The organism is Streptomyces griseoruber (genome assembly GCF_001514205.1).
In the GTDB taxonomy this organism is placed as follows: Bacteria; Actinomycetota; Actinomycetes; order Streptomycetales; family Streptomycetaceae; genus Streptomyces; species Streptomyces griseoruber.
Genome location: NZ_KQ948766.1, coordinates 587,167 through 644,837, shown reverse-complemented (window position 1 = coordinate 644,837; position 57,671 = coordinate 587,167). Strand labels below are relative to the sequence as shown.

Sequence of the window (57,671 nt, the reverse complement as noted above, 5' to 3'; positions counted from 1 at the left end):
AGTTCGAGCGGGCGGCGGCCCTGGCGCGCAACGAACGGGAGCGGGAGCTGCTGCTGGCCCGGGCAGCCATGTGCCCTTCGTAACTCTGTTCCTGTGAAGTCCAGTTGACCACTAAAGTGTGCGAGCCGCTGTGAAGCGGCTGTGACGTGTGATCCCTGGGGGACGACAACTTGAGAATGTTCACGCGCCGCCGTGCCGCGGCGCTCGCCGCCGCGGCCGCGCTCGCCGCCGTGGGCACCCTGGTGACCGCGCCGGGTGCCGCCGCCGACGACGCGGGCCCCTGGCCCGGCACCGAGGGACGGATCCTCAACGACGGCGGACTGCTGATCGACCCGGCCACCGGCGCGGGCACCGTGATCCCGAACGTGGGCGCCTACGCCGCCTGGGCACCGGACGGCAGCCGGCTGATCAGCACCGGGAGCCAGGTCTCCAGCGTCCGCGCCGGCGGCAGCGGGAAGATCACCCTGCCCCGGGCGGTGGGCGTGCGCTCCAGCGCCCCGTACGAGGACCTGGCCTTCTGGTGGGGCGGCCGGTACGTCGTCTTCTCCACCGGCGGCCAGCTCGTCCACGGCCCCTCCGACGGCTCGTGGGCGCCCCGCCCGCTGCTGACGGCGGCCCAGGAGCCCGCCTCGGTCTGCGACAGCGAGCCGACGGTGAGCGTGGGCGGCCTGCTCGCCTTCGAGCGCCGCACGGGAAGCTGCACCGGCACGCCCGGCGTGTACGTCTTCGACGGCACCGCGCGGACCGTCAAGCGCGTCCTGACTGACGCCGAGCAGCCCGCCTACTCGCCGGACGGCACCAAGCTCGCCTTCGTCCGCAAGGACACCGACGGCAACCCGCAGGTCTTCACGGCGAAGGCCGACGGCACCGACGTCAAGCAGCTCACCAGCGGCCCCAACCGGTACGCCAACCCGTCCTGGTCGCCCACCGGCACCCGGATCGTCCTCGACGCGCACACCTCGCCGAACAGCGACGACGTGCACACCCTCGCGTCCGTGGACGTGGCGACCGGCACGCTCACCCCGGTCACGGACGCCTCGCGCAGCAGCTCCGTCAACAACCCCAGCTACCAGCCGCTGCGCAAGAACAGCACCGTGCGGGTGTGGGGCGCCGACGCCTACGCCACCAACATCGCCTCCTCCCGCTGGACCTGGAACACCCTCGGCCAGAGCGTGCCGGGCCTGATGAACGCCAAGTCCGCCGTCCTGGTCAACCGCGACGACGCCGCCTACTCCCTCACCGCGCCCGCCCTGGCCGGCAAGAAGGCCGGCCCGGTGCTGATGACCCCGAGGACGGGGCTGTCGTCCGCGGTGAAGAAGGAACTCGGGCGGATGCTGCCCAAGGGCAGGACCGTCTATCTGGTCGGCGGCACGTCCGTCCTGAGCGGCACGGTCGCCACGCAGCTCAAGACCCTCGGCTATGTCCCGAAGCGGCTCTCGGGCGCCGACCGCTACGCGACCTCCGTCGCCGTCGCGAAGGCCGTCGCCAGCGCCCCCGAGTACGTCTTCCTGGCCGGCGGCTCCGAGGTCCGCGCCGCCCTCTCGGCGGCCGCCGCGGCCGGCGCGGACGGCACCGCGAGCGCGGGCAGCGTGGTCCTCACCAACGGCAACAAGCTGACGACGTCGGTGAAGTCGTACCTGAACAGCCTGAACCCCGACAAGACCATGGTCGTCACGGTCGGTTCGGCGGCGACGTACGCGCTCACCCACACGAGCTACTCGCGGTGGCCGTCGACGTACTCCTACTACCCGATCTCCGGCGCCAACGACGCGGCGATCTCGGTCAACATCGCCAAGTTCTGGTGGACCGCGCCGAACCTGGCCGCCCTCGCCTCCACCGGCTCCTGGCGGGACGGTGTGTCCGGGGCCGGCGCCTTCAACGTCTTCGGCCCCCTGCTGTGGACGTCCCGCCCCGCCCTGTCGAGCGAGGTCAACAGCTATCTGGCGCGCGAGTCCGCGAGCGTCGTCTCGGTGGCCGCCTTCGGCACCACCGGCTCGGTCACCACGGGCGCGCTGAACACCGTGGGCGCCTCGATCAGCGCGGGCAGCAAGTACGTCGACTACCGGCCGTACTACAACGGCGTCGTCCCGAACAGCGCGCGGACCGCGCTGAGCGCCGGTGCCGCAAGCGCCGGCATGCTGCCGCGCTCCGGCCCGGCGGGCGCCGACCCGCACCTGGGCGACATCAGGACGCGCCAGCGGCAGTGACGTCCGGAGCCGGGGCCCCGAGCAGCATCGTCGGGGCCCCGGCCACCCGGGTGAGGAACACGGTCACCGCGTGCGGCCCGTGCCCCTTCGGCAGCACCTTGCGGCGCAGCTCCTCCGGTTCCACCGCCGAACCGCGCTTCTTCACGGTCAGGATCCCCACCTCCCGCTCCCGCAGCAGCGCCTTCAACTTCTTGACGTTGAACGGGAGTTGATCGGTGATCTCATAGGCGGTGGCGTACGGGGTCGGCCGCAGCGCGTCGGCGGTGACGTACGCGATGGTCTCGTCGACCAGCCCGCCGTCCAGCTCCCGGGCCACCTCGGCGACCAGATGGGCGCGGATGACGGCGCCGTCGGGCTCGTAGAGATAGCGGCCGAGGGGCCGTACGTCCGGGTTCGGCAGACCGGTGCCGAGCAGGGTCCGCGGCCCCGGCAGCAGCGTCGCCCGCACGGCCCCCGGCTCGGTGCCGAACCACAGCACCGCCTCCTTCACGTCCCCGCCGTCCGAGATCCACTCCGCCTCGGCCTCGGCGGGGATCGCCTCGTGCGGCACACCGGGCGCGATCTTCAGGGCGGCCCGGGGAGCGGCGAGGGCGGCACCGACCGCCCAGGACAGGGGCGGGGAGTAGGCCTCGGGGTCGAAGATCCTCCCCCTTCCTCCCCGCCGCGCGGGATCCACGAACACGGCGTCGTACCCGCCCGTGTCGACCTCCGTGACATCCGCCTCCCGTACGTCGATGAGGTGGGCGAGCCCCAGCGCCTCGGCGTTGGCCCGGGCCGCCGCCGCCGTCGGCGGATCCCGGTCCACGGCCAGCACCCGGACGCCCGCCCGGGCGAGGGCGATCGCGTCGCCGCCGATCCCGCAGCACAGGTCGGCCACCGAGGTCACCCCGAGGCTCCGCATCCGCTCGGCCCGGTACGCCGCCACACTCGCCCGGGTCGACTGCTCCACCCCGTTGGGGGTGAAGAACATCCGTTCGGCGTCCTCGGCCCCGAACTTCGCCACCGCCCGCTGCCGCAGCCGCGCCTGTCCGAGCGCCGCCGACACCAGCTCGGCGGGATGCTCACGGCGCAGCCGCGTGGCGACGGCGAGTTCGTCGGAGGGGGCGGTACCCCGCACGGCATCGAGGAGAGCGAGGCCTTCGGGGGTGAGGAGGGGGGCGAGGTCGGTCACGGGGTCATTGTCGGTCAGGTGGGCGGGTGGGGCGGTGCTCGGGTGCTGGGGTGCTGGGGTGTTCGGGTGCTGGGGTGCTGGGGTGCTGGGGTGCTGGGGTGCTCGGGTGCTCGGGTGGTCGGGTGGTCGGGTGGTCGGGTGTTCGGGTGCGCGCGTGGTCGCGTGGTCGGGTGCCGGCCGGTGATCTTGTCGGGCGGTCGGTCCTCGTGTGGGCCGGTCGGGGGACCGTGGGGCGCGGGTGGCGGTGTCGGGGCGGGGCGCGGGGACGGGGCTGGGAAGATCCGGCGCCATGGGAGCTGTCGTACAAAATGACAAAAATGGCGCTTCTCGGGTCAGGCTGCGCGGCGGCATCGCGCTGCTGGTTCTCACCGCGATCGTGGCGGGCTGCGCGGAGGGCGGCGACCCCGAGGGCAGCGACCCGGCCCCCGGCCAGCAGGCCGGCGAGGCCGCGCCCCCGGTCCGGGCGCTGCACTCGTACGCGGAGCGGCTGCGCGCCGAGCAGGCGGCCCGGGTCGCCGCGGCCCGGCGCTGGGGCCTGAAGAAGGTCCCGCTGACCCCGCCGCCCCCGCCCGCGAAGAAGCCCCGGATCACCACCCGGGACGGCTTCGAGGTGCGCGACCACGAGGAACTCGGCCTCCCGCCCGTCTTCACCTCGGTCCCCACCCGGGACAAGGTCGTCTTCCTCACCATCGACGACGGCGCCGAGAAGGACCCGCGGTTCCTGCGGATGACGAGCGAGCTGAGGATCCCGTACACCGCCTTCCTCACCGACTACCTCATCAGCGACGACTACCCGTACTTCAGGAAGATGCAGGCCGCCGGGGTGACCCTGAACAACCACACCCTCCACCACCCCTATCTGCCCGGCCTGTCCTACCAGCGGCAGAAGCACGAGATCTGCGGCATGCAGACGGTGCTCGGCGAGCGGTACGGCAGGCGCCCGGTCCTCTTCCGGCCGCCCTACGGCAACTACAACCGCGACACGCTGATCGCCGCGAAGTCCTGCGGGGTGAAGTACGCCCCGCTCTGGGACGAGGAGGTCTTCGTCGACCACTGGGAGTACCGCGAGTGGGACCGTGACCTCCACCCCGGCGACATCGTCCTGAGCCACTTCCGCGGCCGGGGCCAGTGGAAGGGCACCATGCCCGACATGGTCCGCCGGTTCCTGAACAAGGTCACGGCGCAGGGGTACGCGGTGGCACGCCTGGAGGACTACCTGTGAGGACGCGGGGGCTGATCGCCGTACTGCTGGCGCTGACGGTGACGACGGTGACCGGCTGCGCCCAGTCCGTCGACCCGATCGAACGCCTGGGCAAGAAGGCGGCCCAACGGGTGCGCCCCCTCTCCCGCGGCCCGGGCAGTCCCGGCAGCCCGGCCGGCCCCGGCCGCTCCGGCCAGGAGCCCCTCCCGCCGGTCGTCGACCACGTCCCCACCCACGACAAGGTCGTCTTCCTCACCTACGACGACGGCGCCGAACGCGACCCCCGCTTCGTCGACCTGGTCCGCGAACTCCGCCTCCCCGTCAGCGTCTTCCTCACCGACAGCGTGGTCGGCCCCGGCTACGGCCACTTCGCCCGCCTGCGCTCGGTCGGCGCGACCCTGGAGAACCACACCCTCGACCACGCGGCCCTGCGCGGTCTGCCGTACGCCGGCCAGCGCGCCGAGATCTGCGGCCAGCAGGAGAAGCTCCACGCCCGCTTCGGCCTGCGCCCCCGTCTCTTCCGCCCGCCCTACGGCACGTACGACACCACCACCCTGCGCGCCGCCGCCGACTGCGGCATCACGGCCGTCGTCCTCTGGCGCGCCGCCATGGGCCCCGCCGGCCTCACCTACCCCCACGGCGCCCCCGGGCTGCGCCCCGGCGACATCGTCGCCCTGGACCCGGACGAGTCGACGGGCCCGAGCCTGCGCGAACGGACGACGGCACTGCTGCGGGTGCTGCGGGAGCGGGGCCTGACGGTGGGGAAGCTGGAGGACCACCTGGAGGGGCTCGGGGGTCGGATCGGGGCCGAAAAGCCGCCGACGCGCCGCCGGGATTAGCAGTCCGCTTGACCGAGTGCTAATCGCGGTCATAGTCTCGGCTCTGGCACTCCCCACTGGAGAGTGCCAACAACGCGACGGGCAGGTCCGGCACCCGCGACGACGGATCCACCTGGTCGCCACCTCAGACAGTTAACCCCGTGAGATCTCCGAAGGGGGAGGTCGGATCGTGACGACCGCCAGCTCCAAGGTTGCCATCAAGCCGCTTGAGGACCGCATCGTGGTCCAGCCGCTCGACGCCGAGCAGACCACGGCCTCCGGCCTGGTCATCCCGGACACCGCGAAGGAGAAGCCCCAGGAGGGCGCCGTCCTCGCGGTGGGCCCGGGCCGCTTCGAGAACGGCGAGCGCCTGCCGCTCGACGTCAAGGTCGGCGACGTCGTGCTGTACAGCAAGTACGGCGGCACCGAGGTGAAGTACAACGGCGAGGAGTACCTCGTCCTCTCGGCTCGCGACGTCCTCGCGATCATCGAGAAGTAGTTCTTCACCCGAGCACATTCGATGCTTGATGCTGCGCCCCTGGCTCCCGCCACCACATAAGAAGCCGGGCGCCCGGGGCGCAGTGCCTTTTCACCCCACGTTTTCCGCCCACAGATTTCCGAGAGGGCTGCCGCTGTCATGGCGAAGATCCTGAAGTTCGACGAGGACGCCCGTCGCGCCCTCGAGCGCGGCGTCAACAAGCTGGCCGACACGGTCAAGGTGACGATCGGTCCCAAGGGCCGCAACGTCGTCATCGACAAGAAGTTCGGCGCCCCGACCATCACCAACGACGGCGTCACCATCGCCCGCGAGGTCGAGCTCGACGACCCGTACGAGAACCTCGGCGCCCAGCTGGTGAAGGAGGTGGCGACCAAGACCAACGACATCGCGGGTGACGGCACCACCACCGCCACCGTCCTGGCCCAGGCGCTGGTCCGCGAGGGTCTGCGCAACGTCGCCGCCGGTGCCTCCCCGGCCGCCCTGAAGAAGGGCATCGACGCCGCGGTGAAGGCCGTCTCCGACGACCTGCTGGCCACCGCCCGCCCGATCGAGGACAAGGCCGACATCGCGGCCGTCGCCGCGCTGTCCGCCCAGGACCAGCAGGTCGGCGAGCTCATCGCCGAGGCGATGGACAAGGTCGGCAAGGACGGTGTCATCACCGTCGAGGAGTCCAACACCTTCGGTCTGGAGCTGGACTTCACCGAGGGCATGGCCTTCGACAAGGGCTACCTGTCGCCGTACTTCGTGACGGACCAGGAGCGCATGGAGGCGGTCCTCGAGGACCCCTACATCCTCATCAACCAGGGCAAGATCGGCTCCATCGCCGACCTGCTGCCGCTGCTGGAGAAGGTCATCCAGACCAACTCCTCCCGGCCGCTGCTGATCATCGCCGAGGACGTCGAGGGCGAGGCCCTGTCGACCCTGGTCGTGAACAAGATCCGCGGCACCTTCAACGCGGTCGCGGTCAAGGCTCCCGGCTTCGGTGACCGCCGCAAGGCGATGCTCCAGGACCTGGCCACCCTCACCGGTGCCACCGTCATCTCCGAGGAGGTCGGCCTCAAGCTCGACCAGGTCGGCGTCGACGTCCTCGGCTCCGCCCGCCGTGTCACCGTCACCAAGGACGACACCACGGTCGTCGACGGCGCCGGTGACTCCTCCGAGGTGCAGGGCCGCGTCGCGCAGATCAAGGCCGAGATCGCCAACACCGACTCCGACTGGGACCGCGAGAAGCTCCAGGAGCGCCTCGCGAAGCTGGCCGGCGGCGTGTGCGTGATCAAGGTCGGCGCCGCCACCGAGGTGGAGCTGAAGGAGAAGAAGCACCGTCTGGAGGACGCCATCTCCGCGACCCGCGCCGCGGTCGAGGAGGGCATCGTCTCCGGTGGTGGCTCCGCGCTGGTCCACGCCGCCAAGGTGCTGGAGGACGGCCTGGGCAAGACCGGCGACGAGGCCACCGGTGTCGCCGTCGTCCGCCGCGCCGTCGTCGAGCCGCTGCGCTGGATCGCCGAGAACGCCGGCCTGGAGGGCTACGTCATCACCTCCAAGGTCGCCGAGCTCGAGAAGGGCCAGGGCTTCAACGCCGCCACCGGCGAGTACGGCGACCTGGTCAAGGCCGGCGTCATCGACCCGGTCAAGGTCACCCGCTCCGCCCTGGAGAACGCCGCCTCCATCGCCTCCCTCCTGCTGACGACCGAGACCCTGGTCGTCGAGAAGAAGGAAGAGGAAGAGCCGGCCGCCGCGGGCCACCACGGCCACTCCCACTGAGGCACGCCGCGCCCCTGCGCGAAGAAGCCCCCGTTCCGGTGCGGAACGGGGGCTTCTCCCTTCGCGGGCGGTTTTCGGGAGGGGGCCGGGTTCAGCCCTCCAGGGCGTCCAGGGCACCCAGCTGCGCCATCAGCCCCAGCCGGTCGTACTGCCACCAGGCCTCGGCGATCCTTCCGTCCCCGTCGAAGCGGAAGACGGTCGTCCCGGTCATGGTGACCTGCCTGCCGGTGGCCGCGAGGCCCATGAAGTCGCCCTTGTGGGTGCCGCGCCAGGTCCACCGGTTGCACACCCGGTCGTCCTGCGCGATCTGGTCCTCGACCTCGAAGGCGAAGTCGAAGCCGGCGCGCCACATGGAGACCTCGCGCCGCATCGCGTCCATCCCCATGGTGTCCTGCTCGTTGGCCGGGTCGTGATCGTGGTAGTCCTGGGCGATCAGACCGTCGAGCGGAGGCAGTTCACCCCGCGTACCGATGGTCTCGAACATCCGCCGCGCGGTCGCCGCGTACAGCTTCTCGTCCCGTACGACGTCCAGATCCGTGAACGTCGGCATCTCGTCGCACAGGGCCACCAGCTCGCGGAAGATCTTGTCGGTCTCCGGCAGATTCGAGTTCCGCATCGCCTCCTCGTACGAGGGGAACTCCACGATCTCGATGAAGTGCGACGCGTCCGAGCGGTCCTTGCCCACCACCGCGTGCGTCGCCGTCCGCTTTCCCCTGGTCTGTTCGACCCATGTGTCCATCAGCCGGTCCATCTCGTCGAACCGACTGGTCCTGCAGTCGATGAGCTGCACGAATGTCATGACGCCGCCTCCGGTCCCCCTGGGTCCGGTCTTCTGACAAGCCCATTTTCCCACCGGAGCGCCGACGTCACCTGCGTACCGGGACGCCGGTCACTGAGGTCCGTACTTCCGGCCGGTCCGGGAGCTGATCCCGCCCAGCAGCGCACGCGGCGTCACCTTCACCAGACCCATCAGCGTCTTGTAGCGCGGGTCGGGGATCGACAGCGACTTCCCGCGCGCCAGATCGTCCAGCGCCGCCGCGACCAGCTTGTCCGCGTCCAGCCACATCCAGCCCGGGATGTTGTCCGTGCCCATCCCGGCCCGCTCGTGGAACTCCGTGCGCACGAAGCCCGGGCAGAGCGCCATCAGCCGTACGCCGCTGCCGGCCAGATCCTTCGCCGCGCCCTGCGTGAACTGCACGACCCACGCCTTCGACGCCCCGTACGTCCCGCGCGGCAGGAACGCCGCCACCGAGGCCACGTTCACCACTCCGCCGCGTCCGCGCTCCCGCATCGAGGCGACCGCCGCCGACGTCAGCCGCAGCACCGCCTCGCAGTGCACCTTGAGCATCTTCAGCTCGTCGGCCATCGGTACGTCGAGATAGCGGCCCTTGTTGCCGAAGCCCGCGTTGTTGATCAGCAGGTCGACCGGGTTCTTGCGGTCGCCGAGCCGGGCGGCCACCGCCTCGATGCCCGCGTCGGTGGCGAGGTCGGCGACCAGCACCTCCGCCTCGATGCCGTGCCGGTCGTGCAACTCGGTCGCCTGCTCGCGCAGCCGCTTGGTGTCCCGGGCGACGAGGACGAGATCATGCCCGTCCGCCGCCAGTCTGCGGGCGAACGCGGCGCCGATGCCCGCGGTCGAACCCGTGATGAGAGCCGTTGTCATGGCAGCAGCGTAGTGACCCGGACTGTGCGGGTCCGCTCCCTGCACGCGGCCTCCCGAACGTGAAGGACCGGTGCGCGCCGCCGCCGTGACCGCCGCTCAGCCGCCGTACTCCGCCAGGTACTTCCGGGCCTTCGCCAGCGCCTCGGGATGCAGCGCCTCGCCCGCCGCGAGCAGGCTGGGCAGCAGGTCACGGCGGGTGGTGACCGCCTGGAACTGCATCCGGGCCGTCACCTCGTGCTCCGGCACATGCACGATCTCGATCGCGTCCCCCGCGCGGACCTCACCCGGCTCGATCACCCGCAGATACGCGCCGGTCGCCGCCTTCTCCGTGAACCGTCTGACCCACCTCTCCTCGCTCATGTGGCCCTGGAAGGTGCGGCAGGGGATGCGCCCGGAGGTCACCTCCAGCACCACGTCCGGGCCGATCCGCCAGCGCTCGCCGATCCGCGCCCCGGAGACGTCGAGGCCGCTGGTGGTGAGGTTCTCGCCGAACGCGCCGGCGGACAGCCTGCGCCCCAGCTCGGGTTCCCAGTCGTCGAGGTCCTCGCGCGCGACCGCGTACACCGCCTGGTCGTTCCCGCCGTGGTGGATCAGGGAGCAGATGTCGTCCCCGGCCAGTCCGCTGCCGGCGACACCCTTCGGGCCCGGTGCCGAGATCCGCACCGGCCCTTCGACCGGTCGCTTGTCGATGCCCGTCAGCTTCTGCGGGTGATCGCTGTACGGGACGGCGCGCGCCCGGCCCACGTTGACGGAGAGAAGCCTCATGACCGCCACGGTAGGTCACCGGACCTCAAAGGGTCCACGCATTTTTCGACGCGCTACCCAAGATGCGCTTATGCTCGAAAGATGATCGAGGCCCGTCATCTCCGCGTCCTGCGCGCCGTCGCCGCCACCGGCTCGTTCTCGGCGGCCGGGCGCGAGCTGGGCTGCACCCAGCCGGCCGTCAGCCAGCAGATGAAGGCACTGGAAGCCTCCGTGGGCACCCCCCTGCTGGTCCGCAGCGGCCGTGAGATGCGGCTGACCCAGGCGGGTGAGGCCCTCGTACGGCACGCGGCCGGGATCCTCTCCGGCCTCACCGCCGCCGAGGAGGAGGTCGCCGCGATCGCGGGGCTGCGCGCCGGCCGGGTCCGGCTGGTCTCCTTCCCCAGCGGCAGCTCCACACTGGTCCCCACCGCCCTCGCCGCCCTGCGGGCCGACCACCCCGGCACCCGGGTCTCCCTGGAGGAGGCCGAACCGCCCGAGTCGGTCGACGCGCTGCGGGCCGGCGACTGCGACATCGCCCTCGCGTTCCGCTACGCGCGCGTGCCGGGCGCGGGGCCGGCCGAGGAGTGGGACGACCTGGTCGTACGGCCGCTGCTGACGGACCGCCTCGTCGCCCTCGTACCGGAGCGGCACCGGCTGGCGCACACGCGGGCCGTCGCCATCGGCGAACTCGCCGCCGAACCGTGGATCGCGGGCTGCCCGCGCTGCCGCGGCCAGCTGGTGGAGGTGTGCGAGCGGGCCGGCTTCACCCCCCGCATCGACTTCGCGACCGACGACTACCCGGCGGTGGTCGGCCTGGTCGGCGCCGGTCTCGGGGTGGCCGTCCTGCCCCAGCTCGCGATCGAGTCCGTACGGCCCCGGGGAGCGCGCGCGGTCACCCTGGAGCCGGCCGTGCGTCGGGAGATCGTCGCGCTCACCCTGCCCGACCTGGCCCAGGTGCCGGCGGTCGCGGCGACGCTGGAGCGGCTGGAGCGGGCGGCGCGAACGACCCGGGCGACTCGGGCCGCATAGGAACGGCGGGCACGCGTGCGTGCCCGCCGGTTGGCCTCCGATGTGCAGAAACGTTCCTTCAGAGTTCCTTCACGTACGTTCCCTCATGTGTCCGACGACGCGTCCCTCGCGCCGGTCGACGCTGAGACCAGGCGGTTGCGCGCCCGGCCCATCAGCTCCTCGCGCTCGTCCTCGGTCAACCCGCCCCACACGCCGTACGGCTCACGTACGGCGAGCGCGTGCGCGGCGCACTGCGCTCGGACCGGGCACCTCATGCAGACCTCCTTGGCCGAGTTCTCTCGAGCGCTCCGAGCCGCCCCGCGCTCACCCTCCGGATGGAAGAAGAGCGAACTGTCCACCCCGCGGCAGGCAGCCAGGAGCTGCCAGTCCCACAGGTCCGCGTTCGGTCCGGGAAGGCGGGAGAAATCTGCCATTGCGTGACCCCTTGTAGCCGTTCTGAGCGGATACGGTGCCCACGACCGTACAACTACGATCTAAGGAGATGAAAATATGACTCATTGCGAATCTAGCCTCAGACACCAGCTAAAGGGAAGAAATAGGGCTGAATGGGGCATGGGTTGTGATGAAAGCTTGAGGGTCAGCGCGGCAGCCTCCACCGTGTCCACGCCCTCACGTAGAGTGCCGAAGACTGCACGCGGCCCCGTAACTCTTTCGAGTGACCATCGTTGAGAGTGCGAGGCGGTTGAAAACACAAACGCTCGGGCAGGCGTCCGAGACGGTCGACCGCACAGGTGACGATTTCCCACCAGCCTGGAGGCACAAGGTGACGCGCATCAGCTGCGGAGGGCGGCCATGACTTCCGTCCTCGTCTGCGACGACTCCCCGCTTGCCCGAGAGGCGCTCCGCCGCGCGGTCGCGACCGTGCCCGGCGTCGAGCGCGTGACGACGGCGGCCAACGGCGAGGAAGTCCTCCGCCGCTGGGGTGCCGACCGCTCGGACCTCATCCTCATGGACGTGCGCATGCCCGGACTGGGCGGCGTCGAGACCGTACGGCGGCTGCTGTCCGCCGACCCCGGTGCGCGCATCATCATGCTCACCGTCGCCGAGGACCTGGACGGCGTGGCCCTCGCGGTCGCCGCCGGCGCCCGCGGCTATCTGCACAAGGACGCCTCGCGTGCGGAACTGCGGGCGACCGTCACCCAGGCGCTCGCCGACCCGACCTGGCGACTGGCCCCGCGCCGGCTGCGCTCCGCCGAGATGGGCGCCGCGCCCACGCTCACCGCGCGCGAGATCCAGGTCCTCGAAGGCATGAGCCACGGCCGCTCCAACGCGGAGATCGGCCGCGAGCTGTTCCTCTCCGAGGACACCGTCAAGACCCACGCCCGGCGCCTGTTCAAGAAACTCGGCGCCTCGGACCGTGCCCACGCGGTGGCCCTGGGCTTCCGGTGGGGACTGGTCCGCTAGGCCCGGTCCGGCGACCACGCCGCGGCGCGGGGGCCGGTTCGGCTTGCTGCGGTTCGGCTTGCTGCGGTGCGAGGGCTGTCGTGGCTTTGCGTGGTGCGAGGGCCGGCCTGGTTCTCCGCGGTGTGAGGACCGTCGTGGCTCTCTGCGGTACGGATCCGGTAGGGCTTTGCGCGGTACGGGGCCGGAGTGCCCTCCCGCGCTGTGTGGGCCGAAGCGGATTTCCCGCGATGTGGGGGCCGCCGGTGTGGCTTCCCGTGGCGTGGGGACCGAGGTGGCTTCCGCGATACGGGTCCGGTGTTCCTGTCCGCGATACGGGTCCGGCGTGCCCGCCACCGCCGCCCGGGAGCCGGTGCGCCTTCCCGCAGGGGGAGGGCGCCGCTGGTCGCGTCGTCGTCGGTCGCCGACTCCTTTGCGCGCGGCTGTGCTCGCGCGGGAGGGGCTCGTCGTCTCGACGCCCTCCTGTGCCGTCGCGGCCGGACGCTCTCCCGCGTGCTCGGACGAGTCGGCGCGGGGGCATCCCACCGCGCTCGGACAAGTGCGTACGGGTGCCCACCCCCACCGCCCCCGCCACGCTCGCGGGAGTCGATCGGCCACCGCCGCTGTCCGCGACTCGATCGTCCGGGGAAGCCCTCGGACCGCGAGCCGGCCTCGGGCCCGCCGCCCGGCTTCCGGCTGGGTGGGTCTCGGGTCCGGCGTGCCGGGTCGTGCCGTGGGTGGGTGCCGGGTCCGGCGTGCCGGGTCGTGCCGTGGGTCGGTTCCGGGTTCGCCGAGCCAGGCCTTGTCAGGGGTCCGTCCTGGGTTCGTCGTACCCGTTCCCGTCGAGGGCCGGGTTCGGGGCGGGCGCCCGGCGTTCGGTGTGGGGTGATCTTGAATTCGTTGCGCTCGGGTCCTGATGCGAGGCGAACCCGTCTCGTGGTCCCGGGGTGGGCCGTTCGGCGGATCCGGTCGTTCCGGCGGGTGGCGTGAGGTCGGTGTCCGGTCCGTGGAGAGGAGTGGGGGGCATGAGGGAACCTCCCTGTTCAGGCGGGTTGGGGAAGGTGGGCGGGACGCCCGATTCCGGATCGGTGGCCGGGGGTGGCGCCGGGCTCCGCCGGGTGCCCGCTGCTCGTTTCGCCGCGGATGCCGCATCCTTGAGATGTGGAGTCTCTCGGGGACGAGTCGGTCGAGCGGAAGGGGAGGGCGCAGGGGATGAGTTCCGGCGCACCTGCTCATAACGCTTCGGTGCACAACGACGAACACGGTGCCGCGGACGCTTCGGCCGCAGTGCACCATGGACCGATGCGCGACGACGAGGCGGCTGCCGTGGGGACGATCGGTCCGCTCGTCCACCGCGCCGTCGACGGCGACGAACAGGCCACCCACGACCTGCTCGCCCATGTCCACCCGCTGGCGCTGCGCTACTGCCGCACCCGGCTCTCCCGGCTGCCCGGCGACGCACGCCACTTCGTGGAGGACCTCGCCCAGGAGGTCTGCGTCGCGGTCCTGCTCGCCCTGCCCCGCTACCGGGACACCGGCAGGCCCTTCGAGGCGTTCGTGTTCGCGATCGCCTCGCACAAGGTCGCCGACCTCCAGCGGGCCGCCATGCGCCACCCCGGCTCCACGGCGGTCCCCTCCGACGAGATGCCGGAACGCCCCGACGACTCCCTCGGCCCGGAGGAGCGCGCTCTGCTCAGCAGCGACGCAGAATGGGCCAAGAAGCTCCTGGCCAACCTGCCCGAGAACCAGCGGGAGCTGCTCCTGCTGAGGATCGCGGTGGGCCTCACCGCCGAGGAGACCGGCCAGATGTTGGGAATGTCACCCGGAGCGGTCCGGGTGGCCCAGCACCGGGCGCTGAGCCGGCTGCGGGCTCTCGCCGAACAGTAGAAAAGACCCGTACCTCGGCAGCGTATGAACAGGCGCGCCGACATTTACGTACGAACATACGAAGCCCGGAGCGGCGTCCCACCGTGGAATTCGGGAGGTGCACTTCCCGTTAGCATGGACATCCGCACCGATCAAGGCCATTTGGGGAAGGTGTCATGACTGCCAACGTCGACGGAGTGCCCGCCAAATTCGCGACCCTGGGGCTGACCTACGACGACGTGCTGCTGCTGCCGGGGGCGTCCGAGGTGCTCCCCAACGCGGTCGACACCTCGTCCCGTATCTCCCGCAACGTCCGGGTCAACATCCCGCTGCTGTCCGCGGCGATGGACAAGGTGACCGAGTCCCGCATGGCGATCGCGATGGCCCGCCTCGGCGGCGTGGGCGTGCTGCACCGCAACCTGTCCGTCGAGGACCAGGTCAACCAGGTCGACCTGGTCAAGCGGTCCGAGTCCGGCATGGTCACGGACCCGATCACCGTGCACCCGGAGGCCACGCTCGCCGAGGCGGACGCCCTGTGCGCCAAGTTCCGCATCAGCGGTGTCCCCGTCACCGACCCGGCGGGCAGGCTGCTCGGTATCGTGACCAACCGCGACATGGCCTTCGAGAGCGACCGCACCCGTCAGGTCCGCGAGGTCATGACGCCGATGCCGCTGGTCACCGGCAAGGTCGGCATCTCCGGTGTCGAGGCCATGGAGCTGCTGCGCAAGCACAAGATCGAGAAGCTGCCGCTGGTCGACGACCAGGGCCTGCTCAAGGGTCTGATCACGGTCAAGGACTTCGTCAAGGCCGAGAAGTACCCGAACGCGGCGAAGGATTCCGAGGGCCGGCTGATCGTCGGTGCCGCCGTCGGCGCCAGCCCCGAGGCGCTGGAGCGCGCCCAGGCCCTGGCCGAGGCCGGTGTGGACTTCCTGGTCGTCGACACCTCGCACGGTCACAACAGCAACGCCCTCAGCTGGATGGCGAAGATCAAGTCGAGCGTGAACGTCGACGTGATCGGCGGCAACGTCGCCACCCGTGACGGCGCGCAGGCCCTCATCGACGCCGGTGTCGACGGCATCAAGGTGGGCATCGGCCCCGGTTCGATCTGCACCACGCGCGTGGTGGCCGGCATCGGCGTCCCGCAGGTCACCGCGATCTACGAGGCCTCCCTCGCGGCCCGTCCCGCCGGGGTCCCGCTGATCGGCGACGGCGGTCTGCAGTACTCCGGCGACATCGGCAAGGCGCTCGCCGCCGGCGCCGACACGGTGATGCTGGGCAGCCTCCTCGCGGGCTGCGAGGAGTCCCCCGGCGAGCTGCTGTTCATCAACGGCAAGCAGTTCAAGTCGTACCGCGGCATGGGCTCGCTGGGCGCCATGCAGTCCCGCGGCCAGGGCCGGTCGTACTCGAAGGACCGCTATTTCCAGGCCGAGGTCGCCTCCGACGACAAGCTCGTGCCCGAGGGCATCGAGGGCCAGGTGCCCTACCGCGGCCCGCTCGCCAACGTGCTGCACCAGCTCGTCGGCGGTCTGCGCCAGACCATGGGCTATGTCGGCGCCGCCACCATCGAGGAGATGGAGACGAAGGGCCGCTTCGTGCGGATCACGTCGGCGGGTCTGAAGGAGTCGCACCCGCACGACATCCAGATGACGGTCGAGGCGCCGAACTACAGCCGCAGCAAGTAGTCACCAGCTCGCGCAGGGCGGTCCCGGACGCACCGGGGCCGCCCTTGTCGTGCCCGTCGGCGATACTGGAAGACGCTGAACGCATCAGGGAAAGGCCACAGACGTGACTGAGATCGAGATCGGGCGCGGCAAGCGCGGCCGCCGGGCGTACGCCTTCGACGACATCGCCGTCGTCCCCAGCCGCCGTACGCGGGACCCGAAGGAGGTCTCGATCGCCTGGCAGATCGACGCCTACCGCTTCGAGCTGCCCTTCCTGGCCGCCCCCATGGACTCGGTCGTCTCCCCGGCCACCGCGATCCGCATCGGCGAGCTCGGCGGCCTCGGCGTGCTCAACCTCGAGGGCCTGTGGACCCGGTACGAGGACCCGCAGCCGCTGCTCGACGAGATCGTCGACCTCGACGCGGACACGGCGACCCGCCGTCTCCAGGAGATCTACTCCGCCCCCATCAAGGAGGAGCTGATCGGCGCGCGCATCAAGGAGGTGCGCGACTCCGGTGTGGTCACGGCGGCCGCGCTCTCCCCGCAGCGCACGGCCCAGTTCTCCAAGGCCGTCGTCGACGCGGGCGTGGACATCTTCGTCATCCGCGGTACGACGGTCTCGGCGGAGCACGTCTCCGGTTCGCACGAGCCGCTGAACCTGAAGCAGTTCATCTACGAGCTCGACGTCCCCGTGATCGTCGGCGGCTGCGCCACCTACACGGCGGCCCTGCACCTGATGCGCACCGGCGCGGCGGGCGTCCTGGTCGGCTTCGGCGGCGGCGCCGCGCACACCACCCGCAACGTCCTGGGCATCCAGGTCCCGATGGCGACGGCGGTCGCTGACGTCGCCGCCGCCCGCCGTGACTACATGGACGAGTCCGGCGGCCGGTACGTGCACGTCATCGCGGACGGCGGGGTCGGCTGGTCCGGCGACCTGCCCAAGGCGATCGCCTGCGGTGCCGACTCGGTGATGATGGGCTCCCCGCTGGCCCGGGCGACCGACGCGCCGGGCAAGGGCCACCACTGGGGCATGGAGGCCGTCAACGACGAGCTGCCGCGCGGCAAGAAGGTCGACCTCGGCACGGTCGGCACCATCGAGGAGGTCCTCGCGGGCCCGTCGCACACCCCCGACGGCTCGATGAACCTCTTCGGCGCCCTGCGCCGTGCGATGGCCACCACCGGCTACAGCGAGCTCAAGGAGTTCCAGCGCGTCGAGGTGACGGTGGCGGACTCCGTGCACCGGCGCTAGCCGCGCAGGACCACGGAAAGGGGCCGGTCACTCACCCGGGTGAGTGACCGGTCCCTTTCGCATGCCCGGGTGAGCCTGGGGCGCCCGTGGGACGTCACCGCAAGCCCACCCGCTGGGACCGGATCCGTCTTCGGATGGTGACGTGCCGGAGGAGGCGGATCTTGCGGATTTCCGGATGGTGAGCGGCCGCCCCCACACAACCCCGCATGCCGCCGTTCCCGGGGTCCGCCGCCCACCACGCGCCCCCTTCACAACCGATGCGCTGCCCCCGTGGGCGTGGCCCCCCGTGTGTCGAGCAGCAGCTGGGCCTTCACCGACAGGCCCTGGAGGTCGTACGTGCGGTGGTGCTGGAGGAGGATCGTGAGGTCGGCGTCGGCGGCGGACTCGTAGAGGGAGTCGGCGCGGGGGACCGGGCGGTCCAGGACGCTCCAGGTGGGGACATGGGGGTCGTGGTAGCTGACCGCGGCGCCGAGTTCCATCAGGCGGATCGCGATCTCGTGGGCGGGGGTGCCGGTCAGGTCGGCGAGGTCGGGCTTGTAGGTGACGCCGAGGAGGAGGACGCGGGCGCCCCGTGCCGATTTCCCGTGCTCGTTGAGCAGGGCGGCGGCGCGCTGGACGACGTAACGCGGCATACGGCTGTTGACCTGCTGGGCCAGTTCGACCATGCGCAGGGGGCTGCCCGGGAGGCCCGCGCGGTCCAGGGGGACGGAGTGGCCGCCGACGCCGGGGCCGGGGCGGAAGGCCTGGAAGCCGAAGGGCTTGGTCTCGGCGCAGCGGACGACGTCCCAGAGGTCGACGCCCAGGTCGTGGCAGAGGACGGCCATCTCGTTGACGAGGGCCATGTTGACATGCCGGAAGTTGGTCTCCAGGAGGTGGACGGTCTCGGCCTCCCGCACGCCACGCGCGCGTACCACCTTGTCGGTGAGGCGTCCGTAGAACGCGGCGGCGGACTCGGTGCAGGCGGGGGTGAGGCCGCCGATGACCTTCGGGGTGTTCGCGGGGGTGAAGGCGCGGCTGCCGGGGTCGACCCGGCTGGGGGAGTAGGCGAGGTGGAAGTCGCGGCCCGCGCGCAGACCGGACGTCTCTTCGAGGAGGGGGCGCAGGAAGTCCTCCGTGGTCCCGGGGTGGACCGGTGACTCCAGGATGACGGTGGTGTGCGGGCGCAACTGGGCGCCGAGGGCGCGGGCGGCGGCCTCCACCTGGCCGAGGTCGAGGCCGCCGCCCGTGTCACGCGGGGTGGGCGCGCAGATGACGGCCGTACGCACCCGGCTGAGCCCGGCGGGGTCGGTGGCGGTCCGGAAGCCCCCCGAGAGCATCCGGCGCAGCTCGGCGGGGCTGAGCGAGCCCGCCTCGGGTCCGGTCCGGTAGCCGAGGGTGGTGATGCCGGCGGCGACCGCGGCCTGGGCCAGGGGCAGGCCGAGCGGGCCGAGTCCGATGACGGCGAGATCTGCGGGCATGGCGTGGGCCGTCCTTCCCAGTAACCGAAGCGGGACAGGTACGCAAGCCCTGTGGACAGGATGGGCGAGCGCAATGTCAGACTAGGAGTAAATATGACCGTTATGCGGGATTGATTGACTGTGTTCCGTGAGAGTTGTCCACAGGCTGGGGGTGCGTGGTGGCTGAAGTCGGGCAAGGCGGTCAGAATTTTGGGCAGGGGGACACGCAGGGGGGACACCGGGCGGGCCTCGCCCTGAAGGTGCGGCCGGCGCGACGGACAGCGGGAGGCAGCGGTGAGGACAGCGACACTGGGGCCGGCACAGCGAGCCGAGTCACTGGCGGGCATGGCCGAGCGTGAGCTGGACGTGCTGGTCGTGGGAGGCGGAGTGGTCGGCGCGGGTACCGCCCTCGACGCCGTGACCCGAGGCCTGTCCACGGGCCTGGTCGAAGCGCGTGACTGGGCGTCGGGCACGTCCAGCAGGTCCAGCAAGCTGGTCCACGGCGGACTGCGCTATCTGGAGATGCTCGACTTCGCCCTCGTCCGCGAGGCCCTGAAGGAGCGCGGACTGCTGCTGGAGCGGCTCGCACCCCACCTGGTCAAACCCGTCCCGTTCCTGTACCCGCTCCAGCACAAGGGCTGGGAGCGGTGGTACGCCGGCTCGGGCGTCGCGCTCTACGACGCGATGTCCATGGCCCGCGGCCACGGCCGGGGCCTGCCCCTGCACCGCCATCTGAGCCGCCGTCACGCCCTGCGCGTCGCCCCCGCCCTGCGCAAGGAGGCCCTGGTCGGCGCGTTGCAGTACTACGACGCCCAGATGGACGACGCCCGCTTCGTCGCCACCCTGGTGCGCACCGCGGTGTCCTACGGCGCGAAGGCCGCCAACCGGGCCCGGGTGACGGGCTTCGTGCGCGAGGGCGAACGGGTCGTCGGAGCCCGGGTGACGGACGTGGAGGGCGGCGGCGAGTACGAGATCCGCGCCCGGCAGATCGTCAACGCCACCGGCGTGTGGACCGACGACACCCAGGGGATGGTCGGCGAGCGCGGCCAGTTCCACGTCCGCGCCTCCAAGGGCATCCACCTCGTCGTGCCCAGGGACCGCATCAGCTCCTCCACCGGTCTGATCCTGCGCACCGAGAAGTCCGTACTGTTCGTCATCCCCTGGGGCCGGCACTGGATCGTCGGCACCACCGACACCGACTGGGACCTGGACAAGGCCCACCCGGCCGCCTCCAGCGCGGACATCGACTATCTGCTGGAGCACGTCAACTCGGTCCTCAGGGTGCCGCTGACCCGCGACGACGTCGAGGGCGTCTACGCGGGCCTCAGGCCACTGCTGGCCGGCGAGTCGGACGCCACCAGCAAGCTGTCGCGCGAACACACCGTCGCCCACCCCGCGCCCGGACTGGTGGTCGTGGCCGGCGGCAAGTACACGACGTACCGGGTGATGGCCAAGGACGCCGTCGACGAGGCCGTGCACGGGCTGGACATGCGGGTCGCCGACTGTGTCACCGAGGACGTGCCGCTGCTCGGCGCCGAGGGCTACCGGGCGCTGTGGAACGCGCGGGCGCGCATCGCCGTGCGCAGTGGGCTGCACGTGGTGCGGGTGGAGCATCTCCTCAACCGCTACGGGACGATGGCCGAGGAGGTGCTCGACCTCATCGCCTCCGACCCCTCCCTGGGCGAACCGCTCCAGGCCGCCGACGACTATCTGCGCGCCGAGATCGTCTACGCCGCCTCGCACGAGGGGGCGCGGCATCTGGACGACGTCCTCACCCGGCGCACCCGCATCTCCATCGAGACCTTCGACCGCGGCACCCGCAGCGCCCGGGAGGCCGCCGAGCTGATGGCGCCCGTGCTCGGCTGGGACAAGGACCAGATCGAGCGCGAGGTCGAGCACTACGAGAAGCGGGTGGAGGCCGAGCGCGAGTCCCAGCTCCAGCCCGACGACCAGACGGCGGACGCGGCCCGGCTCGGGGCACCGGACATCGTGCCGCTCTGACCGTCGAACTCCGTTCGGCACAAGGCCTGTTCACGGCGGGAGCAGGCCGGGTGCCCCGGTGTCACCTGGGCGTTGGCCGGACTGCGCCGCACCTTCTGGCCGGAATGCTCCCCACCTCCGGGAGCGCGAGAGGCACCCTGGGCGTCGGGCACTTGTCGGGTGAGGGACAATGGAGGCTCTTTCAGGGCGGGTTGCATGAGGGGACGCATGTCGGAGGCGGAGCGGGCGGGAGCATCCCGTCAGGACAAGAGCGCACGTCTCCTCGCCGGTCGGTACCGGCTGGGAGGCGTACTCGGCCGCGGCGGCATGGGGACGGTGTGGCGCGCCGAGGACGAGACCCTCGGCCGCACGGTCGCCGTCAAGGAGCTGCGGTTCCCGGGGAACATCGACGAGGACGAGAAGCGTCGGCTGATCACCCGGACCCTGCGCGAGGCCAAGGCCATCGCCAGGATCCGCAACAACAGCGCGGTGACGGTCTTCGACGTGGTCGAGGAGGACGACCGGCCGTGGATCGTGATGGAACTCGTCGAGGGCAAGTCGCTCGCCGAGGTCATCCGTGAGGACGGCGTGCTGGAACCGAGGCGCGCCGCCGAGGTCGGCCTCGCGATCCTCGACGTGCTGCGCTCGGCGCACCGCGAGGGCATCCTGCACCGCGACGTGAAGCCGTCCAACGTACTGATCGCCGAGGACGGCCGGGTCGTGCTCACCGACTTCGGCATCGCCCAGGTCGAGGGCGACCCGTCCATCACCTCCACCGGCATGCTCGTCGGCGCCCCCTCCTACATCTCCCCGGAGCGCGCCCGCGGTCACAAGCCCGGCCCCGCCGCCGACCTGTGGTCGCTCGGCGGTCTGCTCTACGCCTCGGTCGAGGGCTCCCCGCCGTACGACAAGGGCTCCGCGATCGCGACGCTCACCGCGGTGATGACCGAGCCGCTGGAGGAGCCGAAGAACGCCGGTCCGCTCAAGGACGTCATCTACGGGCTGCTCACCAAGGACCCCCAGCGGCGGCTCGACGACGCCGGCGCGCGGGCGATGCTCAACGACGTGATCCACGCGCCCGACCCCAAGGAGGCCGAGCCGGCCGACGCCACCAGGCTCGTGCCGATCCCGGTCCAGCCGGACGGCCCCGAGGGCAGGGGGAGTTCGGCCGGGGAGGCGGGCGAGAAGCTGCGCGGCGCGCTGCGCTCCGTCCGCAAGAAGGCCGCCGTCGCCGCGGGCGCGGCCTCCACGGCGGCCGCGTCCCGCGTCAAGTCCGGCAGCGGTACGGCGGCTTCGGGCACCCGGGAGGCATCCGCCTCCGCCGCCACCACGGTGTCCCCTTCCGTGGGCACGGGCGAGGGCCGGCGCACCGGCGCGGCGACCGCGTCGGCGCCCGCCGGCAGGACGGCCACGGCCCCGGCCGCCTCGTCCGCGACGGCAGGCTCCGCGCCCACCACCGTGACGCCCACCGGCGGGACACCCACCACCGTGACGCCGACCGGCGGGACGAACGGCACGACGGGCGGCCGGAGTTCGGGCTGGCCCGTGATGACCCCGCCGGACCTGCCGCCGCGCCCCGTGCCGAGGGCGCCGCTGACCGACGTGGTGCCCAAGCGCACGCTGGTGATCATCGCCGTGGTGGTGGTGCTCGCGGTGCTCGGCACCGTGCTGGCCCTCACCCTCGGCGGCGGTGACGACGACAGCGCGAGCGGCACCGGCAAGAGCGGCGGCAGCACCGTGGCGAGCGGCAGCGCGAGCGGGAGCGCCGAGACCAAGGAGGACGCGAGCGGCGGCAACCGCACGGACGGGTCCACCGCCCGGTCCGGCTCGCAGTCCACCGGCTCGGCCGCCTCCGGCTCGTCGCCGAGCAACACCACGGCCGCCGGCGGCACCGGCTCCGACGTGTCCGCCACCGGCGACAGCCGGGCCGCGACGACGCACGAGGGGAGCCGTTACTCGATCGGGCTGCCCACCGGCTGGAAGTTCCAGACGTCGAGCTCCGCCGGCGACCGGTTCACCGGCCCCGACGGGCAGCGGCTGCTGGTGGCCTGGACGACCACGCCCAAGGACGACCCGGTCGCCGACTGGAAGAGCCAGGAGCGCTACATGACGCGCTCGCAGTACCAGAAGATCCGGATACAGGCGGTGAACTACCGCGGCTGGAACACGGCCGACTGGGAATTCACCTATGGGGAGAGCGGCACCAAGTACCGGGTGATCGACCGCGGGTTCGTCGTGAGCGACAGCCAGGGGTACGCGCTGATGTACACGGCGAAGGCCGCCAAGTGGTCCACCGAGCTGCGCAAGAGCACCTGGCAGACACTCACCGACACCTTCACGCCCAAGAAGTAGCGGTCCGGATCCGGTATCCCCTCTCGGAGAGTTGCCTCCGGCACGTATCGTGAAGGGCTGCGGACCGTGTGCATCCAGCTCCGTGGCCGGATACGGCTGCAACGGGTCGTGTGGTGAACGGATGTGACCGACCGGGGCGGCCGGGGGAGGCAACGTGGACGACTATGCGGGACGGGTACTCGCCGACCGCTACCGCCTGCCGCTGCCCCCCTCCGACGAGTACGAACTCACCGAGACCCGTGCCTTCGACACCTACAGCGGACAGGAAGTCCTGGTCCGCCAGGTGCCGTTGCCCGAGGTCGTCGAGGCCGAGGTGCTCGACGCCGGAGGGCTGCCCGAGGGGTTCACGGCGCGTGAGCACCGGGGCGGCGCCGGGCGGATCCCCGGCGCACGCGGGGGCGCGAGCACCCGCCGGCCCGCCGATCCCGTCGTACGGCGCGCCGTGGAGGCCGCGCAGGCGGCGGCGAGCATCCCCGACCACCCCCGGCTCGACCAGGTCTTCGACGTGTTCGCCGACGGCGGTTCGCTGTGGATAGTGAGTGAGCTGGTGGCCGCACGGCCGCTCGCCGCGCTCCTGGCCGAGCAGCCGCTGACCCCGTACCGGGCCGCCGAGGTCGCCTCCGACGTACTCACGGCCCTGCGGGTGCTGCACGCGCACGGCTGGGTGCACCGGAACATCACCGCCCGCACGGTCCTCGTCTGCGACGACGGACGGGTCATGCTGACCGGCCTCGCGGTCGGCGCGGCGGAGGAGGCGCTCTGCGGCTACGACCCGGTGCCCACGGAGGAACCGGGGCCCGGCGCGGTGATCCGGACGCCCTCCGCGACCCCTCCGCACCCACCGGCGCCGGGCCGTGCCGCCGGGCCCGTGAGCGGTGGGCCCGTGAGCGGTGGGCCCGTGGGTGGGCCGGGCGGGGAGGATCCCGAGGCTGCCCGGCGTGCCGCGATCGAGGCGCGGGCGGCCGGTGGGCTGCCGGGGCCCGCGGGTGAGCCGGTGACCGGCGCCGGCCCCTCGGGTGAGGTCGCCCGGCGGGCGCCCCTGGAGACCGGCGGGGACATCCGCGCCGCGCGCGCCGGGGCGATCGCCGCCTACCGGGCGGGCGCCCGCGCCGCGGCCCGCGTCCAGGAGTCCCAGCAGAACGGCCGCACGGCCCTGCCGGGGGCCCGCACTCCCGCCGAGGACGACCACGGCCCCGTGACCGCTTCTCCGTACGGCGCGCCCGGCACGAACTCGCCGCTCCCGGGCGGCTCCGGCGGTGTCACCGGCACTCCGCACGCCCTGAGCGGTACCACCGGCGCCCCCGCCGGCCCGCCCGGACAGATCGCCGACCCCTATGGGGTACGAGGCACCCCCGCACCGAACACCGGAGGGCACCCACCCGCTCCCGCAGCCGCGGGGCAGCCGCCCGTCCCCGTCCCGGCGCGGCCCGGCGGGGTGGCCGGCGACGGCCGGTCCGGGGCGCGCTGGGACGATCCCGTGGCCGCCGGGACGCCCGGTGGGGCCGTGCGCCGGGGCCCCGCCACCGCGCTCGCCGCCGAGCGGGCCCGGCAGGCCCGGATGGCGGTCGTCGGGCCCGTCACCGAGCGCTGGGCGCCCGAACAGGCCGGGCCGGTGCACGAGAACTGGCAGCTCGCCGCGCCGATCGGTCCCGCCACCGACCTGTGGGCGCTCGGCGCGCTGCTCTTCCGGGCCGTACAGGGACACGCGCCCTACCCGGAGGAGTCGACGGCGGAGCTGGTGCAGATGGTGTGCGCCGAGCCGCCCGCCTTCGCCGAGGAGTGCGGACCGCTCAGGCCGGTCGTGGAGTCGCTGCTGCGCCAGGACCCCACCGAGCGCCTCGACTTCGAGGAACTGCGCGGCTGGCTGCGCTCGCTGGTGCGGTCCGCGCCCGAGCCGGAGGCGGGCACCCACGTCGTCGCCGCGCCGCCCACCGACCCGCGCCGGCTGCCGATCGTGCGCCGCAAGGGCGAACTGGTGCGCAGACGGCGCGCCGGGCTGCCCGCGACACACGGCCGCCACAAGCGGGCCCGGCAGGACACGGGCCGTTCCCCGCGCAGCCTCGGCCGCACCCTGCTGGTGCTGATCCTGCTGCTGCTGGCCGGTGCCGTCGCCTACGCCGTCCTGTTCATGCCCAAGGCCGGCGAGGACGGCGCGACCGCGACCGGCGGCGCCCAGAACACCGGGGCCACCGCCTCCGCGAGCGCACCCGCCGGTCAGGCCCCCGACGCGAGCAGCGAGCCCCGGCCCGACCAGACCTCGCCCGGCGGCGGTACCAGCGCGGAGGCCACCGAGCCCCAGACCGGCTCCGGCACGGACGTCGCCGACGGCTTCACCCTCCGCGAGGACGCCGCCGGTTTCCGGATCGCCGTGGCCGACGGCTGGGGCCGCACCGGCAAGAACGGGCGCGGTCAGATCGTGTACTCCCACGGCGACTTCGAGCTGATCGTCGTACCGGGGCGGGACAGCGCCTCCGCCAACGGCAGCGACCCGATGGTCTACCAGCGGGAGAAGGAGAGCGAGCTCCAGCCGTACCGCGACTCCAGTTGGGCGACCGCCTCCGGGCTGCGGACCACGACCGTGGGCAACCGCACCATGGCCGAGGGACAGTTCACCTGGTCCGACGGCGGGCGTGAGCTGTACGTCCGCAACCTCGCGATCCTCGTCGGCGGCCGCTATCACATCGTCCAGGTGCGCGGGCCCGAGGCCGAACGGGACGAGGTCACCCGGCTGTACGCGCAGGCGGCCGCCACGTACCAGTACACCGGCTGAGCAGGCCCGTTCCGCGACGGAGCGTGCGTTCGGGCGGGCCGGTTCCCGGACGGCCCCGGAAGCGACAACCGTCACAGTGCTGTCTCCTTGGCACCCCCCTGGTTCCCCGGACGCATCCCGGTCTTTACGCTGACCCTGTCAAGAGCATTGCGGGGCAACGTGAATCAGATGCAGGGCCTGCTCCTCGCGGGCCGCTACCGGCTCGCCGACACCATCGGCAGCGGTGGCATGGGTCGGGTGTGGCGGGCGCACGACGAGCTGCTGCACCGTGCGGTCGCCATCAAGGAGTTGACCGCCGCCCTCTACGTCACCGAGAGCGACCGGCCGGTCCTGCTCGCGCGCACCCGGGCGGAGGCGCGTGCCGCGGCGCGGATCAACCACTCCGCCGTCGTCACCGTGCACGACGTCCTCGAACACGACGGCCGGCCGTGGATCGTGATGGAGCTGGTCGAGGGCCGTTCGCTGGCCGACGCCGTCAAGGAGGACGGCCGGGTCGAACCGGCCGAGGCGGCCCGGATCGGCCTGTGGGTGCTGCGCGCCCTGCGCGCCGCGCACTCCGCCGGGGTCCTGCACCGTGACGTCAAGCCCGGCAACGTGCTCATCTCGCACGACGGCCGGGTGCTGCTCACCGACTTCGGCATCGCCCAGATCGAGGGCGACACGACGATCACCCGGACCGGAGAGGTCGTCGGCTCCGTCGACTATCTCGCCCCCGAGCGGATCCGCGGCCAGGACCCGGGCCCCTCCTCCGACCTGTGGGCGCTCGGCGCGACCCTGTACACGGCGGTGGAGGGGCGCTCGCCGTTCCGCCGCACCTCGGCGCTGAGCACCCTTCAGGCCGTCGTCGAGGACGAGGCCGCCGAGCCGCGGTACGCCGGTCCGCTCGGCCCCGTCGTCGCCGCGCTCCTCCGCAAGGACCCGGCCGGCCGGCCCTCCACCTCCGAGGCCGAGCAGCTTCTCGCCGAGGCCGCCGAAGGGCGCCGCCCGAACGCGGCGCAGGCCTTCGTGCCCACGCAGTACGGCGGGCCGGGCGGCTACGCCCACCCCGGCCAGGACGTGCAGTCCGCGTCAGGAGCGCAGTACGTCTCCGGGGCGCACGCCGGACCGGCGGCGGGACCCGGGAGCCCCGTAGGACCCGGTCCGTCGGAGGGGTCGACGCCGGTCCCCGGCGTCACCGGCCCGACCGCCGCCGCCGGCCTCCCGCACTCCGGCACCGGTTCCGGACCCGTCCCCCACCTCGCGCACTCGGGCCCCGTGCACCTCGGCCCCGCCGGGGCCGCCCAGCCCCCGCGCCGCCGCCGGCTGCGTACGCTCGCGCTCGTGGTCGTCGTCGCCGCGCTGGTCGGCGGGGGGACGGCCGTGGCGCTCCAGAAGTGGGGCCCGGACCGGGAGGACACCGGCGCGTCCGCGGCCCCCTACGACTCCGCCTCGCCGAGCGTCTCGGCCGGTACGAGCCCCGGCAGCCAGGGCGGCGTGCCCGACTCCTGGGTCAAGGTCGACGACGAGTTGGGCTTCGGGCTCTCCCTGCCCGACGACACCTGGACGCGGTCGGTCTACCAGGACGACGGCGACCTCAAGCAGATCGACTACTCCCCGGACGGCGGCGAGCACTTCGTCCGGATCGCCCTCGACAAGTCGCCCGACTACAACGACCCGTACGCGCACCAGAAGGACCTCGAGGCGCAACTCGAGCGGCTGGTCGACTACAAGACGGTCAAGCTGGAGAAGAACGTCTACCGCGACCGCGACGGCTCCGAGTGGGAGTACACCTGGACCGCGCTGGCGAAGGACACGGAGTTCCCCGGGCCGCGCCGGGCCGTCGAGGAGACGTACATCGCCCGTGACGGCTCGGAGTACGCGATCTACCTGTCCTCCCCGGCGAAGGACTGGGCCACCACCGCCAAGCAGTTCAAAGCCATACTGCAGAGCTGGCGGGAACCCAGCGCCTCCTGACGGGGGGTTGGCCGGTCGGCCACCCGGAGCGGGGCCATCCGGTGGGGCATGATGGGCCCATGGGGACCGAGGGGGACGCCGTCCGCGTCATCGCGGGCCGCTACCGGCTCGAGGCGAGGCTCGGGCGGGGCGGCATGGGCGTCGTGTGGCGTGCCACGGACGAGCTGTTGGGACGGCGTGTCGCGGTCAAGGAGCTGATCCAGGACGACACGCTCTCCGCCGAGGAGGCGCGCGGCCGCCGCGACCGGACACTGCGCGAGGCCCGCGCGGTGGCCCAGTTGAGCCACCCGCACATCATCGTCGTGCACGACGTCGTCGAGGACGGCGAACGGCCGTACATCGTCATGGAGCTGATCAAGGGCGGCTCGCTCGCCGACCGGATCGCCGGGCACGGACCGCTCGCCCCGCAGGAGGCGGCCCGGATCGCCATCGCCCTGCTCGGCGCCGTGCGCGCCGCGCACGCGGCCGGGGTGCTGCACCGGGACATCAAACCGGCGAACGTCCTGCTGGAGGACGACAGCGACCGGGTCGTCCTCACCGACTTCGGCATCGCGCAGGTCGCGGGCGCCACCACGCTCACCGAGACCGGCTCCTTCGTCGGCTCGCCCGAGTACACCGCCCCGGAGCGGATGTCCGGCGCGCGCACCGGCCCCGAGTCCGACCTGTGGTCGCTGGGCGCGCTGCTGTGCACCGCGCTGAGCGGCGAATCGCCCTTCCGGCGCGACTCCCTGGGCGGCATCCTGCACGCCGTCGTGTTCGCCGAGATCCGGACGCCCGCCGAGGCCGCTCCGCTGCTGCCCGTCGTTCGGGGGTTGTTGGAGCGCGATCCGGAACGGCGGCTCGCACCGGCGGAAGCGGAGCGGCTGCTGCGCGCCTTCCTCGACACCGGGCGTACGCCGGAGCCCGTGGGCTCCGGGTACACCCCGACCCAGGAGGATCTGCCGGCCCGCTCCCGGGCGACCGGGAGGTTCCGGCGGCCGTCCGCGCGGTCGGACCAGCCCCGGCAGCCGGAGGAGTCACGGGCGGAGCAGTCCCGGCCGTCGGAGCGGACCCGGCCGGGGGCGGAGCAGACCCGGCTGGGCTCGGAGCCGCTGCCCGCGCGGGAGCGGTCCTCGCGGGGCGTGCTGATCGCCGCGCTGCTGGTCGCCGCGATGGCGGGCGCGGGCGTGTCGGCGGCGGCGCTGCTGGTGAACCGCGACGGCGGCGGTTCCGCCCCCACGAGTCCCACGAGTTCCGCACGCCCTACGGGTGCCACGGGTGCCACGGGTCCTACGGGTTCGGCGTCCCGGGAGACGACGGGCCCGGGCGCGGGTCCGACCGCCTCGGGCTCGACCAGCCACAGCCCCACGAAGGCCACCCCGTCCGCCACGCCCTCCGGCGCCGCGAACCCCGCCTCCGACGACCGCCCCAGCGCCCCCTCCGGCTACCGCGTCGCCGACGACCCGGCCGGGTTCGCCCTCGCCGTGCCGGAGGACTTCACACGCGTGCCGCAGGGCGAGCGGGTCTTCTACATGTCGCCGGGGCAGACCTTCCGCCTCGGCATCAAGGTCGCCGACCCGGAGTCGGGCGGCCCGCTGGGCGTGATGCGGCGCGCGGCCGCCAAGGGCCCCGACACCAACCCCGGTTACCACGACGGCACGGTCACCGAGACCACCCACGACGGCGACCCCGCCGCCCTCTGGGAGTTCACCTGGGACGGCTTCAGCGCGGCGGAGGGCCCCCGGCACACCTACGACCTGTGCTGGGAGGAGGGCGGGCGGCTGTACGACGTATGGGTGTCGGCGCCCGTCGGCAAGGTGCGGGAGGCACGGGAGTACTTCGACGTCGCGGTCGACACGTTCGTGACACGGTAGTTGCCGTTCTCCGGTGGAAACCGGCCCGCCTGGCGCGATAGGGATGGACCCATGAGTCACCACGGGGGTGTCGGCCACGAGCCCGACGAGACGACCAGTTTTGTTCTGCAACCGCCGAACCCGCAGGCGGCCGCCGCTCCTTCGCCGATCCCCCCGCAGCAGGGCGAGCCCGGCGTCGGGCGGCTCATAGCCGGCCGGTACCGGCTGCTCGCCAAGCTGGGGCACGGCGGCATGGGCACGGTGTGGCGGGCCAAGGACGAGGTCGTGGACCGCGAGGTCGCCGTCAAGGAGCCCCGCATACCGGACCATCTTCCCGAACGTGAACGGGCCAACGCGTTCGAACGGATGCGCCGCGAGGCGCGGGCGGCGGCCCGGCTCGACCACCCCGCCGTGGTCAACGTGCACGATGTCGCCGTCGTCGACGGACAGCCCTGGATCGTGATGGAGCTGGTCCACGGCCGCTCCCTCGGCAGCGCCCTCCAGGAGGGCACGCTCGGCGCCCGTGAGGCCGCCCGGATCGGCCTGGAGGTGCTGGCCGCGCTGGAGGCCGCGCACGCCGCGGGCATCCTGCACCGGGACGTGAAGCCGGACAACATCCTGCTCGGCCGCCACGACCGGATCGTCCTCACCGACTTCGGCATCGCCCGGATCGAGGGCGAGACCAGCCTGACCGACACCGGCGGGTTCGTCGGCTCGCCCGAGTACATCGCGCCCGAGCGGGTGCTCGGCCAGCGCCCCGGCCCGGCCAGCGACCTGTGGTCGCTCGGCGTGGTGCTGTACGCGGCCACGGAGGGCGTGTCGCCGTTCCGGCGCAGCAACACGCCGGCCACCCTCCAGTCCGTCCTCAACGCCGTGCCCGCCCCGCCCGCCGCCGCGCGGGGCCCGCTCGCCGAGGCCGTCAACGGGCTGCTGGACAAGGACCCCGCCCGCCGCCCCGGCGCCGCACGGGTACGGGCCCTGCTGGAGGCGGCGGTGAACCCGCCCGCGCCGCTCCCGCAGGCGGTCCTGGCGGCCGACGCGCCCGCCCCGACGACCGAGGTGCCCGTACGCCGGCGCCGTCTGCGCCGTACGGCGTGGACCGCACTCGCGGCCGTGGCCCTCGCGACGGCCGCGACGGCGTACGTGCTGATCGCCGACCCGTTCGCCGGACCGCTGCCGGACGGCTGGTCCGAGCACCACGAGAAGGACGTCACCGCGACCCTCGCCGTGCCCGGCGCCTATGTGCGCAGCGAGCCGGACAAGGACCGCAGGGACGACGAGCACTGGGTCGCCTACACCGATCCGAGCGGTGCGATCTCCGTCGTGCTGGAGGTGGCGCGCAAGGCGGAGGACACGGGCAAGAACATCAAGGCCTCGGCGGCGGCCGAGATGTACGCCGACGACGGGGACTTCAAGGAGTCCGGCAGCTACGAGCTCGACATGCCGAAGAAGCCGCGCACGAAGACCGACGGCAACGCGCGGTACCAGGACGGCAGACCCGCCGCCGAGAACACCGTGGTCTACACCACCGACGACAGTCAGGACCCGCACCCGCGTGAGCTGCGGATCTTCTACTACCGGTCCGCCGCCGGCGACATGTACAAGCTGCTGATCGGCTACCCGGGCAAGGGCGACTTCACCGCGCGGGGCCGGGAGGTGGCGCGCACGGCGATCGCCAACCTGGACCTCGACAAGCCGTAGACCGTGCTGCCCGCCGTGGAGCGCGGTGCTCGTGGTAGTCATGGGGCATGAGTGACGACAGCGCCCCGAAAGGCGTCAACGACCTTGTCGCGGGCGGGCGTTACCGACTGCTCGAACGGATCGGCTCCGGCGCCACGGGCACCGTCTGGCGGGCCCACGACGACCTCCTGGACCGCGAGGTCGCCGTCAAGCAGCCCCGGCTGCCCGGCGGCCCCGGGGACGAGGACCGCCGCAGGGCCGCCCACCGCCTCCACCACGAGGCCCGGGCCGCCGCCCTCGTCGACCACCCCTCCGCCGTCGCCATCCTCGACGTGGTGGAGGAGGACGGGCAGCCCGAGGCCGCCGGTGACGGACCGCCCTGGATCGTCATGGAGCTGATCCGCGGCGAGTCCCTGCACGAGACGCTCACCCGCGGCCCCCTCGACCCCGCCGAGGCCGCCCGCGTCGGCCTCGCCGTCCTCGGCGCCCTGCGCGCCGCGCACGCCGTCGGCATCGTCCACCGCGAGGTGAAACCGGCGAACGTCCTGCTCGGCCCGGACGGCCGGGTCGGCCTCACCGGCTTCGGCCTGGCCCACACCCCGGACCCGCCCGCCGCCGCCCTCCCCGGCTCCCCGGACTTCGCCGCCCCCGAGCGCAGAGCGGGCCGCGACGCCGGCCCCGCCTCCGACCTGTGGTCGCTCGGCGCCCTGCTCCGCACCGCCGTGGCGGACACCGGCCCGCTGGACCCCCTCGTCCGGCGTCTGCTCAGCCCGGACCCGGACGGCCGACCGGATCCGGCACAGGCCGCGGCGGAGCTGGAGGCGGTGGTCGCGGCGTCCCGCGCCCGCCTGGAGCTGGAAAGCCGCTGAACCCCACCGCGACCCGACCGGCGCCCTGATCAGCGGCTTCGTTGCCAGCGGACACTGGCGTCATGTGGACGGTCGGTGAATCCCCGTTACCGGCGGGTACCCAAAGTCCTCCCCGCGGCATACCCTGCGCGTCATGACGGACTCGCAGGCCCCGGACAGTACCGGTACGACGACCACGGCCGGTACGAACCCCCTCGCCCCCACCCCCGCAGGCGTCCGCACCGCCGCCGACGTGGTCACCCCCCAGCTCGTCGCCCAGCTCACCAAGGGCGTCGTCGGCTCCGGCCGCACCGCGAACCACACGCCGTTCACCGGCGAGAAGCTCGCCGACCTGCCCGAGTCCACCCCCGAGGACGTGCTCAAGGCCTACGAGGCGGCCCGCGCCGCACAGGCCGTGTGGGCGCGGACACCCGTACGGGAGCGCGCCGCCGTCCTGCTCCGCTTCCACGACCTGCTCCTGGCCCGCCAGGCCGAGGTCCTCGACCTCATCCAGCTGGAGACCGGCAAGGCACGCCTGCACGCCCACGAGGAGGTCCAGGCCGTCGCGGTCGCCGCCCGCCACTACGGGCGCCGGGCCGCCGCGTATCTGCGGCCCAAGCGGCACGCCGGCGCCATGCCGACCCTCACCAAGGTCACCGAACTGCGCCACCCGCGCGGGGTCGTCGGCCAGATCGCCCCCTGGAACTACCCCCTGGAACTCTCCGTCGGCGACGCGCTCCCCGCCTTCGTCGCGGGCAACGCGGTCGTCATGAAGCCGGACACCGAGACCTGCCTGACGGCCCTGTGGGCCCGCGACCTCCTCATCGAGGCCGGTCTGCCCGCCGACGTCTTCCAGGTCGTCCTCGGCGAGGGCCCGGTCATCGGCCCCGAGGTCGTCCGGCACGCCGACTACGTCTCCTTCACCGGCTCCACCCGCACCGGCCGCGAGGTCGCCCGGGGCGCCGCCGCCCGCCTGGTCGGCGTGTCCCTCGAACTCGGCGGCAAGAACGCCATGCTGGTCCTCGACGACGCCGACATCGAGAAGGCCGCCGCGGGCGCCGTCCGCGCCTGCTTCTCCTCCGCCGGCCAGCTCTGCATCTCCATCGAGCGGCTCTACGTCCACGAGTCGGTCGCGGACGCCTTCCTGGAGCGCTTCGCCACCCGCACCAAGGGCATGCGCCTCGGCAACTCCCTCGCCTACGGCGCCGACATGGGCTCCCTGGTCGGCGAACGCCAGCTGGAGACCGTGTCCCGGCATGTCGAGGAGGCCGTGGCCAAGGGCGCGAAGGTGGTCGCCGGCGGGGTGGCCCGCCCCGACATCGGCCCCTACTTCTACGAGCCGACCATCCTCGACGGCGTCACCGAGCCCATGGCGGTCTGCGGCGAGGAGACCTTCGGCCCGGTCGTCTCGATCTACCGCTTCAGGACCGACGAGGAGGCGATCGGGCTCGCCAACTCCACGCCGTACGGCCTGAACTCCTCCGTCTGGACCAGGAACGCCCGCCGCGGCGCCGAGGTCGCCGCCCGCCTGCGCACCGGCACCGTCAACGTCAACGAGGGCTACGCCCCCGCCTACGGCAGTGTCCAGTCCCCGATGGGCGGCATGAAGGACTCCGGCCTCGGCCGCCGCCACGGCTCGGAGGGCATCCTCAAGTACACGGAGGCCCAGACGGTGGCCCAGCAGCGGCTGCTGCCGATGGCGCCGGCGCTGGGGATGGACGACGAGAAGTACGCGGCTTTCATGAGCACGAGCCTGCGGGTCATGAAGGCGCTCCGGCTCAGGTAGCCGACCTGCTTCTCAGGGCGCGGGGAACTGCGCGACCAGCCAGAACCGGCCCGCACACGACACTCGACGAGGAGACCCCGTGCCCCAGGACACCCACGCCTACGACTATGACGTCCTCGTCGTGGGCTCCGGCTTCGGCGGCTCGGTGACAGCCCTGCGCCTCACGGAAAAGGGCTACCGAGTCGGCGTCCTGGAAGCCGGCCGCCGCTTCACCCGCGCGACCCTGCCCAGGAACTCCTGGGACCTGAAGAACTACCTGTGGGCCCCCAAGCTCGGCTGCTACGGAATCCAGCGCATCCACCTCCTCGGCAACGTCATGGTCCTGGCGGGCGCGGGCGTCGGCGGCGGCTCCCTGAACTACGCCAACACCCTCTACGTCCCGCCGAAACCCTTCTTCGACGACCCCCAGTGGCGGGACATCACCGACTGGCAGGAGGAGCTGAGCCCGTACTACGACCAGGCGCGCCGCATGCTCGGCGTACGGCTCAACCCCACGACGACCCCCTCCGACGTGCACCTGAAGGCGGCCGCCGAGCGGATGGGCGTCGGCGACACCTTCCACCTCGCACCGGTCGGCGTGTTCTTCGGCGACGGCGAGGACGCGGACGGCGCCACGAAGGCGAAACCGGGCGAGCAGGTCGCCGACCCCTACTTCGGCGGCGCGGGCCCCGACCGCAACGCCTGCACCGAGTGCGGCGAGTGCATGACCGGCTGCCGGCACGGCGCGAAGAACACCCTGAACGAGAACTACCTGTACCTCGCCGAGAAGGCGGGCGCGGTCGTCCACCCCATGACGACGGTCGTGTCGGTCACGGACGACTCCCAGGGCGGGTACGCGGTGGCGACCCTCCCGACCGACGAGCGCCGCCGCGCCGAGGGCCGTACCTTCAAGGCCCGCCGGGTCGTCCTGGCCGCCGGCACCTACGGCACCCAGACCCTGCTGCACCGCATGAAGGCGAACGGACAACTGCCGTACCTGTCCGACCGGCTCGGCGAGCTGACCCGCACCAACTCCGAGGCACTGGTCGGCGCCCAGACCGACGACCGCCGCTACCGCCGGGCGACCGGCGCGCCGAAGGCCGACTTCACCCGCGGCGTCGCCATCACCTCCTCGATCCACCCGGACGAGAACACCCACATCGAGCCGGTCCGCTACGGCAAGGGCTCCAACTCCATGGGCGGCCTGTCCATCCTCCAGGTCCCGTACGCGGAGGGCTCGTCGCGGGTGGCCGGCTGGCTCGCCCACGCCGCCCGCCACCCCCTGCTCGTCCTGCGCTCGCTGTCCAACCGGCGCTGGTCGGAGCGGACCATCATCGGCCTGGTGATGCAGTCGCTGGACAACTCGCTGACGACCTACCTGAAGCAGACGGGCGTGGGCAAGGGGCTGCTGACGGCCCGCCAGGGCCATGGCGCGCCCAACCCCAAGCAGATCAAGGCCGCCTCCGAGGCCGCCACCGCGATCGCCGCCGACATCAACGGCTTCGCCGGCTCCAACGTGGGCGAGCTGATGGGCACCCCGCTCACCGCCCACTTCCTCGGCGGCTGTCCGATCGGGGACTCCCGGGAGACCGGGGTGATCGACCCGTACCACCGTCTCTACGGCCACCCCGGCATCTCGGTCGTCGACGGCGCCGCGGTCTCCGCGAACCTGGGCGTCAACCCTTCCCTCACCATCACCGCCCAGGCCGAGCGGGCGATGTCGTACTGGCCCAACAAGGGCGAGGCGGACCCGCGTCCGGCGCAGGGAGCGGCGTACGAGCGGCTGAAGCCGGTGGAGCCGCAGGCCCCGGCGGTCCCGGCGGAGGCCTTCGGCGCGCTGCGTCTGCCGTTCCTGGGGATGCCGACGGTGCCGCCGAAGAAGTAGGGAATCAGGCGGGGTGCGCGAAGACGGGCAAGCGAAAGGGACCTGCACCCCCCTCCGAGCGCAGGTCCCCTTCGCTGTCCTGGGCGGCGCGTTACGCGTGCGCGCCGGTCCTGCGGCGCCGGACCGCGACGACCGCTCCCGCACCGGCGAGGACGGCGACACCGCCGACGAGGCCGATGACGGGGAGCGAGGAGTCGGAGCCGGTGGAGGCGAGGCTGCCGCTGATCGGCTTGGCGCCGCCCTGGGCCCGGGTGCCGTCGTCGGTGCCGGGCTTCTCGCCGTTCGGCTCGGCGTCGTCGACGTCACCGGCGTCGCTGCCGGCGGCGAGGATCTTCACGTCGTAGAAGTCACCGTTGCCGTGGCACGTGGCGTCCTTGCCCGCGTAGATCGCCTCGCTCAGCGCGAACGACGAGCCGGCCGGGGCCGACGCCTTGACCTTCACCCGCAGGTCGAGCGTGCTGGAGCTGTGCTTCTCCAGGGTGTCGAGCAGTCCGACGAAGGAGCCGGTGACGTTGACCTTCTTGCCGTCCTCGTCCTCGTAGGAGTCCTGGAAGCCGTCGGTCCACTTCCCGTCCTCCTTGACCTGGATGACGGCGAGGCCCTCGGACAGCCAGGCGTCCGTGTCGTCGCCGTACTCGAGGAACGCGTCGATGTAGACGTTCGTCAGGTCCTGGTCGGAGTCGTTCTGGACCTTGAAGGTGAAACCGTGCCAGCCGGAACCGGCCACGATCTTGTTCGGCAGGCCCTTGATCTGCGCGGTGAGGTTCTCGTCCAGCTCGAAGGCCTTGCAGTCCGAGAACGGGTCGAACGGCTTCTCGCTCGCGGACGCGCTCGTGGAGGCCGAGGCGCTCGCCGAGGAAGAGGAGGACTGCGAGGCCGAGCCGGACGGGGAGCCGGAGGCGCTGCCGGTCTGCGACTCGGACGCCGAGGGCGAGGTGGTGTCGGACGCGGAGCCGGACGGGCTCGACGTGTCCGCCGCGTCCGACCCGGGCGCGGCGGCGGTCTCGGACCCGGAGGCGCTCGCGGACGGCGAGCCGGACTCCTCGGCGAACGCTCCCGGCGCGGAGAGCAGGGCGAGCGGCACCATCGCGGCCGTCGCGGCCGCGGTGAGGAGAGTCCGGCGAAGTTTCATGAAGACCTCGGGAGATCGACTGTGGGAGGAGGTCTTCTGCGAATGCGGGGCGCAGGCGTGACCCTTGTTTCGCCTGGTGTGACCCGCGAGTCCTGTGAACGGTTGTGCTCACCTCACAGGATCTTTATGTGAGGTGCGTCACTCGAATGTGCGTCACTCGAATGTGCGTCGCTCGGGTGTGCGGCGACGGGCCCCGCGGTGCGACGAAGGGCCCCGCGGGGCGGGTCCGCGGGGCCCTTCTTATCGTCAGCACCGGCGTCAGGGCAGCGCCGGTGCCTGGGAGGCGGCGCCGGGGGGTTGCGCCGCTCTATTGGTCTGGACCTCTGAAAGTCATCCGGGACGAAAAGTGCAAGAGGGGTGTCCGGGACGGGACTTGGAGCGATGAGGGCTTTTCTGCATCGTGCTGGATGAACGCGGCGCCCGCAACCGTTCGACCCGGCTCTTGTGCATTTCGCCCTGTCCGCCGATCGGCCCCGGGCGTCCCCGAGGCCGACCGTTCTCTTGGGTGACCGGGCTGCTGTCCCCTGCCGTCCGGTCACTTGCCTGGAGCGAGGTCCCACGACGCACGGCACGATCCGTCCGCCTCATCGCTCCAGTGAGCCACGCGTGGTACTTCCGGGCCCGCACCTGGCTGGAACGGACACCGGGACCAACGAAACGGAGCCGACGGCGGTCACGCGCCGTACGGGTGAGAGGGCGCCCGAACTCAGATACGACCCCGGCACAGCTCCAGCAGCGTCATCGCGAGGGCGGTGCCGGGCTTGCCCAGCGCCTCCCGGTAGTGACCGAGGACCTCCATCTCGCGCGAGAGGTTCACGCGCCGGCCGCCGGAGGTGATCCGGGCCTCCTGGATGACGGCGGACACGGCCGCCCGTTCCTGGATCAGCCCGATGATCCGGTCGTCGAGGGCGTCGATGCGCTCCCGCGCACCGGTGATCACATCGGCGGCCTCGGGGGTACGGGCGCCGGTCACGTCGAGGGCGGTCATGGGGGCTCCTGGTGGGGTGTCGGGTGCGGCCCCGGACCGACAGGCCCCGGAAAACGCCAGACGCCCCGGGCCTTGTCGGCCCGGGGCGCCTGGGAAGTCGCTTGTCAGTTGCTCAAGCAGCACGACCATGGCAGCCGGTGGGCCGGTTGCCATAGGTAAAGAGGAAGGTCGGGAGCTTGCGCATGGGGGGAGTATGCCACAGCGCTTCCTGCCCGACCGAGCCGGGGGAGGGGTGGGCGAAGGCCGAGGGTCCGGGGGCTGGGGGCGGACCCCCGGGGACGGGACCGTTCCGACGGCCACCTCGGTAGAATCGGCGTACACACAGACCCCCGCCCCACCGCCGGAAGGCTCCCGTGTCATCAGCGACTCCCGCTGCCGCCGTCCCCGACACCGTCCTGGTCGTCGACTTCGGCGCGCAGTACGCCCAGCTCATCGCCCGCCGAGTCCGCGAGGCCCGGGTCTACAGCGAGATCGTGCCGAGCACCATGCCGGTCGAGGAGATGCTCGCCAAGAACCCGGCGGCGATCATCCTCTCCGGCGGCCCCTCGTCCGTGTACGAGGAGGGCGCCCCCCGCCTCGGCCGCGAGCTGTTCGAGGCCGGCGTCCCCGTCTTCGGCATGTGCTACGGCTTCCAGCTGATGGCCCAGGCCCTCGGCGGCACCGTCGACAACACCGGCTCCCGCGAGTACGGCCGTACGGATCTGCACGTCTCCAGGACGTCCTCCACCCTGTTCGAGGGCACCCCGGCCGAGCAGCACGTGTGGATGTCGCACGGCGACGCCTGCTCCGCCGCCCCCGAGGGCTTCACGGTCACCGCGTCCACGGACGTCGTCCCGGTCGCCGCCTTCGAGAACGACGAGAAGAAGCTCTACGGCGTCCAGTACCACCCCGAGGTCATGCACTCCACGCACGGCCAGCAGGTCCTGGAGCACTTCCTCTACCGCGGCGCGGGCCTGAAGCCCACCTGGACCACCGGGAACGTGATCGAGGAGCAGGTCGCCGCGATCCGCGAGCTGGTCGGCGACAAGCGCGCCATCTGCGGTCTGTCCGGCGGCGTCGACTCCGCGGTGGCCGCGGCCCTCGTCGCCCGCGCCATCGGCGACCAGCTGACCTGCGTGTATGTCGACCACGGCCTGATGCGCAAGGGCGAGACCGAGCAGGTCGAGAAGGACTTCGTGGCCGCGACCGGCGTGAAGCTGGTCGTCGTCGACGCCGAGGAGCGCTTCCTCACCGCGCTCAAGGGCGTCTCCGACCCCGAGCAGAAGCGCAAGACCATCGGCCGCGAGTTCATCCGCGTCTTCGAGCAGGCCCAGGCCGAGATCATCGCGGACGAGGGCCCGGCGGTGGAGTTCCTGGTCCAGGGCACGCTCTACCCGGACGTCGTCGAGTCCGGCGGCGGCACCGGCACCGCGAACATCAAGTCCCACCACAACGTCGGCGGGCTCCCGGAGGACCTCGAGTTCCAGCTCATCGAGCCCCTCCGCAAGCTCTTCAAGGACGAGGTCCGCATGGTCGGCCAGGAGCTCGGCCTGCCGGAGGAGATCGTCCAGCGCCAGCCGTTCCCCGGCCCCGGCCTCGGCATCCGGATCGTCGGAGAGGTCACCAAGGAGCGCCTGGACCTGCTGCGCGACGCCGACGCGATCGCCCGCGAGGAACTCACCGCCGCCGGTCTCGACCGCGAGATCTGGCAGTGCCCGGTCGTCCTGCTCGCGGACGTCCGCAGCGTCGGCGTCCAGGGCGACGGCCGCACCTACGGCCACCCGATCGTGCTGCGCCCCGTCTCCTCCGAGGACGCCATGACCGCCGACTGGTCGCGGCTGCCGTACGACGTCCTCGCGAAGATCTCCACCCGGATCACCAACGAGGTCCGCGACGTCAACCGCGTGGTCGTCGACGTCACCTCCAAGCCCCCGGGCACCATCGAGTGGGAGTAGATCCCCCCGGGGTCACCCGCGGTCACCCGCGGTCACCCGCGATCACCTGCGCTTGACGACGCGCAGCCCCGCACCGGGCTGCCAGACCTGCACGACGAGATACGTCTCGTCCTCGACGCAGGTCCTGACGACCTCCGTCAGCTCGGTGCGGAAGAGGTGGAACGGCTCCGGCGGTTCCACCTCTTTGCTGTACGCCCCCTTCACCGCCGGATCCTCGACCTCCACCGCCCGCCCCGCGATCCGTACGTCCCCACCGCCCATCCCCGTGCCCTCGCCCGGGTTGGCCTGGAGCGCGAAACGCGGATCGCGCCGCAGATCGAGCGCCTTGACCGAGCCCGGCATCATGCCGAGCCACAGCTCACCGTCGAGGAACCGGACCTCCAGCCCCGTGGTCCGCGGTGAGCCGTCCTTGCGCAGAGTCGCCAGGACATGGTGGGTGAACGCGCCGAAACGCTCTTCGACGGTCCGCGCGAGATCCGGTTCGGCCACGGTGAACGTGGCCCAGTTCGCCGTCGTGTCGTTCGCTGTCATACCCGGAGTGTGAACGCGATACAGGACATCTTCTGTCGTATTTCTGTCGTGTTCCTCAGACGCACGTCATCTTTGCATAACAACCCTGTTCTCCTGCGCTGACCGAGGGTAACTTCCGCCCGTACACCCACCCAGTGCTGGAGGACCGATGCACGGGCCCACGCCGCCTGCCCCGCTGCCCACCGACCGGCTGAACTTCGCGATGCCACCGATGCACGACTCGGTCGAGGACGAGCGCCGGCACCGCAAGGAACGCCTGGCGGGCGCCGTACGCATCTTCGGCCGCCTCGGCTTCGAGGACGGCGTGTCCGGCCACATCACCGCCCGCGACCCCGAATACAGCGACTGCTTCTGGGTCAACCCGTTCGGCATGCCGTTCAAGCACGTCACCGTCAGTGACCTGGTCCTCGCCAACTCCGACGGCCAGGTCGTCGAGGGCGGCTACCACGTCAACCAGGCCGCCTTCACCGTCCACGCCCAGGTCCACGCCGCCCGCCCGGACGTCGTCGCCGTCGCCCACTGCCACTCGGTGTACGGCCGCGCCCTCGCCGCCCTCGGCGAACTCCTCGACCCCCTCACCCAGGAGAGCTGCGCGTTCTACGAGGACCACGCCCTCTACGACGCCTACACCGGAGTCGCCGTCGACGCCGAGGAGGGCCGGCGCATCGCGAGCGCCCTCGGCTCCCGCAAGGCCCTCGTCCTGCGCAACCACGGCCTGCTCACCGTCGGCGACTCGGTCGACGCGGCCGCCTGGTGGTTCCTGTCCATGGAACGCTCCAGCCAGGTCCAGCTCACCGCCCGCGCCGCCGGCCGCCCCCTGCTGATCGACCACCGGGCAGCCGCCGCGACCCGCGAACAGCTCGGCGGCGACCTCGTGGCCTGGATCAACTACCAGCCCCTCTGGCAGGACATCAGCCGCAGCGAACCGGACCTGCTGAGCTAGGCCCCTCCTGGAAGCCACGCAGTATCACCGCCTTCGTCCGCACGAACTCCTCGTCCGTCAGCACCCCGTCCCGGTGCAGCTCACCCAGCTCCCGCAGCCTGCGCAACAGGACGTCATGGGGATCGGCCTGGGCGGGAACGGCCGCCCCCCGCCGCTGCGGCCGGCCCGCGCCCTCGGCGTCCGCCCACGCCGAGGGGTGCGGCATCCGTGCCGTCACCGCCGTCGCCACCAGCGCGGTCAGCAGATCCCGCTGCACACCGCCCCACAGATCCAGCGCATACGGATCCTTCTCCGCCGGCAGCTTCGAGAACACCGTCTCCCGCGTCACGAACCGCAGAAAGCCGTCCTCGTGGCCGGAGTTGGGCAACCACTCCACCCGCACCAGATCCCCCACCGCGATGATCCGCGGCCCCGTCGCCCGCTTCACCCGGTCCGAGGTGTCCGCCCAGTCGATCCGCACCCGCGTCCCGTCGAAGGACACCGTGCCGTCCGACGAACGCACCGACACCGGAACCGGCGGCCCCGGCAGCAGATAGGCCCGGGCGGGCTCCTTGGGCACCTGGTCCAGCAACAGCGCGTGCCGGATCTCCTGCACGACGTACTCCGCCAGCCCGGAACGGTCCCCATCCACCAGCAGCCGGTACGGATCCGCCGACTCCGGCAGCCGCCCGCCCGTCGCCTGCAACAGCGGGTCCGCCCCCTCCCTGAGCCGCATCCGCAGCCGCCCCCGCCGCCGTTCCGGCTCGTAGACGACCCCGGCGACCGCCTCCAACGGCACGACGATCTCCCCGTACGTCTGCCGGAACAGCGGCACGGAACGGTGCAGCCCCGGCGTGATCCGCACCGCCGTACCGTCGAAGGCCCAGCTCCCGTCACGCTGGATGATCTCGGCCATACGGACAATTCTCGCAGCCGGGTCAACACGGCCCCTCCCTTCTTCACCCGCTCTGACCAGACCTGCCGAAGCCGGACCGTGTGCGGTAGGGCACAATTCGCTCTCATCGCGGGGGAGTTGTCAGCAGGGCGGCGGCCGGTGGCCATATCGGGTCTTTTCGGGACCGCCGCTCGTTCGGGTCACGGGGAAGGCGGGCGTCGGACGTGGCGGTACAGGAGGCGAGACAGGGCGCGCACCCGGGCACGGGCGCGGGCCCCCACGACGGCGGCTGCACCTGCGGGGACTGCCCGCACGGTGCCCGCGAGGGACACCGGCGCGCGGTCGCCGCGTTCCTGCTCAAACGCGACGAGTTCGCCGCCGGCCAGGGCCTGCCGGCCGCCGTCGCCCACTCCGCCTCGGCCTCCCGCCAATGGGTCTCCGAGGAACTCACCCAATCGGCCGAGCTGGTTGCCGAACGCGGCCGCGCCGAGGGCGAGGCCTGGCTGTCCCGCCTCTGGCTGCGCACCGCGACCACCGTCTGGGTGGCGGTCGTGCTGCTCCTCCTCGTCCAGGCCCTCACCGCGATCGGCGCGGGCTGGACCTCGGCCCGCACCGCCGGACTCCTCGCCGCCCTCCTCGTGGCCGGCGCCCTCACCACCGCCTCCTGGTTCCACCGGGCCCGCGGCGGCGCCCTCGCCCCCGTCATCGGCGAGGACAACCGCCTCTCCACCTCCCGCGCGGTCGCCGCCGCCTGGGTCCTCCTCCTCTCCTACGCCGTCCTCGTCCTCGTCGGCCGCCTCGCCGCCGCCTCCGGTCACACCGAACGCGACGCCCTCATCTCCGGCCTCGACCTCGCCCACGGCGCCGGTGTCGTGACCGTCCTCGCCGTGGTCTGCGGCATCGCGGTCCTCGTCCGCCGGGTGGTGGGCCTACGGGTCCTGGCCCAACGGCTCCAGAAGGTCCGCGCCCACCGCCCCCGGGCGGCCGACCTCCTCACCGACGACTCCGGCCGCGGCACCTTCGCCGACATCCAGTACGTCGTCATCAGCACCGTCGCCCTGGCCTTCGCCGCGGTCCGCCTCGCCCGCCGCCCCGACCAACTCCCCGACCTGCCCTGGGGCCTCGCGGTCGTGGTCCTGGTCTCGGCCGCGACCTACCTCGCCGGCAAGTACGCCGAGGGCGGCCGTCCCGTCATCCTCTCCGTCGTCCGCTCCCGGGAGGCCGGCGACCTCGACGCCCCCATCCGCACCGGCGACGACATCGAGATCCGCGGCGCCGGCTTCGTCCCGCCCGGTGCCCAGACCGCCGACCGCCTCTCCCGCATGGTCGTCCGCATCGGCCCGGTCCATGTCCATGTCCCCCTCGTCCCGGTCGCCGGCGGCTTCAGCAACCCCACCGACGCCGTCCTCACCGTCCCCGTCCCCGCCGACGTCGAACCCGGCCGGCTGGAGGTCCAGGTCGTCACCGCGGCGGGTGTGGAGACGAACCGCTGCACGATCGACGTCACCGAGTAGCGGCCCGGTCCCGCGGCCGACCGGCCGGAGCGGTCGGCCAGGGGCCGAAGTGAACGCGCGGGCGGAGTGAACCAGTGGGACCCACAGGCTGTGCAAACAATTGAGCGCACCCCCCATTTCGTACGTATGGTCTGTTGAGGGGTCCCACCACTCAGGGCGAGAGGCGGCTACGGGCGATGACTCACGGCATGCGGACGGACACCTATCCTCCCTACCTCCAGGGCGGCGGCCGGGGCTGGCGGGACACCGCCCGCCACTACGCTCTCCTTCCTCTACGGATCTTTCTGGGCGTCACCTTCATCTACGCCGGTATCGACAAACTCACCGACAGCGCCTTCATGAAGGACGGCGGCGCGGGCTCGATCGGCGACACCATGCGTGCCGTCCGTGACTCCTCGGCCATCCCCGCCCTGGTCGACCTGGCCCTGAAGAACCCGGTCGGCTTCGGTTACGCCATCGCCCTCGGTGAACTCGCCGTCGGCATCGGCGCCCTGATCGGCCTCCTCACCCGGCTCGCCGCTCTCGGCGGCGCGCTGATCTCCCTCTCCCTCTGGCTGACGGTGAGCTGGGCCTCCGACCCGTACTACTACGGCAACGACCTCATCTATCTGATGGCCTGGCTCCCCTTCGTCCTCGCCGGCGCCCCCTACCTCTCGCTCGACGCGCTCTGGCACAACCGGCGCCGGCAACGAGCAGGCGGCCTGGACTGACCTTGCCTCACATCGGTCTGCCGCCGGGGTGCGGCCCCGTGGCCCCGGCGGGCGTGGCCCGGCCGGTCCGGCGTCGTCTGCGCAGGGACCGGGCCACCACGGCCGTCGCCCCGGCCAGACAGAGGCCGACCACGACGAGGGGGATGACCGCGAACCAGGGGGTCTCCCACAGCCCGCCCGCGTCACCTGCGTAGATGACACCCGCGAGGGTGAAGAACGCGCCCGCGACCAGCCTGCCGGGCTGGAACTCATGACGCAGCACGGTTCACCACCGCCTGTCCCACCCCGACCTGGAGATCCAGGTCGAGCGTCCCGGCCGTGTCCTTGCTGCCCGACACCGGCGCCAGCGTCACCGTCCTGTGCTTGCCCGGCTCCACGTCCACGTCCTCCTTGTTCTCGCCGGGCAGCTGGACATCGCCCAGCCCCACGTCGATGCTCAGTTTCACCGTCACGTCCGGCGGCACGACCACCCGCAGCCGGCCCACCCCCACCTCCGCGTTGGTGCGCACCGTCTGCCCCTTGACCACGTCCAGCCCGGACAGGTCCAGCGTCGCGTCACCGGTGCCGAGGTCGTAGGCCCCTCGCACCTCCGACACCGCCGCGGGCCGCCAGGTCCGGTCGACCCAGTGCGTGCTCACGTCCTTGGGCAGGACCGTCGAACCCGCCAGCAGGCCGGCGGTGACGAGCGCCAGGAAAACCGACCCCGCGCCGGTGCGTCCCAGGAACGAGCTGATCGCGATGCCCGCGCCGAGCACGATGAGCGCGGCGGCCAGACCGGCCTGGAGGCTGGTGCCGAGCGGATGGTCGTCCCAGGTGAGCCGGGTCACGAGGGCGCCCGCGAACAGGGCCAGCAGGAACACCCAGCCGCCCGTCCAGCGGGGGCCGCGCGGAGCGGGGGAGCGGCCGGGCGGGACGCGTATGTGCTCGCGGGCGCCCGGGTGGCCGCTGAGGCTGACGTTGACGGCCGCCGCGATGTCCCGCCCCCGGGAGTCCTGGGGACCCCAGAGATAGCCGGTGCCGCCGTCATGGGTGCCGTCCTTGACGATGGGGTCACGCCACCAGGAGGGGTAGGCGGCCGGGACCGGCGGTGCCTGGGCCTCCGGCGGGGCGTCGGCGACGGCCTGCGCCGCCAGCGGATCGGGGTCGGCGGAGCCACGGTGCCGCGACCAGTACCCGGCTCCCGCGAGCAGGAGCGAGAGGACCACGGCGAAGGTCAGCACACTGCCGTTGTTCAGCATCGACAGGAACACCCCGCAGCCGACCAGCGCGAACAGCACGGCCGCCAGGGCCTGGCCGTCGACCCGGCCGGTCAGCAGCTTGCGCACCTCGTGCTGCTCGTCGTCGGAGTAGGGGACGAAGAGCCATGCGAACCCGTAGAAGATGAGGCCGACGCCGCCCGTCGCGGAGAGCACCGCGAGCGTGATCCGGAAGATCACCGGGTCCATGTCGTAATGCCGCCCCAGCCCCGCGCACACCCCGGCCAGCATCTTGTACTGCCGGTCGCGCCGGAATCTGTCGGGCCCCTCGACGTCCTCGACGTCCTCGATGTCCTCGGCGTCCGGTCGGGCCGCCGAGCGCGCTGCGGCAGCCGCCGCCTCCGCGGCATCGGCCGCCGCCCCGGCCGCCGCAGCGGCGGTCGCAGCGCCCACCGCCGCCTCCGCGGCGGTGAGGGCCTCGTCGGCCCGGCCCGGCCCCTCGGACATGTCGTCCGCTCCCTTGTCTCCGTGTGTGGGCGCGCCCGCCTGCCCGTGCGCGCGAGGCTTCTCACCTGCGGCGCCGTGGGCACCGGTGGACGGGGCGGCCGCGTCGGGCGCGGTGCCCCCGTCGGGCACCGCGTCCGCGGCGTGCTGGTGATTTTCCATGGGTCCATGGTGGCGGGCCCGCGGCCCCGGCGGCAGTCGGAACGACCCTGGTCGGACCCTGATATCGGCCCTGAGCCGGCGCCCGGGAGGCGTTCGACCTGCGAGCGGGCCGAAGATCAGGGGCGTCTCGGGGGCGAACCCTGATGCCCGGGCCCGCACGCTGTGTGACCATCGTTGGCATGCCGGAAGCCGCAGCAGCGCCACTCGTCGAACCGCGGCCGCCGCGCAAGCTCTACCGCAGCAGCGACGGACGCTGGCTGGGTGGCGTGGCGCGGGGGCTCGCCGGGCACCTCGGGCTGCCCGTCGCGTGGGTGCGGCTCGTCTTCGTCGGCCTGTTCATGGCGGACGGCCTCGGCGCCCTGCTCTACGCGGCCTTCTGGTTCTTCGTACCGCTCGGCGTCGGCGGTGTCGGAGACCAGAGGCCGCCGTCCCTCGTCTCCACGGAGACCGCGCCCGACGGCCGCCGCAGACTCGTCCCCCGCAGACCGGACCGGGGACAGATCGTCGCCCTGCTCCTGATGGTCGTCGTCGCCCTGGTCTTCGTCGGCAATGTGAACCTGGGCAGCGGAGCCAAGGCGTATCTCCTGCCCGCCGTCCTCGTCGGCGCGGGCGTCGCCCTCGTCTGGCGCCAGGCGGACAACGCCCGCCGGGCCCGCTGGGTCGAGGTGGGGCGCAGACGCCGCACGCTCACGCTGCTGCGGGCCGGCGCCGGCGTCCTCCTCGTCACCGCCGGTGTGTCCGGCATCTTCGTCCTCCAGGGCTCGGCCGCCCACCTCGGCTCGGTGCTCCAGGCCGCACTCGCCGTCCTCGTCGGCATCACCCTCCTCGCCGGGCCCTACCTGGTCCGCATGACCCAGGACCTCTCCGAGGAGCGTCTGATGCGGATCCGGGCCCAGGAGCGGGCCGAGGTCGCCGCCCATGTCCACGACTCCGTGCTGCACACCCTGACCCTGATCCAGCGCAACGCGGAGAACGCCGGCGAGGTGCGCCGTCTCGCCCGCGCCCAGGAGCGCGACCTGCGCACCTGGCTCTACAAACCGGAGGGCACCGGCAAGGACGAGGAGGACGAGCCGGCGACGGTCGCCGAGGCGGTCCGGCGCAACGCCGCCGAGGTCGAGGACAAGCACGGCGTCCCCATCGAGGTCGTGGTCGTCGGCGACTGCCCGCTCGACGAGCGGGTCGGCGCACAGATGCAGGCCGCGCGCGAGGCGATGGTGAACGCCGCCAAGTACGGTGGCGACGGCGGCGCCGTGCAGGTGTACGCCGAAGTCGAGGGCAGGACGGTCTTCGTGTCCGTCCGGGACCGCGGCCCCGGCTTCGACCTGGACTCGATACCCGCCGACCGCATGGGCGTTAGAGAATCGATCATCGGCCGTATGGAGCGCAACGGCGGCACGGCCCGGCTGCGGGCGGTACCGGGCGGCGGCACGGAGGTCGAGCTGGAGATGGAGAGGGCGGAGAAGACGTCATGAGCGACCCGACCGAGACGAACGCGGCGGCGGCAGCGGGGGATGCGCCCGAGCCGGCGCAGACCTCCGAGAGCACGGGCGGGCGGCGTGTGCGGGTGGTCCTGGTCGACGACCACCGCATGTTCCGCACCGGTGTGCAGGCCGAGATCGGCCAGACCGAGCAGACGGGCGTCGAGGTCGTCGGCGAGGCGGCGGACGTCGACCAGGCGGTCACCGTCATCACCGCGACCCGGCCCGAGGTGGTGCTGCTCGACGTCCACCTTCCCGGCGGCGGAGGGGTCGAAGTGCTGCGCCGCTGTGCCTCGTTGATGGCCGACGCCGAACAGCCGGTGCGTTTCCTCGCCCTGTCCGTCTCGGACGCGGCGGAGGACGTGATCGGGGTCATCCGTGGAGGTGCCCGCGGCTATGTCACCAAGACGATCACCGGTACCGATCTGGTCGACTCGATCTTCCGGGTGCAGGAGGGCGACGCGGTCTTCTCGCCGCGCCTCGCCGGGTTCGTCCTGGACGCCTTCGCCTCCACCGATGCCCCTCCGGTCGACGAGGACCTCGACCGGCTCACCCAGCGCGAGCGCGAGGTGCTGCGCCTCATCGCCCGCGGCTATGCGTACAAGGAGATCGCCAAGCAGCTGTTCATCTCGGTGAAGACGGTCGAGTCCCATGTGTCGGCGGTGCTCCGCAAGCTCCAGCTGTCCAACCGGCATGAACTGACGCGCTGGGCGACGGCACGACGGCTGGTGTGACCCACCGCTTGCCTGGCCCGCGTCCGCCGGCCCCGGCTCGCACCGCCTGGCTCGCACCGCCCGGCTCACACCACCCGGGTCGCGCCCGCGAAGGGCATCTCGTCGATGGGGGCGACGCGTACCGGGGCCGAGGGGTTCGGGGCGTGGATCATGCGGCCGTTGCCGATGTAGAGGCCGACGTGGGTGATGCCGGAGTAGAAGAAGACCAGGTCACCGGGGCGGAGTTCGGAGCGGGAGACGCGTCGGCCGACGCCGATCTGGGCGTAGGTCGTGCGGGGCAGGGACACCCCGGCGGAGCGGTAGGCGGCCAGGACCAGGCCCGAGCAGTCGAAGGCGTTCGGGCCGGTGGCACCCCAGACGTAAGGGCTGCCGAGCTTGGAGTAGGCGAAGGAAACGGCCGCCGCAGCTCGGGAGTCGGGGGCGGAGGCGGTGGCGGAGCCGGGCGTCCGGAGGGGCGCGCGGGCGTCGGAGGAGGCGCGTGAGGCGCGGTCGGCCGTTCCGGTGCCGCCGCCCAGGTCGGCTGCGATCCGGGCCCGTTCCGCCGCCGTCAGCCGGGAGAGCAGGCTGCGGGCCGCGGCGAGCTTGTCGGTGACGGTCTTCTTGTGCTCCTTCAGTTCCGCCTTGCGGGCCTTGAGGGAGGACAGTTCGAGGCGGGCGGCGCCGCGCAGCTGCTCGATCTCGTGCAACTGCCTGCGGACTCGGGTGACGGCGGCGGACTGACGGTCGCCGGCGCGTTCGGCGAAGGCGGCGCCGTCGAGGTACTGGTCGGGGTCGTCGGAGAGCGCCAGCTGCACGGCGGGGTCGAGGCCGCCGCTGCGGTACTGCGCCGCCGCCATCGTGCCCAGTGCCTCCCGCGCCGAGTTGAGCTTCTCCTCCTTGCGGGCCGCCTCGTCCCGCAGGGTGTGGAGATGCTGTTCGGCGGACGTGGCCTTCTCCTGCGCGCCGTTGTACTGCTCGGTGGCCGTCTCCGCCTCCTGGTACAGCCTGTCCACCTTGACCTTGACCTGTGCGGTGGTCAGCTGGGGCTCGGCCTGGCCGGTTCCGTCGAAGGCCGTGGCGGTCGCCGCGCCGGCGAGGGCGAGGGTGAACGCCGTACGGGCCGTCTGGCCGCCGAGCGAGCGCGGTCGGGGCTTGCGGTGCGCTGCCACGTGGGACTTGCACGTCCTTTCGTACGACCGCCTCGGCCGTGGGGTCGTCGACCGTCGTCGGACGGACCCACGGCTTTGTCAGGCGGCCCCTCGGCCGTCGGGGAGCGGACGGACGACCGAGGGAGGCGCTGACGGTCCGACGGTGGCCCGCACAGGGGGAGCGGGACGCCGTCGGACCTTCTCGGCGGTGGTGTCCGACTGCCGCCCCTGGCCCGGGCGGCGGTGGGGAGCCGGTCACCTGGGGGAGGACGCTAGGCCCGTTCGTGTCGGGTCGGTGACGAGATGTGCGGAAAAGGCATGAGCGGACCACCGGCTGTCTGTTTCTGTGCGGCGGACCGGGCCGGGGCGTCGGGTTCGCGCGGCGCGATGATCGATGCCGCGATTCCGGGGCACCTCGGCGCGGCGGGATGCTATGGACGCATATATGCGAGTCCCGTCACGGGGGAGGGCCGGTACCGGGAGGCGGGGGCCGGTGTCGGGTGGCGGGGGCCGGGCTGATTAGCATCCGGCCTCATGGACGTACTCATCCATCTTTTCGTCGGCCTGCACATCATCGGCATCGCCGCGCTCCTGGGCGGCTTCCTCACCCAGATGAAGGCGATGGGCCAGGGCACGGCCCGTTTCGTGCCCGCGATGCTGCACGGCGCGGCGACCATGCTGGTCACCGGTGTGATCCTGGTCGGCCTCAACCAGGCCGACGACCAGCCCCTCAACAACATCAAGATCGGGGTGAAGCTGGCGCTGCTGGTGGTGATCCTCGGCCTGGTCTATGTGAAGCGGGACGACGAGAAGGTGGAGAAGCCGCTGTTCGGCCTGGTCGGCCTGCTGACCGTGGCGAACATCTTCATCGCCGTCCTGTGGACCTGACGGACCCGCCGAACCCGGCGATCAGCGCCGCCGCGGCGACCGCCAGCCACGCCGCCACCGCGACCCACAGCAGCACCTCTCCGGGCCCCTTCAGCCCCGGGACGTCGGCGGCGGTGGCGACGGACATCGTCGCCACCGCCGTCATCCCCATCGGGAACACCGTCGCCCACCGCCGTACGTCGGGGTGTGGCCGTGGCCGGAGGACCTCGGCGGCGAGCAGGACGGCGTACCAGACGAGGGCGAGGACGAGCAGCGCGATCGTCATCCCGCGCAGGACGCCCCGGTCGTCGGCGTTCCACAGGTACAGCGCGTGGTCCGCGTCGATGAGCCGCGACCCCGCGAGGGCCGAGACGGCGAGCGCCCCACCGGCCACCCACTGGTCCCCGGCGCCCTCGGTGACCTGACGCCAGTCGAACAGGGCGAGCATGCCCGCGTAGAGCGGCAGGCCGAGCCAGAACAGCACGAGCGCGGTGTGCGCGGGCCAGGAGAGCGTCTCGGCCTTCGCCAGGGTCGCGCCCAGCACCGCGAGCCCCTCGGTGGCCACACAGCACAGGAACACGGCTCCGGGCATCCGGCGGGCCCGGTGGCTCATGACGCGTCGCACGACCTGCCGTACGACACCCGTCATCAGCACCGGCCACAGCACGGCCGACAGCGCCAGCAGCGCCCAGGCCAGGTTCTGCCGGCCCAGCGCCGAGACGCCCGTGCCGAGCACGGTCGTGGCGGCCACGGCGGTCAGCCCGCCCGGTGTGCCCGCCTCCGCCAGCCAGCGCCGGCGCTCCCACAGGAGTCGTACGACGAAGTCGGCGGCCAGCGCCACCCAGGCCGCGCCGGCCAGTGCCAGCGCGACATGGGACAGGACCTCGTGTCCCGCGAGGCGCAGTCCGATCGACAGGATGCCGGTGGCCAGCACGGCGGCGCCGGCCGCCGGCGGACGCCGCGCCCACCAGGCGCGCAGGGAGGAGGTGCCGGGCATGGGCCCGATGCTAAGGATGCGAAGCGGTTCACACGGCGGCACACGCGCGTAGTCGCGGAAAACGACCTGCACGCGCGTGCCCGCACATGACTCAGGCCGGGCGGACCACGCTGTGGATGCCCGACTCGCCGTCGTAGTAGATCGACTCCTCGCGGACGTACGCGCCCGGCTTCGGGGCGTGGATCATCATGCCGTTGCCGATGTAGATGCCGACGTGGCTGATGTCGTCGTAGAAGAAGACCAGGTCACCGGGGCGGGCGTCGGCGAGGGAGACGGTGGTGCCGGCGTTCACCTGGTCGTACGTGGTGCGCGGCAGGGAGACGCCGGCGGCCTTCCAGGCGGCCTGGGTGAGGCCGGAGCAGTCGTAGGAGTCGGGGCCGGTGGCGCCCCACACGTACGGCTTGCCGATCTGTGCACGGGCGAACGCGAGCGCCTTCTCGGCCTTGGTGGCGTACGAGGAGTCCGACGACGAGGACGAAGAAGAGGAGGACGAGGAGGACGAGGAGGAGGATGTGCCGGTGTCCTGCTGGGCGGCCTGTTCCGCCTGCTGCCGGGCCAGCTCGGCCGCCTCGCGCGCGGCCTCCTCCTGCTGCTGCTTCTCGATCTCCGCCAGCCGCGCCTTCTCCTGGGCCGTCAGCTGCGACAGCAGTTCGCGCGCGTCGCCGAGCTTCTTCTGGACGGCGGCCTTGGCGGTCTTCAGGTCGCTCTGGCTGTCGTCGAGGGTCGCGAGGCTCTCGGCGGCCTCCTGGCGCTTCCGCATCGTCGCCGACTGCTCGGTGACGTAGTCGTCGACGGCGTCCTTCTGGCGGTCGGTCAGCCGGTTCATCAGCTGCGTCCGGTCGAAGTAGTCCTGCGGGGAGTCCGCCAGCAGGAACGTCGCCGTGTCGGGCGCGGAGGCCCCGGTGCGGTACTGCGCGGCGGCGGCGGAACCGAGCTCCTCCCGCGCCTCGTTGAGTCTCTGGGTGCGCCGGGCGACGTCGTCGAGGAGACCGTCCACCTGCTTGCGCTGCCTGGTCGTCTTCTCCTTGGCGGCGTTGTACTTCTCGGTCGCCGTCTCCGCCTGGCGGTAGAGGTCGTCGACCTTCTTCTCGACCTCCTCCAGGCTCGGCTTGCCGTCGTCGGAGGGGGCGGCGTTCGCCGACTGGGAGAGCAGGGCCACGGACGTGAGCGCGGCGGTGGCCAGGGTGGGCGTGCGTATGCCTGCCGCGCGGGTGCGCGAGAAGCGCGGCTTGCGGTGCTGCGACGCCAAGAGAGGCGACTCCTTCCGTCTTCCGCCCACCGGGTTGGCGATGGGGGTCCCCCGCTCGAGGGAAGCCGAGAGGGGGGAGGGTTCGGGCGGATCGTTCGGAAGGGCGCCCTACGGCCGCCTCCGCTGGGGAGTCGGGCCGATTCACCCCGGGATCTCGGTGGGTCCCCGGCTCCGGCTGCCGCACAGGGGGCGCACCGGACTCGGCGGAGGCCGTACGGCCCGGCGAGGTTCGCCGGTGGGGATCCGTGTGGCCTGCCCGGCACGGTAACCAACTCGTGTGGCTCCTGTGAAGGTTGATGGGCGATATGCCCGATACATTTTCGTTACCTTGCGCAAAGCCGAGACATGGGATCACGTGCTGTGATAGCGCCGCCCCGGAAGGTGAGGGTGGAGATGTTCGGGGGACGGCCGCGCGTTGTCAGTGGGGCACCCTAGACTCGGAGAGCGATGAGCAGCCTCTTTGACGACAGCTTCCTGGCGAACCTCCAGGCCCCCGCCGGCCGCGAGGAGGAACCCCCGCCGCCGCCCGAGGACGATCACGTACCGGAGCAGGTTCCGGACGATCTGTTCGGCGGGAAGTTCGACGTGCCTCCGGACCGGGACGCCTACTACCGCGACGGCGCCCCGCGCCCGGCGATCGACGCGGCCGCGCTCCTGGAGGGGCTGAACGACAACCAGCGCGCGGCCGTCGTGCACGCCGACACCCCCCTGCTCATCGTCGCCGGCGCCGGCTCCGGCAAGACGCGCGTGCTCACCCACCGCATCGCCCACCTGCTCGCCGAGCGGAACGTCCACCCGGGCCAGATCCTCGCCATCACCTTCACCAACAAGGCCGCGGGCGAGATGAAGGAGCGCGTCGAGCAGCTCGTCGGCCCGCGCGCGAACGCGATGTGGGTGATGACCTTCCACAGCGCGTGCGTGCGCATCCTGCGCCGGGAGAGCAAGAAGCTCGGCTTCACCTCCTCCTTCTCGATCTACGACGCCGCCGACTCCAAGCGGCTGATGGCCCTGGTCTGCCGTGACCTGGACCTCGACCCCAAGCGCTTCCCGCCGAAGTCCTTCAGCGCCAAGATCAGCAACCTCAAGAACGAGCTGATCGACGAGGAGGACTTCGCCGCCCAGGCCGCCGACGGCTTCGAGAAGACCCTCGCCCAGGCCTACGCGATGTACCAGTCCCGGCTCCGCGAGGCGAACGCCCTCGACTTCGACGACCTGATCATGACGACGGTCAACCTGCTGCGCGCCTTCCCGGACGTCGCCGAGCACTACCACCGCCGCTTCCGGCACGTCCTCGTCGACGAGTACCAGGACACCAACCACGCCCAGTACGCCCTGGTCCGGGAGCTGGTCGGCACCTCCGAGCACCCGGTCGACGTACCCCCGAACGAGTACGACCTATCGCCTGCCGAACTGTGCGTCGTGGGTGACGCCGACCAGTCGATCTACGCCTTCCGCGGCGCGACGATCCGCAACATCCTCCAGTTCGAGGAGGACTACCCGGACGCGACGACGATCCTGCTCGAACAGAACTACCGCTCCACGCAGACGATCCTGTCCGCCGCCAACGCCGTCATCGAGCGCAACGAGTCCCGCCGCCCCAAGAACCTGTGGACCAACGCGGGTGCGGGCGCGCGCATCACCGGCTACGTCGCCGACACCGAGCACGACGAGGCGCAGTTCATCGCCGACGAGATAGACCGCCTCACGGACGCGGGCGACGCGAAGGCCGGCGACGTCGCCGTCTTCTACCGCACCAACGCCCAGTCCCGTGTCTTCGAAGAGGTCTTCATCCGCGTCGGCCTGCCCTACAAGGTCGTCGGCGGCGTCCGCTTCTACGAGCGCAAGGAGGTCCGGGACGTCCTGGCCTACCTGCGCGTCCTCGCCAACCCGGAGGACTCCGTCCCGCTGCGCCGGATCCTCAACGTCCCCAAGCGGGGTATCGGTGAGCGCGCCGAGGCGATGATCGACGCCCTCTCCCAGCGCGAGAAGATCAGTTTCCCGCAGGCGCTCAAGCGCGTCGACGAGGCGTACGGCATGGCCGCGCGGTCGACGAACGCGGTGAAGCGGTTCAACGTGCTGATGGAGGAGCTGCGGACGATCGTCGAGTCCGGCGCGGGCCCCGCCACCGTCCTGGAGGCCGTGCTCGAACGCACCGGCTACCTCGCCGAGTTGCAGGCCTCCACCGACCCGCAGGACGAGACCCGCATCGAGAACCTCCAGGAACTCGCCGCCGTGGCCCTGGAGTTCGAGCAGGAGCAGGCCGAGGGCGAGGGCGCGGCCACCGGCGGTCTCGCCGCCTTCCTGGAGCGGGTCGCGCTCGTCGCCGACTCCGACCAGATCCCCGACGAGGACGAGGAAGGCTCCGGCGTCATCACCCTGATGACCCTGCACACCGCCAAGGGCCTGGAGTTCCCGGTCGTGTTCCTCACCGGCATGGAGGACGGCGTGTTCCCGCACATGCGCGCCCTCGGCCAGGCCAAGGAGCTGGAGGAGGAGCGCCGCCTGGCCTACGTCGGCATCACACGCGCGCGTGAACGGCTCTACCTCACGCGGTCCTCGCTGCGCAGCGCCTGGGGCCAGCCGTCGTACAACCCGCCCTCCCGGTTCCTGGAGGAGATCCCGGCGACCCATGTGGACTGGAAGCGGACGGGGGCGAGCGCGCCCGTCTCTTCCGGTCCGGTCTCCGGCGTGGCGGCCTCGCTGTCCTCGTCCCGCTCGCGCTCCTCGGCCGCGGGTGCCTCCGGCTTCGCGACCCGCCGGGGCGCGACGGAGAAGCCGGTGGTCGCGCTGGCCGTCGGCGACCGCGTCACCCACGACCAGTTCGGGCTGGGCACGGTCGTCGGCGTGAAGGGCACGGGAGGGAACGCGGAGGCGACCATCGACTTCGGCGACAGCAAGCCCAAGCGGCTGCTGCTGCGGTACGCGCCGGTGGAGAAGCTCTGAGAGTGCGGAACGTGAGCTCTTGTCCGTTTCGTGGTTGAGGTTGGAGAAGGACCGCTGGTCGCGGGTGGGAGGTGGCCCTCAGGCGTCGGTGCGGGCGAACAAGCCGGGTTCGGATTCGATGAGGATGCCTCGGCTGACCAGGCGCTTCAGTTTGGAGCGGATGCCCTCGGTGTTCTTCGGGAGGATCTGCAGGTCGAGTGCCTGGCAGAGGTCGCGGGCGCGCATCGGTCGGCCCGCGTCGGTCAGGGCGGTGAGGATGTGCTGGTAGGCGGGGTGGTCCGGGCTGTCGGGGTGGTCCGGCTCGGTGGCGGGTGAGGGCAGCGGGAGAGTGAGGAGGGTCTTGCGGGTGATGTCCTCCAGGAGGCGAGGGTGGCTCCGGTGAGACGGCGGCTCACGACAGAGGTCATCGCCCAGAAGACGCGGGAGCGGGAGGAGGCGGGCCGGTGTTCGTAGGCGCGCACGAGACGGCGGTAGAACATCAGGATGCCGTTCGTCTGCTCCACGATCCACCGCTTGGCCTGCGGAACGAAGCCCTTGTCGTCCGGGTTGCGCTCGACGTTCTCGACGTCGATGCCCACGTTCTTGCCGTGCTCGACGACCTTCTTCTTGAAGCCCTGGTCGACCAGGGCCTTGGTCACCGTGTCGCACTGCCCGGCGACACCGTCCAGCGGTTGCGCTCGTCAAGGCGGATCGTCATCTCCTGTTCGATCTCGAAACCGGCGGGCGCGGTCGCCATGAGTGTGGTACGGAGGGAAGTGACGACCCGGCCGTGCCCACTCGACGAGACCCGGGCTACGAGATCGCCAACGGCGCGACTACAGGACCAGGCGACGGCCACCACGAACTCGGGCGGCTACCTTCCGTCACGCCTGGCATGATCGAACCAGCCACTTCGCAAACCACATACGAACATCTGACCAATGTCCGTATTTGTTCGCGTTGTCGGCACGGGGAGAACGGGGTTTTCTTACATTGACGAGTTATTCAGTTCTGGTGCCTTTCTTACCGAAACGCCCGGAGCAACTGCTGCCCTACGCGGGCCTGGTTCAATGGACTCGGGCTGAGCGTCTGTGGCAGGGGCAGGCGCTGTTCCTGGAGCCGCACCAAGGCTTCGCGCACGCGGCGGGAGCCGGCTTCCGAGTACCGACCGGGCTCGGTGTCACGCTCATGCCGCTCCGGCATCCTTACGAGGCGGCGCTCCAGGCGCGCTCCCTCGCCCTGGCGACGGGCCGGCCGGTTGTGGCCGGATTCGGCCCCGGCGCCAGGTCGATGCAGCAGAGCCTGCTCGGCGAGCCGTACCGCAGCCCGCTGACCGCCGCACGCGAGTACCTGACGATCGTCCGAGGCCTGCTGGCCAATGAGGTCGTCGACGTCAAGGGCGAGTACTTCTCGTGCCACGGCGCGCTGCACGCCTTTCCCGCCCCGCCGGTCGAACTCGGCCTCGGCGTGCTCCGCCCCGGCATGGCCCGGCTCGCCGGGGAACTCGCCGATGTCGCGGTCACCTGGCTGACCCCCGCCCCCTATCTGGGGGACGTTGTGCTGCCCGCGATGCGTGAGGGCGCCGCGAAGGCCGACAGACCCGTACCCCGGCTGACGGCGATCGTTCCGATCGCACTGGAGCGCGAGGGTCACGAGCCGGGCACCCTCGCGCTGGCCAGTAACGCCGCCCACCTGCAAGGGCCGCACTACCTCGACATGCTGCGCCGGGCCGGTGTCGGGGTGAGCGGCGGGGATGTCAAGGCCGATGCGCGGGCCCTCGTGGAGGGCGGGGCATTCCTCAGCGGCGACACGGACGAACTGCTCGCGCAATTGAGTGCGTACGAAAAGGCCGGAGTGGACGAAGTGGTGCTGAATGTGACCGGTGTCTTCAATGTCGCCGGCGCGCAGGAAGCGATGTCCGATCTCAAGAGGATTCTTGCCGCGTTGTCCGCCTGACAAAGTTTTTGCCGGACAGCCTTCTTTCTTGCGGCGTGAATGTGCGCTTTTTCGCATCACATGCTCGTGACGCATGTGCTTTCAGGTGACCCGTTGGCGCGCG

At 72.1% G+C, this 57,671-nt stretch carries 45 protein-coding genes and 1 pseudogene (1 of these 46 running past the window's edge); 29 read left to right on the top strand and 17 right to left on the bottom strand.

Translation table 11 applies throughout. From position 1 onward, the window contains the following. Both AQJ64_RS15135 and AQJ64_RS15130 read left to right on the top strand, forming a co-directional pair. Window positions 1-83 carry the final stretch of an RNA polymerase sigma factor gene (locus tag AQJ64_RS15135; RefSeq protein ID WP_240512840.1) on the top strand. 1,180 nt of this gene lie to the left of the window's left edge, so 83 of the gene's 1,263 nt are visible here — the last part of the coding sequence; its start codon lies off the left edge, out of view; its stop codon occupies window positions 81-83. 93 nt (window positions 84-176) lie between these two features. Continuing rightward, on the top strand, window positions 177-2,207 hold the full coding sequence (locus tag AQJ64_RS15130) for a cell wall-binding repeat-containing protein (protein WP_055636982.1): 2,031 nt from the start codon (window positions 177-179) through the stop codon (window positions 2,205-2,207). Here the strand turns inward: AQJ64_RS15130 and AQJ64_RS15125 are convergent. After that, on the bottom strand, window positions 2,185-3,378 hold the full coding sequence (locus tag AQJ64_RS15125; protein WP_059202695.1) for a class I SAM-dependent methyltransferase: 1,194 nt from the start codon (window positions 3,376-3,378) through the stop codon (window positions 2,185-2,187). The two genes, AQJ64_RS15130 and AQJ64_RS15125, sit on opposite strands and share 23 nt — an antisense overlap. Window positions 3,379-3,667: 289 nt before the next feature. Here AQJ64_RS15125 and AQJ64_RS15120 point away from each other — a divergent pair, with 289 nt between their 5' ends. The 4 genes from AQJ64_RS15120 to groL all read left to right on the top strand — a co-directional run bounded on the left by AQJ64_RS15120 (window position 3,668) and on the right by groL (window position 7,657). Further along, window positions 3,668-4,600: a polysaccharide deacetylase family protein gene (locus tag AQJ64_RS15120; protein ID WP_206189931.1), complete on the top strand. Its 933-nt coding sequence runs from the start codon at window positions 3,668-3,670 to the stop codon at window positions 4,598-4,600. Further along, window positions 4,597-5,418: a polysaccharide deacetylase family protein gene (locus AQJ64_RS15115; RefSeq protein ID WP_055638472.1), complete on the top strand. Its 822-nt coding sequence runs from the start codon at window positions 4,597-4,599 to the stop codon at window positions 5,416-5,418. The genes AQJ64_RS15120 and AQJ64_RS15115 overlap by 4 nt, the downstream gene beginning before the upstream one ends. Window positions 5,419-5,587: 169 nt before the next feature. Continuing rightward, window positions 5,588-5,896 (top strand): co-chaperone GroES, encoded by a 309-nt coding sequence (gene groES / locus AQJ64_RS15110; protein WP_039652762.1) that lies wholly within the window; start codon window positions 5,588-5,590, stop codon window positions 5,894-5,896. Between the two features lie 138 nt (window positions 5,897-6,034). After that, on the top strand, window positions 6,035-7,657 hold the full coding sequence (groL, locus tag AQJ64_RS15105) for a chaperonin GroEL (protein ID WP_055638473.1): 1,623 nt from the start codon (window positions 6,035-6,037) through the stop codon (window positions 7,655-7,657). Window positions 7,658-7,748: 91 nt separating this feature from the next. On the opposite strand, the gene AQJ64_RS15100 is transcribed toward groL, so the two are convergent. The 3 genes from AQJ64_RS15100 to AQJ64_RS15090 form a co-directional block, all read right to left on the bottom strand. Then, complete coding sequence (locus AQJ64_RS15100) at window positions 7,749-8,456, bottom strand: ester cyclase (RefSeq protein WP_055638474.1); 708 nt, start codon at window positions 8,454-8,456, stop codon at window positions 7,749-7,751. Window positions 8,457-8,546: 90 nt separating this feature from the next. Next, window positions 8,547-9,320: an SDR family NAD(P)-dependent oxidoreductase gene (locus AQJ64_RS15095; RefSeq protein WP_055638475.1), complete on the bottom strand. Its 774-nt coding sequence runs from the start codon at window positions 9,318-9,320 to the stop codon at window positions 8,547-8,549. A gap of 96 nt (window positions 9,321-9,416) precedes the next feature. After that, a complete protein-coding gene (locus AQJ64_RS15090; protein ID WP_055638479.1) occupies window positions 9,417-10,085 on the bottom strand; it encodes an MOSC domain-containing protein in 669 nt (222 codons plus the stop codon). An 81-nt stretch (window positions 10,086-10,166) separates the two neighbouring features. Between AQJ64_RS15090 and AQJ64_RS15085 the strand changes: the two genes are divergently transcribed. After that, window positions 10,167-11,093 (top strand): LysR family transcriptional regulator, encoded by a 927-nt coding sequence (locus tag AQJ64_RS15085; RefSeq protein ID WP_055638476.1) that lies wholly within the window; start codon window positions 10,167-10,169, stop codon window positions 11,091-11,093. 83 nt (window positions 11,094-11,176) lie between these two features. Here AQJ64_RS15085 and AQJ64_RS15080 read toward each other — a convergent pair whose 3' ends face one another. Beyond that, window positions 11,177-11,506, bottom strand: coding sequence for a WhiB family transcriptional regulator (locus AQJ64_RS15080; RefSeq protein ID WP_055638477.1), 330 nt, complete (start codon window positions 11,504-11,506; stop codon window positions 11,177-11,179). 379 nt (window positions 11,507-11,885) lie between these two features. On the opposite strand from AQJ64_RS15080, the gene AQJ64_RS15075 reads away from it, so the two are divergent. The 4 genes from AQJ64_RS15075 (at window position 11,886) to AQJ64_RS15060 (ending at window position 17,249) form a co-directional block, all read left to right on the top strand. Next, complete coding sequence (locus AQJ64_RS15075) at window positions 11,886-12,497, top strand: response regulator transcription factor (RefSeq protein WP_003948568.1); 612 nt, start codon at window positions 11,886-11,888, stop codon at window positions 12,495-12,497. Window positions 12,498-13,775: 1,278 nt separating this feature from the next. After that, window positions 13,776-14,360: a sigma-70 family RNA polymerase sigma factor gene (locus AQJ64_RS15070; RefSeq protein ID WP_055636841.1), complete on the top strand. Its 585-nt coding sequence runs from the start codon at window positions 13,776-13,778 to the stop codon at window positions 14,358-14,360. A gap of 155 nt (window positions 14,361-14,515) precedes the next feature. Beyond that, on the top strand, window positions 14,516-16,021 hold the full coding sequence (gene guaB, locus AQJ64_RS15065) for an IMP dehydrogenase (RefSeq protein ID WP_055636842.1): 1,506 nt from the start codon (window positions 14,516-14,518) through the stop codon (window positions 16,019-16,021). A gap of 103 nt (window positions 16,022-16,124) precedes the next feature. Continuing rightward, a complete protein-coding gene (locus AQJ64_RS15060) occupies window positions 16,125-17,249 on the top strand; it encodes a GuaB3 family IMP dehydrogenase-related protein (RefSeq protein WP_055636843.1) in 1,125 nt (374 codons plus the stop codon). A gap of 248 nt (window positions 17,250-17,497) precedes the next feature. Here the strand turns inward: AQJ64_RS15060 and AQJ64_RS15055 are convergent, their stop codons facing one another. Beyond that, on the bottom strand, window positions 17,498-18,706 hold the full coding sequence (locus tag AQJ64_RS15055; protein ID WP_055636844.1) for a nucleotide sugar dehydrogenase: 1,209 nt from the start codon (window positions 18,704-18,706) through the stop codon (window positions 17,498-17,500). A 273-nt stretch (window positions 18,707-18,979) separates the two neighbouring features. Between AQJ64_RS15055 and AQJ64_RS15050 the strand changes: the two genes are divergently transcribed. From AQJ64_RS15050 to AQJ64_RS15010, 9 genes and pseudogenes are all read left to right on the top strand, one after another. After that, window positions 18,980-20,686, top strand: coding sequence for a glycerol-3-phosphate dehydrogenase/oxidase (locus AQJ64_RS15050; protein WP_079061665.1), 1,707 nt, complete (start codon window positions 18,980-18,982; stop codon window positions 20,684-20,686). Between the two features lie 207 nt (window positions 20,687-20,893). Then, window positions 20,894-23,017, top strand: coding sequence for a serine/threonine-protein kinase (locus AQJ64_RS15045; RefSeq protein WP_055636846.1), 2,124 nt, complete (start codon window positions 20,894-20,896; stop codon window positions 23,015-23,017). 154 nt (window positions 23,018-23,171) lie between these two features. Continuing rightward, window positions 23,172-25,787 (top strand): protein kinase, encoded by a 2,616-nt coding sequence (locus tag AQJ64_RS15040; RefSeq protein WP_059202694.1) that lies wholly within the window; start codon window positions 23,172-23,174, stop codon window positions 25,785-25,787. A 168-nt stretch (window positions 25,788-25,955) separates the two neighbouring features. Further along, window positions 25,956-27,740, top strand: a complete 1,785-nt coding sequence (locus AQJ64_RS15035) for a serine/threonine-protein kinase (RefSeq protein ID WP_059202693.1) — start codon at window positions 25,956-25,958, stop codon at window positions 27,738-27,740. Between the two features lie 59 nt (window positions 27,741-27,799). Further along, a complete protein-coding gene (locus tag AQJ64_RS15030) occupies window positions 27,800-29,593 on the top strand; it encodes a serine/threonine-protein kinase (protein WP_059202692.1) in 1,794 nt (597 codons plus the stop codon). Between the two features lie 51 nt (window positions 29,594-29,644). After that, entirely contained in the window at window positions 29,645-31,273 is a 1,629-nt protein-coding gene (locus AQJ64_RS15025; protein WP_055633024.1) for a serine/threonine-protein kinase, read from the top strand. Window positions 31,274-31,320: 47 nt separating this feature from the next. Then, window positions 31,321-32,079 (top strand): annotated as a pseudogene (locus AQJ64_RS15020) (serine/threonine-protein kinase); the annotation flags it as partial. Between the two features lie 175 nt (window positions 32,080-32,254). Further along, window positions 32,255-33,886 carry a succinic semialdehyde dehydrogenase gene (locus tag AQJ64_RS15015; protein ID WP_059202690.1) on the top strand — a complete coding sequence of 544 codons (1,632 nt, stop codon included), beginning with the start codon at window positions 32,255-32,257 and terminating at the stop codon, window positions 33,884-33,886. 79 nt (window positions 33,887-33,965) lie between these two features. Further along, a complete protein-coding gene (locus AQJ64_RS15010; RefSeq protein ID WP_055634127.1) occupies window positions 33,966-35,750 on the top strand; it encodes a GMC family oxidoreductase N-terminal domain-containing protein in 1,785 nt (594 codons plus the stop codon). A gap of 91 nt (window positions 35,751-35,841) precedes the next feature. Here AQJ64_RS15010 and AQJ64_RS15005 read toward each other — a convergent pair whose 3' ends face one another. Together AQJ64_RS15005 and AQJ64_RS15000 are read right to left on the bottom strand one after the other, a co-directional pair. Then, window positions 35,842-36,882 carry an LPXTG cell wall anchor domain-containing protein gene (locus tag AQJ64_RS15005; RefSeq protein ID WP_055634126.1) on the bottom strand — a complete coding sequence of 347 codons (1,041 nt, stop codon included), beginning with the start codon at window positions 36,880-36,882 and terminating at the stop codon, window positions 35,842-35,844. A 706-nt stretch (window positions 36,883-37,588) separates the two neighbouring features. Next, window positions 37,589-37,870 carry a chorismate mutase gene (locus AQJ64_RS15000; RefSeq protein ID WP_059202689.1) on the bottom strand — a complete coding sequence of 94 codons (282 nt, stop codon included), beginning with the start codon at window positions 37,868-37,870 and terminating at the stop codon, window positions 37,589-37,591. Window positions 37,871-38,223: 353 nt separating this feature from the next. Here AQJ64_RS15000 and guaA point away from each other — a divergent pair, with 353 nt between their 5' ends. Continuing rightward, entirely contained in the window at window positions 38,224-39,804 is a 1,581-nt protein-coding gene (gene guaA, locus AQJ64_RS14995) for a glutamine-hydrolyzing GMP synthase (protein ID WP_059202688.1), read from the top strand. A gap of 42 nt (window positions 39,805-39,846) precedes the next feature. Here the strand turns inward: guaA and AQJ64_RS14990 are convergent, their stop codons facing one another. Continuing rightward, window positions 39,847-40,335: a pyridoxamine 5'-phosphate oxidase family protein gene (locus tag AQJ64_RS14990; protein ID WP_055632915.1), complete on the bottom strand. Its 489-nt coding sequence runs from the start codon at window positions 40,333-40,335 to the stop codon at window positions 39,847-39,849. A gap of 148 nt (window positions 40,336-40,483) precedes the next feature. Here AQJ64_RS14990 and AQJ64_RS14985 point away from each other — a divergent pair, with 148 nt between their 5' ends. Next, on the top strand, window positions 40,484-41,278 hold the full coding sequence (locus tag AQJ64_RS14985) for a class II aldolase/adducin family protein (RefSeq protein ID WP_055632914.1): 795 nt from the start codon (window positions 40,484-40,486) through the stop codon (window positions 41,276-41,278). Here AQJ64_RS14985 and AQJ64_RS14980 read toward each other — a convergent pair. Further along, entirely contained in the window at window positions 41,247-42,173 is a 927-nt protein-coding gene (locus AQJ64_RS14980; protein WP_055632913.1) for a DUF4429 domain-containing protein, read from the bottom strand. The genes AQJ64_RS14985 and AQJ64_RS14980 overlap by 32 nt on opposite strands. A 203-nt stretch (window positions 42,174-42,376) precedes the next feature. Here AQJ64_RS14980 and AQJ64_RS14975 point away from each other — a divergent pair, with 203 nt between their 5' ends. Further along, window positions 42,377-43,666: a hypothetical protein gene (locus AQJ64_RS14975; RefSeq protein ID WP_055632912.1), complete on the top strand. Its 1,290-nt coding sequence runs from the start codon at window positions 42,377-42,379 to the stop codon at window positions 43,664-43,666. A gap of 188 nt (window positions 43,667-43,854) precedes the next feature. Next, window positions 43,855-44,376: a DoxX family protein gene (locus tag AQJ64_RS14970; protein WP_055632911.1), complete on the top strand. Its 522-nt coding sequence runs from the start codon at window positions 43,855-43,857 to the stop codon at window positions 44,374-44,376. 7 nt (window positions 44,377-44,383) lie between these two features. On the opposite strand, the gene AQJ64_RS14965 is transcribed toward AQJ64_RS14970, so the two are convergent. Together AQJ64_RS14965 and AQJ64_RS14960 are read right to left on the bottom strand one after the other, a co-directional pair. Further along, window positions 44,384-44,638, bottom strand: coding sequence for a hypothetical protein (locus AQJ64_RS14965; RefSeq protein WP_055632910.1), 255 nt, complete (start codon window positions 44,636-44,638; stop codon window positions 44,384-44,386). Beyond that, window positions 44,625-46,238, bottom strand: coding sequence for a PspC domain-containing protein (locus AQJ64_RS14960; RefSeq protein WP_055632909.1), 1,614 nt, complete (start codon window positions 46,236-46,238; stop codon window positions 44,625-44,627). Before AQJ64_RS14960 ends, AQJ64_RS14965 begins: the two co-directional genes overlap by 14 nt. A 179-nt stretch (window positions 46,239-46,417) precedes the next feature. Between AQJ64_RS14960 and AQJ64_RS14955 the strand changes: the two genes are divergently transcribed. Next, window positions 46,418-47,710 (top strand): ATP-binding protein, encoded by a 1,293-nt coding sequence (locus tag AQJ64_RS14955; RefSeq protein ID WP_055632908.1) that lies wholly within the window; start codon window positions 46,418-46,420, stop codon window positions 47,708-47,710. After that, complete coding sequence (locus AQJ64_RS14950) at window positions 47,707-48,450, top strand: LuxR C-terminal-related transcriptional regulator (protein ID WP_055632907.1); 744 nt, start codon at window positions 47,707-47,709, stop codon at window positions 48,448-48,450. Before AQJ64_RS14955 ends, AQJ64_RS14950 begins: the two co-directional genes overlap by 4 nt. A 65-nt stretch (window positions 48,451-48,515) precedes the next feature. Here AQJ64_RS14950 and AQJ64_RS14945 read toward each other — a convergent pair whose 3' ends face one another. After that, window positions 48,516-49,598: a C40 family peptidase gene (locus AQJ64_RS14945; protein WP_055632906.1), complete on the bottom strand. Its 1,083-nt coding sequence runs from the start codon at window positions 49,596-49,598 to the stop codon at window positions 48,516-48,518. 513 nt (window positions 49,599-50,111) lie between these two features. On the opposite strand from AQJ64_RS14945, the gene AQJ64_RS14940 reads away from it, so the two are divergent. Then, a complete protein-coding gene (locus AQJ64_RS14940) occupies window positions 50,112-50,465 on the top strand; it encodes a hypothetical protein (protein WP_055632905.1) in 354 nt (117 codons plus the stop codon). On the opposite strand, the gene AQJ64_RS14935 is transcribed toward AQJ64_RS14940, so the two are convergent. Together AQJ64_RS14935 and AQJ64_RS14930 are read right to left on the bottom strand one after the other, a co-directional pair. Beyond that, the gene (locus tag AQJ64_RS14935) at window positions 50,443-51,441 is read right to left on the bottom strand and encodes a tellurite resistance/C4-dicarboxylate transporter family protein (protein ID WP_055632904.1); all 999 of its coding nucleotides are present in this window, start codon (window positions 51,439-51,441) and stop codon (window positions 50,443-50,445) included. The genes AQJ64_RS14940 and AQJ64_RS14935 overlap by 23 nt on opposite strands. 91 nt (window positions 51,442-51,532) lie before the next feature. After that, window positions 51,533-52,690 carry a C40 family peptidase gene (locus AQJ64_RS14930; protein ID WP_055632903.1) on the bottom strand — a complete coding sequence of 386 codons (1,158 nt, stop codon included), beginning with the start codon at window positions 52,688-52,690 and terminating at the stop codon, window positions 51,533-51,535. Window positions 52,691-53,137: 447 nt separating this feature from the next. Between AQJ64_RS14930 and pcrA the strand changes: the two genes are divergently transcribed. Then, on the top strand, window positions 53,138-55,633 hold the full coding sequence (gene pcrA, locus AQJ64_RS14925) for a DNA helicase PcrA (protein ID WP_055632902.1): 2,496 nt from the start codon (window positions 53,138-53,140) through the stop codon (window positions 55,631-55,633). Between the two features lie 78 nt (window positions 55,634-55,711). On the opposite strand, the gene AQJ64_RS50070 is transcribed toward pcrA, so the two are convergent. Together AQJ64_RS50070 and AQJ64_RS45695 are read right to left on the bottom strand one after the other, a co-directional pair. Next, window positions 55,712-55,858, bottom strand: coding sequence for a hypothetical protein (locus AQJ64_RS50070; RefSeq protein ID WP_206189656.1), 147 nt, complete (start codon window positions 55,856-55,858; stop codon window positions 55,712-55,714). 17 nt (window positions 55,859-55,875) lie between these two features. Next, the gene (locus AQJ64_RS45695) at window positions 55,876-56,271 is read right to left on the bottom strand and encodes a hypothetical protein (RefSeq protein WP_397800626.1); all 396 of its coding nucleotides are present in this window, start codon (window positions 56,269-56,271) and stop codon (window positions 55,876-55,878) included. Between the two features lie 334 nt (window positions 56,272-56,605). On the opposite strand from AQJ64_RS45695, the gene AQJ64_RS14905 reads away from it, so the two are divergent. Next, complete coding sequence (locus AQJ64_RS14905) at window positions 56,606-57,568, top strand: LLM class flavin-dependent oxidoreductase (protein WP_055632900.1); 963 nt, start codon at window positions 56,606-56,608, stop codon at window positions 57,566-57,568. Window positions 57,569-57,671: the final 103 nt, after the last annotated feature.

What these genes read in the sequence shown, in the direction of transcription:
- AQJ64_RS15130 (WP_055636982.1), top strand. Translation starts at nt 177, where the DNA reads ATGTTCACGCGCCGCCGTGCCGCGGCGCTCGCCGCCGCGGCCGCGCTC.
- AQJ64_RS15120 (WP_206189931.1), top strand. Translation starts at nt 3,668, where the DNA reads ATGGGAGCTGTCGTACAAAATGACAAAAATGGCGCTTCTCGGGTCAGG.
- groL (WP_055638473.1), top strand. Translation starts at nt 6,035, where the DNA reads ATGGCGAAGATCCTGAAGTTCGACGAGGACGCCCGTCGCGCCCTCGAG.
- AQJ64_RS15100 (WP_055638474.1), bottom strand. Translation starts at nt 8,456, where the DNA reads ATGACATTCGTGCAGCTCATCGACTGCAGGACCAGTCGGTTCGACGAG.
- AQJ64_RS15095 (WP_055638475.1), bottom strand. Translation starts at nt 9,320, where the DNA reads ATGACAACGGCTCTCATCACGGGTTCGACCGCGGGCATCGGCGCCGCG.
- AQJ64_RS15090 (WP_055638479.1), bottom strand. Translation starts at nt 10,085, where the DNA reads ATGAGGCTTCTCTCCGTCAACGTGGGCCGGGCGCGCGCCGTCCCGTAC.
- AQJ64_RS15085 (WP_055638476.1), top strand. Translation starts at nt 10,167, where the DNA reads ATGATCGAGGCCCGTCATCTCCGCGTCCTGCGCGCCGTCGCCGCCACC.
- AQJ64_RS15080 (WP_055638477.1), bottom strand. Translation starts at nt 11,506, where the DNA reads ATGGCAGATTTCTCCCGCCTTCCCGGACCGAACGCGGACCTGTGGGAC.
- AQJ64_RS15075 (WP_003948568.1), top strand. Translation starts at nt 11,886, where the DNA reads ATGACTTCCGTCCTCGTCTGCGACGACTCCCCGCTTGCCCGAGAGGCG.
- AQJ64_RS15070 (WP_055636841.1), top strand. Translation starts at nt 13,776, where the DNA reads ATGCGCGACGACGAGGCGGCTGCCGTGGGGACGATCGGTCCGCTCGTC.
- guaB (WP_055636842.1), top strand. Translation starts at nt 14,516, where the DNA reads ATGACTGCCAACGTCGACGGAGTGCCCGCCAAATTCGCGACCCTGGGG.
- AQJ64_RS15055 (WP_055636844.1), bottom strand. Translation starts at nt 18,706, where the DNA reads ATGCCCGCAGATCTCGCCGTCATCGGACTCGGCCCGCTCGGCCTGCCC.
- AQJ64_RS15045 (WP_055636846.1), top strand. Translation starts at nt 20,894, where the DNA reads ATGTCGGAGGCGGAGCGGGCGGGAGCATCCCGTCAGGACAAGAGCGCA.
- AQJ64_RS15035 (WP_059202693.1), top strand. Translation starts at nt 25,956, where the DNA reads ATGCAGGGCCTGCTCCTCGCGGGCCGCTACCGGCTCGCCGACACCATC.
- AQJ64_RS15030 (WP_059202692.1), top strand. Translation starts at nt 27,800, where the DNA reads ATGGGGACCGAGGGGGACGCCGTCCGCGTCATCGCGGGCCGCTACCGG.
- AQJ64_RS15025 (WP_055633024.1), top strand. Translation starts at nt 29,645, where the DNA reads ATGAGTCACCACGGGGGTGTCGGCCACGAGCCCGACGAGACGACCAGT.
- AQJ64_RS15015 (WP_059202690.1), top strand. Translation starts at nt 32,255, where the DNA reads ATGACGGACTCGCAGGCCCCGGACAGTACCGGTACGACGACCACGGCC.
- AQJ64_RS15005 (WP_055634126.1), bottom strand. Translation starts at nt 36,882, where the DNA reads ATGAAACTTCGCCGGACTCTCCTCACCGCGGCCGCGACGGCCGCGATG.
- AQJ64_RS15000 (WP_059202689.1), bottom strand. Translation starts at nt 37,870, where the DNA reads ATGACCGCCCTCGACGTGACCGGCGCCCGTACCCCCGAGGCCGCCGAT.
- AQJ64_RS14990 (WP_055632915.1), bottom strand. Translation starts at nt 40,335, where the DNA reads ATGACAGCGAACGACACGACGGCGAACTGGGCCACGTTCACCGTGGCC.
- AQJ64_RS14985 (WP_055632914.1), top strand. Translation starts at nt 40,484, where the DNA reads ATGCACGGGCCCACGCCGCCTGCCCCGCTGCCCACCGACCGGCTGAAC.
- AQJ64_RS14980 (WP_055632913.1), bottom strand. Translation starts at nt 42,173, where the DNA reads ATGGCCGAGATCATCCAGCGTGACGGGAGCTGGGCCTTCGACGGTACG.
- AQJ64_RS14970 (WP_055632911.1), top strand. Translation starts at nt 43,855, where the DNA reads ATGCGGACGGACACCTATCCTCCCTACCTCCAGGGCGGCGGCCGGGGC.
- AQJ64_RS14960 (WP_055632909.1), bottom strand. Translation starts at nt 46,238, where the DNA reads ATGGAAAATCACCAGCACGCCGCGGACGCGGTGCCCGACGGGGGCACC.
- AQJ64_RS14955 (WP_055632908.1), top strand. Translation starts at nt 46,418, where the DNA reads ATGCCGGAAGCCGCAGCAGCGCCACTCGTCGAACCGCGGCCGCCGCGC.
- AQJ64_RS14950 (WP_055632907.1), top strand. Translation starts at nt 47,707, where the DNA reads ATGAGCGACCCGACCGAGACGAACGCGGCGGCGGCAGCGGGGGATGCG.
- AQJ64_RS14940 (WP_055632905.1), top strand. Translation starts at nt 50,112, where the DNA reads ATGGACGTACTCATCCATCTTTTCGTCGGCCTGCACATCATCGGCATC.
- AQJ64_RS14935 (WP_055632904.1), bottom strand. Translation starts at nt 51,441, where the DNA reads ATGCCCGGCACCTCCTCCCTGCGCGCCTGGTGGGCGCGGCGTCCGCCG.
- pcrA (WP_055632902.1), top strand. Translation starts at nt 53,138, where the DNA reads ATGAGCAGCCTCTTTGACGACAGCTTCCTGGCGAACCTCCAGGCCCCC.
- AQJ64_RS50070 (WP_206189656.1), bottom strand. Translation starts at nt 55,858, where the DNA reads ATGCGCGCCCGCGACCTCTGCCAGGCACTCGACCTGCAGATCCTCCCG.